We start from the raw sequence: 57,671 nt of genomic DNA, 5'->3' as shown, positions 1-57,671 counted from the left end.
CATTCACGGCCCATCCGCAAAGGGTTTTGACGGAAGAAGAACTGGAGGCACTTAGATTAGCGGTCGTCGCCGAGGCAAAACGCTCGGGAGATGCTCCGGCAACATTATGGGGCTGGAATTTTGGTTTCGATTTCGCGCCCTCCAAGTATCGACTCCACGCCTCGCATCAGCAGATTCACCAGCAGTATGCCATGGTGCCGGACCAGGTTGACTGCTATCATTACGGGACCGCACAATCAGTCGGCCAGATATCCGCCTACAGCTGCGGCGATCTTGTCGCTGCGGCAATAGAGCAATACCGACAGGACTATACCAGTGATTTTTTTACGGACTATCGACGAGCGATAGCGGCCAATCGTCGGATGGACGGTCGTGAAGACCTGGAGGCAAGCCTGATCGTCTGGTACGATGAGAGGGTCATGCTCTTTGTTCCGAAAGCGCAGACCTCACAGTGGGAGTTGCAGCTCATGACCCTGCCCGCAGCAGACGGCAGTCTGGCAGGGAATATTTTTGAATGCAGCAGCCGCGTGCGCCGCTCCCTCGATACGGGTATCCTGATGGCCCAGAAGGCACTCGCCGGGATTGGCGCAAAGATGGTTACCTCCATTGAATATTCAAAAAGGTTAAATGAAAAAAGTGGGCCTTCACAGCCTCTTCTTTATGCCTTTCTTCCCCGTTTACCGGAATCTCCCGGGGCTTTCAGTGAAGCCCAGCTCCGTTTTATCAACGGACACTATCCGGAAGATTTTGCGGCGACCTGCCGAAAACAACTTCTTCAAGCAAGGGCACTCCCTCCGGGCGAACCACGAAGCAAGTGAAGTTTTCTCTGCCCTTTCGGTCATTTTTTACGGCACCATCAATTCTCCTGAACTATAGTTGCCTGTACCCGGGAGCGAAAGATGACCTTCTGCAGGGCGAGCTGGGTTCGTGGATTTATTATTATCGGGCCGATAATATTTGCATTGATTATCGGCATCGCTTTAGCGCCAGCCTCTTTTTTGCTGAGTACCATGAATATGCCCAGCTCTTCCGCCTTTTCCGCCTGCAGGAGATCGCGTTCTTCGTCGGTCAGTTCCAACTCGTAACTGAGCCCGTATTGACCGGGATCGACCAGAGTAAACGTGACACTTGGGTCATCGCAGGATTCCAGCCAAAAGGCGCTGATATCATTTTCTTCCTTGTGATAAACGATATAAGTAGTGTATTTTTCAAACCCTGGAATGCCGCGGGGGAAGGTCAATACTTTGTCTGATTCGATTATCGGGTTGTTTACAACTTCGCCATCTCTGGTCATACTGTTCTCCTTTACCTGAAAGGTATGTGTGATATTTTTATCAGCTTATCAGAAACCTTCATCGACATTCAAGTAAACCCCGCATTAAATATTATATGGAGACGATAATGAACAAAGACGGTTTTTTTGGCAAATGGGGTGGCGCGTTTATCCCGGAAATCCTCCATGAGACATTTGAACAGCTGAAAAGCAGTTTTAAAGAAGCCAAAGAGGATCCGGATTTCTGGCAGCAATACCTCGACATTATGTCCACCTACTCCTGCAGGCCTACCCCCCTGACCTTTGCCGAAAACCTCACCCGCCACTTTGGCGGAGCAAAGATTTATATCAAACGTGAAGACCTCAACCACACCGGAGCCCACAAAGCCAATAACGTTATGGGCCAGGGTCTGCTGGTCAAACGAATGGGCAAAAAAAGGGTGATCGCCGAGACCGGCGCCGGCCAGCATGGCGTGGCGACGGCGACCATGGCGGCCAAATTCGGTCTGGAGTGTACAATATATATGGGCGAGGTCGATATGCTGCGGCAGCGCCCCAATGTCTTCTGGATGGAGAAAATGGGGGCTACCGTCGTCCCGGTAAAAGACGGTTCGAAAACTCTGAAGGATGCGATCAACGAGGCTTTCCGCGATTGGGTCACCAACGTCGATTCCACCCACTACGTCCTCGGTACTGCCTGCGGTCCCGCCCCTTTCCCCGAGATGGTCTCCTGGTTTCAATCAATTATCGGCACCGAGGCGCAGCAGCAGATTCTGGCGCAGCACGGCAAACCACCGGCACGGGTCTACGCCTGTGTGGGTGGAGGATCCAACGCCATGGGGATTTTCCAGGGTTTTCTTGACAACAATGCCGTGGAACTTGTTGGCGTTGAGGCCGGGGGCAAAGGCATTGCAACAGGGCATCACGCAGCAAGGCTCTGCGGTGTCGATGCCAGCCCGGGGGTGGCCCAGGGCTATAAAACCATGTTCCTGCAAAACGACGACGGACAGATGCTCGAAACCCATTCAGTGGCAGCAGGGCTCGACTATGTCGGCGTCAGTCCGATTCTCGCCGACCTGGCTGAGAAAAAGCGGGTACGGTTTGCCTCTGCCACCGACGATGAGGTTATGCAGGCACTCGATCTAACCATGCGCATGGAGGGTATTATCCCGGCCCTCGAATCTGCCCACGGTTTTGTCCAGGCCTTTAAGGAAGCCCCTCTTCTTGGCCCGGATGATGCCATTATCATTAATCAATCCGGCCGGGGCGACAAGGATATCTTTACCATCGCCCACGCCTTTAACGATCCTTCATGGAAGGAGTTTATTATCGCCCGCGGCAAAGAATACGATAAATAACATTTTGAGATGGTGAAAATATAATGCTACTGGAAAAAATCTTACGCAACCGACTGGAACAGAAGAAAATTCTGCTGATGACCCACATCGTCCTCGGCTATCCGTCCTTTGCCACCAACCGCCAGGTTATCGCCCAGATGGTTGATAACGGGGTCGACTGCATTGAGATGCAGATACCTTTTTCCGAACCCATGGCCGACGGTCCTGTCATCCTGAAAGCCAATCAGGACAGTCTGGCCCTTGGCACTACTGTCGCCGACTGCATGGCTTTCGGCGCGGAAATGTCCCGACTGCATGATATTCCCTTCCTGTTCATGACCTACTACAATATCATCTTCAAATACGGTGAAGAACGGTTTTTCAGGGATTGCCTCAGTGCGGGCGTCAAAGGGCTTATCATTCCCGATCTGCCGCCGGAAATGGGTGAAGCTTTTTTTCAGCTGGCCACGCAGTTCCAGGTTGCGCCGATCCTCATCTTTGCCCCAACCTCAACAGATGAACGGATGGCAAAACTCAACAACTCGGCTGCCGGTTTCATTTATTGCGCCGCCCGTCGCGGGGTGACCGGGAAAAAATCCGAATTCGACGACGATTTCAATGCCTATCTTGCCAGATGCAGAGCAGCTACGTCCCTGCCGATTGCCGTTGGCTTCGGCATCCGGAACCACAATGATGTCGCGGCCATTACCGGCAAGGCCGACATGGCGGTTATCGGCTCGGAGACGATTCGCCTGGTAGAAGAACAAGGGGCAGAGGCGGTTGGCCCGTTTATCAAAGGCTTACGCTGAAAAAAATGGAGGCAGCCATGTCAGAGACAGCGAAACTGAATACCACCTTGGGCACTACCGACATCCTGTGGAATTTGACAGATTTATATTCCGGCATAGAGGATCCATATATAGAATCCGATATTGCCTGGTGCGAAACAGAGGCCGGCGCAATCAACAAAAGTCATTACGGCAAAGTTGCTGAACTGAATGCAGAACAATTGCTCACGCTCGTCAGGAGACTGGAAAACCTCGATTGTACCTTGACCAAGCTTGGCACCTTCTCCTTTCTCAATTTCACCACCCAGATGGCCAACGCCAAGGCAGGTGCACTTGATCAGCGGATCCATGAATTATACAGCAAGTGCGGGACAGAAATCGTCTTTTTTGAGCTGGAATGGAACCAGGTGGGCGATAAACAGGCAATGACCCTGCTGGCCAGCCCCCAACTCACTCAGTATCGCCACTATCTCGAAGCCCAGAGACGATATCGCCCCCACCAGCTCAGCGAACTGGAGGAAAAGTTACTCCTGGAAAAAGAGGCGGTGGGCCGGAATGCCTGGACCACGCTTTTCAGCAAAATTCTCAGTGATCTCAAGTTCGGTCCAAAGGACAGATCGGAAGAAGAGGTGCTTACCGACCTCTACGATTCAGAGCGCAGTATTCGGCAGACCGCCGCAGCCGAAATGACCGAAGGACTCAGAAAAAACAACCATATCCTCACCCATATCTTTAACACTCTGGCCGCAGACAAAATGATTACCGACCGGCTTCGTAAGCATACCAGCTGGGTCAGTTCCATGAATCTGCACAATGAACTGCAGGACACTACGGTTGAAACCCTGATAGAAACAGTCACCTCGCGCTACGATCTGGTCAATCGCTATTACCACGTCAAACGGCAGCTGCTGGGTCTCGACCGCTTAGAAGACTACGATCGATACGCCCCTCTTCCGTCCTTGCCGACGCAAAAAATCGGCTGGGTGGCATGCCGGGAGACGGTCCTTTCCTCATTTAGTGCATTTTCTCCCAAGATGGGCGAAATTGCCGAAATGTTTTTTTCCCGCAAGTGGATTCACGCCCCGGTGGCTACCGGCAAGCGCGGCGGAGCTTTCGCCCATCCCTGCATCCCCGAGGTGCACCCCTACGTGCTGGTGAACTACACCGGCAATCTGCGGGACGTCTCCACGGTCGCCCATGAGCTTGGCCATGGGGTGCACCAGGTTCTTGCGGCAGGCCAGGGACATTTCAACAGCGACACCCCTTTGCCGCTGGCTGAAACGGCCTCGGTCTTTGCCGAGCTGCTCGTCTTCAACAGTCAACTGGAACTTCTGGAAAACGATCAGCAACGGCGGGCGTTCATCTGTCAGAAACTGGAATCAATTTTCGCGACGGTCTTCAGACAGACAGCGATGAACCGTTTTGAGCAGCTGATGCACGAAGGAAGGCGGCAAAAAGGGGAACTCAGCAGTGAACAATTAAGTGAATACTGGATGTCGACCCAGCGGGCGATGTTCGGCGATTCGGTGCACATGGGTGACGACTATTCGATCTGGTGGTCCTACATTCCCCATTTTTTATCGACGCCCGGCTACGTGTATTCGTATGCCTTTGGCGAGCTGCTGGTTTTAGCCCTGTATGGGATCTACCAGCAGGAAGGAGAACCTTTTGTGCAGAAATATCTCCAGCTTCTTTCGGCCGGCGGCTCACAATCCCCCTACGTTCTGCTGCACCCCTTCGCTATAGACCTGAACAGTCCCGCCTTCTGGCAGACCGGGCTTACGGTGATTGAGGAGATGCTGACCAGGGTCGAGTAATCATTCTTCGACCCTTTTATTGCGCCGCCAGTGCGGGTGAGTAATGCCCAGTTTATTGATCTTGTAGTTCAGGGCTCTTGGGCTGATCCCAAGTTTGCCGGCGGCATTCTTCTGTACCCACAAACACTCTTCGAGAATGCGCAGAATAAGTTCTTTTTCCTGCTCCGCCAGGGATTCGTTCACCTCTAATCTGGCAATCGAATGGTCATGGTCGCCGTCCCCTGATTGTTTTTCTGTCGAATACTTTTGTATTTTTCCGGGAAGCGCCAGGTTAGCTGAATGAATAATCGTGTCATCTTCAAGGATCACGGCCCTTTCAATAGTGTTCGCCAATTGCCTGATATTGCCCGGCCAGTCGTAATCAATCATCAATTGCTTGGCGTTCTCACTAAAATCCCTGATCTCACAATTGCTTGAATTACAATTTTTTTTCAGGAGAAGATCGGCCAGAGGAAGAATACATTTTTTTCTTTCCCGCAGCGAGGGAAGCGAAACCGGCAGGACATTAATCCGGTAGTAGAGGTCCTCGCGAAACAGGCCCTTTGCGACCTGTTGCACCAGATCCTTGTTGGTTGCGGCGATGATACGGACATCACTGTGAATAGTCTTATTGCCGCCAACCCTTTCAAAAGATTTTTCTTCAAGCACCCTGAGCAGCTTGGTCTGCAGCCGCATGTTCATCTCGCCTATTTCATCGAGAAAAATGGTGCCGCCGCTGGCCTGCTCAAACCTGCCGATCCGTTGTTTATCGGCGCCGGTAAAGGAGCCCTTTTCATGGCCAAACAGTTCGGATTCGAGCAAATCTTCGGGAATGTTGGCACAATTTATTTTAACAAAAGGTTTTTTCTGCCTCGGGGAGTTGAAGTGTACGGTTCCGGATAAAAACGACTTCCCCGTGCCCGTATCCCCGGTGATCAAAATCGTCGAATCCGTTTTAGCAAACCTGGCCAGACTTTTCAGGATCTGCTTCATCTTGGGGCTGTAAGCGATGACGTCCTTAAAGTCATACACCACGTCCTGCTTGCGCCGGTGATAGGCAATCTCAAATTTCTGGTCACGAATTTCAAGGGCTTTATCCACCGCAATATTTACGCGGGTCGGTGTCGGATGAACAAGGAAATCACTCGCACCGGTATTCATCGCCTGGACGATCAGTTCCGCTTTTTCGTCCTGACTGGTCATGATGATCGGCAGATACGGATTCCTGGTGTGGATCTGGTGAAGCTGGGCCATCGACTTTCCTTCAAGCGAATCGGTATCAAGGAAGATCAGGTCAAACTGATTGGCTTCTATTTCTGCTTGAAATTCGGCTTCATTGGCGATACAAGTCACTTCACACCTGTCCTGCAGGGCAGATATCAAACTGGCCTTTGTCGTCTCAACGGAATCGGATATCAAAACTTTATACATATAGGATTACAAGAAGGTAAAAGAAGTTTCAAAAATGTAACCGCCTGTTATACTTATATGGTCAAAAAATAAAAAAAGCAAATAAAAGGACTCTCCTGACCCCGTCGCCCTTAAAAAAACTGTATGAATATATTTTTCCCGAGTTCCCCGGCAACAGCAGCCATCATCAGGACGCGCCTCGATGACCATTGATAACTACTGGATGCAACAGGCTTTACTGCAGGCAGAAAAAGCTGCCCTATGCGGAGAGGTTCCTGTCGGCGCAGTGCTTATCGGCCCGGATGGACTGCTGTCGGCAGCCGGCAACAACCCCATTGGCAGACACGACCCAACGGCTCATGCGGAAATCATCGCCATCAGAAGTGCAGCAGAACAACTCCACAACTATCGGCTTCCGGGCACAACACTCTATGTCACCCTGGAACCTTGCGTGATGTGTATGGGAGCCCTGATCCTTGCCCGGATAGAACGTCTGGTGTATGGTGCTGCCGACCCGAAGACCGGTGCGGTCAACTCCCTCTACTCAATAGGCCGGGATGGCCTTTTGAACCACAAGATAGACATCGTCGGCGGTGTTCTTGCCGAACAGTGCGGGGCCTTGCTGAAAAATTTTTTCCAGGCTCGACGAAAAGAAAAAACAAAGTAAAGGAAGCACTTTTTTGGAAAATGCATACTTTTTGATTGCTAAAAGGGTGACGACAGTTTACATAGTACCTCACATTTTTCAGAGCATTTGAGAAGGAGAGGTGACCGAGTGGCTTAAGGTGCACGCCTGGAACGCGTGTGTACGCGAGTACCGTGAGTTCGAATCTCACCCTCTCCGCCAATTATGAGTTCGACTTTGATAGCCGGGCCCTGTGCAACAAAGAATCACCAACTCCGCCAGGTCCGGAAGGAAGCAACGGCAGTGAACCTCTTTGTGTGTTGCAGGTAACCCGGCTATCATTTTTTTCATCGCCCAGCCAGCCACTCACTCTTACCAGCCCCGGTGTTGCATGTCTTATCTCGTTCTCGCCAGAAAAGCCCGACCGCAGACATTTGATCAGGTGATTGGCCAACGCCCTGTGGTCACAACACTTAAAAACAGTATCATCCGCAACCGGGTTGCCCATGCGATTCTCTTTTCCGGAGTAAGAGGCGTCGGCAAGACCACACTGGCCCGCATTATGGCCAAAGCGATTAATTGCCAGGCTGCCCCTGAGAGTCGGCCCTGCGACCAGTGCCCCTCCTGCCGACAGATTGCCACCGGCTCCTCGCTCGACCTCTATGAAATCGATGGTGCATCCAACCGAGGCATCCAGGAAATACGAGAGCTTAAAGAAAAGATACGTTTTCTCCCCACCTCGTCACAATACAAGATTATTATCATCGACGAAGTACACATGCTGACCACCGAGGCGTTCAACGCCTTGCTGAAGACGCTGGAAGAGCCCCCTGCGCACGTCTATTTCATGTTTGCCACCACCGAAATCCATAAGATTCCCATTACCATCCTCTCCCGTTGCCAACAATATGAGCTGAAACGGGTTTCGGCTAAAGAATTGTTTGACCATTTTCAAAAACTGGTACACGCCGAAGGTTTTGAAATAGCCCCCGAGGCACTTTCTCTTATCGTCAGAGAAGCCGGTGGCTCTGTGCGGGATGGCTTGAGCCTCCTTGATCAGATGTTTTCTTACGGGGCGAAAGCTATCAGTAACAAGGATGTCGTCGAGGTCTTGGGACTGGTAAGCCGGGATGTGCTTATGCGTCTTACCAAGGCGCTACTTGATGGGAATAAAAGCGAAGTTTTTCTCAGTCTGCAGGAAATTTTCGATTTCGGCATGGACCTCAAACGCTTCGTCGAAGATCTCATGGACTATTTCCGGACCCTTCTGCTCTGCAAGATCGAAGGATGTGCCGGCCTGATCGATCTTCCCGGCGAAGAACTCCTGCAGTTCCAGGAGATTGCCGCCGACTATACCAGCGAAACACTGCATTTGAAGCTTTCACTGCTGATGGCGATGGCCGATGATCTTAAATTTTCTGCGCAGCCCCGCCTCACCTTGGAGACATCTTTTCTAAAAATAATAGAAGCGTCGAATGTCGTTCCGGTAAGTTCTCTCCTCAGCCGACTTGATGCGATGCTTGCGGCACTGCCGGAAAAACCAACGCCACTGCAGGAGATGTTGCAGGAGAAGAAGCCGGTTGAGGTTAAAAAAAAAATTGAATCCTCAGCCCCACCTGTCTCTCCGCAGCCACCGATAGAAAAAGAGACAACAACACCGGAAAGCCCCCCTGTTGCCGCCGAGCAGCCTGCTCAACCACCCCCCGCGCCAGAACACCAAGCGGCTCCTCCGCCAGCCAAACCGATTGAAGTCCGTCCTCATGAAAAAGATATTCGTAAAGACTGGCTCGATTTCATCAAATATATCAGTGAGCGCAAAGTCTGGATGGCCCAGGATCTGCAGCGTGCAGACAAAATCAAACAGGACATCAACGGGGAGTTACACCTCAGCTACAGTGACCCGGCGAACTGCTCGCTCCTTCGCCAGAAGGAGAACCATCAACTCCTGACGGAATTTGCGTTAGATTTTTTCCAAAAACCACTGAAAGTGCGGTTCATTCTCCCCAAAATAGACGAAACAACCGATGTCAACGGCGATGAATCGCCGCACCGTAAAAGACAACAGTTAGTCAACGATCCACTTGTCGTCATGGCTGCTGAAATCTTTAACGGCCAGGTCGGAGATATCCGCATCGGCCCGAGAAGCAGATAAATTCAATTCAGGAATACGATAAAAATGGACCTTAGTACGATTATGCAGCAGGCGAAAGCCATGCAGGAAAAAATGGCCAAAATCCAGGAAGACCTTGCCAAAAAAACTATTACCGGCAGTGCCGGAGGCGGTATGGTCCTGGTTACTGTCAACGGCCAGGGGGATGTCCTTTCTATAGCCATTGAAAAAGCGGTTATCGATCCGAAAGAAAGCGGTATGCTCGAAGACCTTGTCGTCGCCGCAACCAACGACGCTCTCAGAAAGGCCAAAGAACTGAGCAAGCAGGAATTGGGTCAGCTCACCGGTGGGCTCAACCTCCCGGGGCTTACCAATTTCATGCAGCCGTAAGAGTCCCATGCAGGTTCTCCCTCCAGCTCTGGAAAGGCTTATCGATCAACTGGCACACCTACCCGGTATTGGTCGAAAAACAGCGACCCGGCTCGCGCTGAATATTCTGCGCAAGCCACCCGCCCTTGCCAGGGAGCTGGCCGGGGCCCTCGCTGAACTGCACGGCTCCATCCAGCTCTGTTCATGCTGCTTTTCTTTTTCGGAATCCGATCCCTGCGCAATCTGCGGTGATTCCCGCCGACAATCAGAGATCGTCTGCGTCGTAGAACAGTCGGCCGATCTCATCGCCATCGAGAAAACAGACAGTTTCCGCGGACATTATCATATCCTCCATGGAGTTCTCTCGCCAATGGACGGCATTGGACCCGATGAAATTAAGATCAGGGAGCTGGTGGCCAGGGTGCGAAGCGGCACTATAAAAGAAGTGATAATAGCGACCAGTTCCACCGTACCCGGCGAAGTTACTGCCTCATACCTCATCGACATCCTGCAGGTCGAACCCATCCACCTCACCCGTTTAGCCTGCGGCATTCCAATGGGCATGGATATTAAATATGCCGATAAGTACACCCTGGCCAAGGCAATTGAGGCACGCGCAACAACGCGGAAGTAGTTTATACGTACAATCTTCTAAAAATAATATTGCTTCCACTCCACCAACCGACAAGCGTTCTGGGACTGAAGTCATCGCCAAGGTCGGAATATATTTCTTGTAAAAAGCACAAGAATATTGATAATTAGCCACTAATCCCGCCCAAAAGATTTGCGGGACTCTTTTCAGTACTCGCTTGACGGGTATAAGCTCCTTAACGAAATAAATTTCTTGTAAAAAGCACAAGAATATTGATAATTAGCCACTAATCCCGCCCAAAAGATTTGCGGGATAAGCTCCTTAACGAAATAAATTTCTTGTAAAAAGCACAAGAAATTTATTTCTAAGTCGCTAAAAGGTGTTGCGCGGAAAATTCAATCATGTTAATAAATGGCTCTTGCCAAGCCTGGAAGGAGTTGTGTAAAAGTTTCAAGCGTTTTCGAGGCTAGTATAGCTATCCAGGCGCGTAGCTCAGTGGGAGAGCGCCACCTTGACGTGGTGGATGTCGTGGGTTCAATCCCCTCCGCGCCTACCAAAGATAAAAGGCTAAAGTGCGAACACCATCTGTTCAGGGTGTTAATTCTTTAGCCTTTATTTTTATATAGAAAAAATTCATGACTGATATAACCGTTTCCCTTACAGGAGGAGAATCAACCACCGTACCTGCAGGCAGTAGCGTTCAGGATGCTCTGGCTTCCCTCCTCTCCAACAAACAGCGTAAGATTACCGTAGCGGCCAAAATTGGCGACGCTATTGTTGACTATACCACGCTTTTACATGGTGATACGGTTCTTACTCCGATTCAGATCGGCTCCGATGAATCTCTAGATATCCTGCGCCACAGCACCGCCCATATCATGGCACTGGCCGTCAGAGATGTTTTCGGCAAAGATGTCAAGGTTGCTATTGGACCATCTATTGAAAACGGTTTTTATTACGACTTCTTAAGGGACGAGCCATTCAGCCCTGACGATTTTGAAAAAATTGAGACCAGAATGGCCGAACTGGTGCGTCAAGCTCTGCCATTCACTCGTACAGAGCTACCCAGTGCCGAGGCGATCAAAAAATTCAGCGAAGACCAGGAAAAGTTCAAGGTTGAACTGATCGAAGACCTGCAAACCGACACTGTCTCTTTTTACCATGTCGGCGAATTCGTCGATCTGTGTCGCGGGCCACATTTGCCCAACACCTCTTTTATCAAGGCATTCAAACTGTTGCGCGTTGCCGGAGCATACTGGCGCGGTGACGAAGAGAGAGATGTACTGCAGCGTATTTACGGTACAGCTTTTTATGACAAAAAAGACCTGAGCAAATATCTCAACGCCCTGGAAGAGGCTAAAAAACGGGATCATCGCAAACTCGGCAAAGAGCTGGAGCTCTTCACGATTCAGGATGAAATCGGACCCGGCTTGATTCTCTGGCAACCCAAAGGCGCCCAGCTACGTCGGCTCATTGAGGACTTCTGGAAAGACGAACACTATCGTCATGATTACGAACTGCTTTATACCCCGCATATAGCCAGGCAGGATTTGTGGCAGACTTCCGGTCATCTCGATTTTTACAACGAGAACATGTATTCGCCAATGGATATTGACGAAGTACTGTATCAGTTGAAACCGATGAACTGCCCTTTCCACATCGGCATCTACAACAGCCAGAAAAAAAGCTATAAGGACCTGCCCGTTCGCTGGTGTGAACTCGGCACCGTCTACCGCTACGAAAGAGCCGGGGCATTACATGGCCTTTTTCGAGTTCGCGGTTTTACCCAGGATGATGCACACATATTCTGTCGCCCGGATCAACTGGAAGACGAAATATTTAATATTCTTGATCTCAATCTGCATATCCTCAAGTCTTTCGGCTTTGATGAGTATGATGTTTATCTGTCGACCCGACCGGAGAAATCTGTCGGCAGCGACGAAAATTGGGAAAAGGCTACCGAATCGCTGAAACTGGCCCTGGAAAAAAAGGGACTCAGTTATATGCTTGACCCGGGTGAAGGCGTTTTCTATGGCCCAAAGATCGATATTAAAATAAAGGATCAATTGGGTAGATCCTGGCAATGTTCCACCATTCAGGTTGATTTTAATCTTCCTGAAAGGTTCGAAATGAGTTATACGGGTGCCGACAATAGTCAGCACCAGCCGATCATGATCCATCGTGCACTGATGGGGTCACTGGAGCGTTTCATCGGAGTATTGATCGAGCATTATGCCGGAGCCTTTCCTCTCTGGTTTGCTCCGGTACAGGCGCGGATTCTCAACATCACCGACGATCAGGCGGAATACGCTGAGACGGTATTCAACGAACTGCGTAAGGCAGGTCTGAGGATTGAAAAAGATCTGCGCAATGAAAAACTGAACTATAAAATCAGGGAAGCACAAGTTGCAAAAATCCCATATATGCTTATTATCGGGGACAAAGAAAAAGCCGACAATACGGTTACTATCCGTCTTCGCGACGGGAAGAACCTGCCGCCGATGACTGTTCCTGAATTTGCCGCACGTATTGCAGATGAAGTTCGGGCTGGCAGGGGTTATTAGTGAATTAGAAATAATTTTCTTGTGCTTTTGACAAGAAAATTATTTCGTGAATGAACTTATCCCCCTCAAGGGGGGATTGTAAAGAACACCCGTCAAGCGAGTACTGAAAAGAGTCCCGCAAGTCTTTTGGGCGGGGTTAGTGATTAAAAGATGAACTTATCCCCCTCAAGGGGGGATTGTGAAGAATACCCGTCAAGCGAATACAAACAAGAGTCCCGCAAAGCTTTTAGGCGGAGTTTATGCAGCAAACTCATAAAAATAATTAATGTAAAATAAACCCGGAACCCAAAAAACAAGAAACACCGGGAAACAACACAATATTAAGCTCGTAGAATCGGGGAGGTAAAGTTATTAATAAAAGAGGAAAGACTGGTCCAGTGCAACGTGATGATAAAGCATTAATGAATGATGCTATCCGCTTTCCCAACGTCAGACTTATAGGCGATGACGGAACCCAGCTGGGTGTTGTTTCAACAGAAGAAGCACGAAACATATCAAACGAGGCAGGACTTGACCTGGTAGTCGTCTCGGAAAATGCGGATCCGCCGGTATGTCGGGTCATGAATTACGATAAATTCCGCTACGAGCAGAAGAAAAAGACCCAGGAAGCTAAAAAGAAACAGACGATTGTAGAAACAAAAGAGATCAAATTTCGACCCAAAACCGACGAACATGATCTTAATTTTAAAATCAATCATGTTAAAAAGTTTCTCGCCGCTAAAAATAAAGTAAAATTGACCATGCGATTTCGAGGCCGGGAAATCGTCTATTGTGAGACAATCGGTGTTGATGCCATGAATAAGATTGCCGAAGCACTAGCCGAGGATGCCATCATCCTCCAGCCGCCACGAATGGAAGGTCGCCAACTGGTTATGTTTGTTGGCCCGAAAGTATAAGTATGCAGTAAGAGCCCCGTTAAGCTCAAAATTATATAAAAACAATTGCTGTTGAATGCTGTATCATTTCTCCAGCTGATACTTTTAACTTACCTTCAACAGCCGAAATATTGAGGTGTAAAGGAGTAAATGTCATGCCAAAAATGAAAACCAACAGGGGCGCAGCCAAGCGTTTCAAACTGACTGGATCTGGAAAAATCAAGCGTAATAAAGCATTTTCCAGTCACATTCTGACCAAGAAATCGACCAAGCGTAAACGTGGTCTGCGTCAAGCTGATATAGTTGATTCGGCAAATTACAAAGGAATCAGGCGGATTTTACCCTACATGTAATTGATGAGGGTGTTGTTCTGTCTTATTGAAAAACGCTTTTGTCTGGACCGTATTAAGAACCTGCCGCACTGTGTCGGCTTGGAATAGAAGGAGTTAAGAGATGCCACGCGTAACACGAGGTTTTAAAGCCCGTAGAAGAAGAAACAGGGTACTGAAGATAGCCAAAGGATTCAGAGGCGGTCGTTCACGTCTTTATAAGAGTGCAACGGAAGCTGTTGACCGCGCATTGGTCTATGCCTATCGCGACAGACGTACCAAGAAAAGAGATTTCCGTCGTCTGTGGATCGCCAGAATTAATGCTGGCGCCCGGATGAACGAGATCAGTTACAGTCAATTGATGGGTGGCCTCAAAAAGGCCAATGTCGATCTCGATCGTAAAGTGCTCGCCAATCTGGCGATACTTGATGCGGATGCTTTTACCAGAGTTGTTCAGATAGCCAAAGAAGCAAACGCATAACAGTTTTCCCCGCTAGCTTTTTTTCTGCGTGCCGGTCATTGGTTACGAATTGTAACAACCAATAACCGGCACGTTGTTTCTTTCTGCACCTAACTTTTACATTCAACATGGAACAAGAGCTACAGAGCTTAGAAACCGAGGCCAGGCAAAACCTGCAGAGCTTGGACGATAAAAGCCTGCTGGAAGATTTCCGCGTCCGTTTTCTCGGCCGCAAAGGAAAGTTCAGCACGATCATGCGCCAGCTGGGCACAGTGCCGGCAGAAGACCGACCGCGGGTCGGGCAGTTGGCTAACAGTATTAAAGCTGAGATAGAAAAACTGTTTGAGGCAAAACAACAGCTGCTCGAGGCTTCGCCTGACGGTTCCAGATCGCATACGGGGCCTGATCTCACCTTGCCCGGCCGCTATCCAGCTCCAGGGAAGCTGCATCCAATCAGCCAGGTTATGAATGAGACCTGTGCAATTTTCGAAAATCTTGGATTTTCTGTAGCTGAAGGACCTGACATCGAGCTGGATTATTATAATTTTGAAGCGCTCAATATCCCCGCCCATCACCCTGCGCGGGACATGCACGACACTTTCTATGTGAGTGATTCAGTACTGCTGCGAACGCATACTTCACCAATGCAGGCCCGAATTATGGAAGCGCAGCAGCCGCCGCTGAGGGTCATCGCGCCAGGCAAGGTATATCGCTGCGATTCCGATATTACCCATACCCCGATGTTCCATCAGGTTGAAGGGTTTTTAGTCGACAAAAACGTCTCCTTCGCCGATCTCAAAGGCGTTTTAACCGTCTTTACCCAGAAGATGTTTAAAAAGGATTTGCCGCTGCGTTTTCGCCCCTCTTTCTTTCCGTTCACCGAACCCAGCGCCGAAGTGGATATTGCCTGTGTGATGTGCGATGGAGCTGGTTGCAGAGTCTGCAAAAAAACCGGTTGGCTCGAAATTCTGGGCTCGGGCATGATTGATCCGGAGGTATTTAAAATGGTCGGATACGATCCTGAAGTATATAGCGGATTCGCCTTTGGCCTTGGGATCGAGCGGATCGCCATGCTCAAATACGGCATTGACGATATTCGACTTTTTTACGAAAACGATCAGCGTTTTCTGGCGCAGTTCTAGCTTGAGTGCAGGAGGGATTTCATCCCGGCTTGCACGTGGATATGCATGCCATGAAGGCCAATGCCCGGTTCATCTGGGTCAGTCAGTTTCACTACAATCAACAATATTGCCATGAAGTTTACTCTTAACTGGTTAAAAAAATATATAGATATTCAGGGCCTCACGCCGGAAGAGATTGCTGAACATCTTACCATGCTGGGACTTGAGGTTGACACACTTGCCCCGCTCTATCAGGAGCTGGCCGAGCTGAAAACCGGACTGGTCACATCAGCGGTTAAGCATCCCGACGCCGACAAGCTGACCGTCTGTCAAGTACAGATCGGAGAGCAAAGCCACCAGATCGTCTGTGGCGCGCCTAATGTTCGACAAGGGTTGGCGGTTGTGGTTGCCCTGCCCGGTACTGTCCTGCCCGGAAACTTTAAGATCAGCAAATCTAAAATACGCGGGATTGAATCTTTCGGCATGATCTGTTCTGAAAGAGAGCTTGGTCTGAGCAACGAACACGACGGCATAATGGAGCTGCCGCAGGCAACTGCGCATGGCCAGTCTTTCATCAACTCCCTCGACCTCGAAGATATTTTCGTTGAAGTAGATCTGACCCCCAACCGACCAGATTGTGCCTCTGTAATAGGTATTGCGCGGGAAATAGCCGGCGTCGTTCGAAAACCTCTCACCTTGCCGGTACAAGAGGCAGAAATAGCTCACCCAAGCAGTGATTTTTCAGTCATCATCGAAGCAGATGAGCTGTGTCCCCGCTATGCTGCACGCCTCGTCAAAGATGTGAAAATCGGTCCGTCGCCATGGTGGTTGAAAAAATGTCTTCTTAACGTTGGGCTCAGACCGATTAACAACATTGTCGACATAACCAACTTCGTGATGCTCGAATACGGCCAACCACTGCATGCGTTTGATTTTGATACCCTTGCCGGTCAAAAAATTGTGGTTCGTACCCCACGTCCTGACGAGATGACTTTTGCCACCTTAGACGATGCAGGACGCCAGCTCGACTCCGAAATGCTCATGATATGCGATGGTGAAAAACCTATTGCGGTCGCCGGTGTCATGGGCGGACTGAACTCCGAAGTCACCGAAAAAACAACCAATATTCTCCTCGAGAGTGCCTGCTTCAATTCCGTCTCTATTCGTAAAACCGCCAGAAAACTGAATATGGCAACGGATGCATCGTATCGCTTTGAAAGGGGTGTAGACCCCGAGGGTACCATAAATGCACTCAATCGCGCCGTGGAATTAATGGTTGCCGTGGCAGATGGTCAAGCTGCCGATAACGGTATTGACTGCTATCCCGGCAAAACCGAAAAACCTGCGATCACTTTAAGTGTTGCCAGGACCAATGAGCTGCTGGGCATAGAGTTGAAGACCGAAGGAATTATTGATCTTCTTGAGTCCATCGGTATCGGCTGTCAGCTGGCCGAAAACGACAAATTAACCATTACGCCTCCTTCTTTTCGGATCGATATCGAAAGAGAGGCGGACCTGGTGGAAGAGATCGCCCGCCTCTACGGCTACAATAATATCCCGGCAACGCTCCCGAAAGTAAAGCTCAGCTATCCTGAGCAGGACAGTAATCGTGCGAGACGATTGGCGCTTGCTGAGCGTCTCACTTCCATCGGGTACACCGAGGCGATCAACTACAGTTTTATATCGGAAAAACATGCTGAGATGCTGAATATTGCCGATAGCGACGCGCGATTTTCTCCGGTTAGGCTGCTCAATCCGCTCAGTGAAGACCAGTCGGTTATGCGCACAATGCTGCTGCCCGGCTTACTGGAGACCGTTAAAAGAAATATCAATCACCAGAAAACGGCAGTTAAGATGTTCGAGATCGGTAAAGTCTTTATTCCTGCGGGCATCAATGTCCAGCCAGGCGAAGTAATGCTTCTGTCTGGTGTCCTCTCCGGAAATCGACATGGAGAGAGCTCGCCGCTGCACTTCAAACAGGAACCGGTGGACATCTTTGACGTCAAAGGCGCGGTGGAGTTCATTTTCCATGAGATGGGGCTGGGACGCATCGGAGAACAGGAGGCAATACGCTTTGCTCTCCCGGAAAATGGCGGTGAACCTTTTGCTGAACAACAATATGCGCTGAATATATTCGCCGGAGAAGTACAACTCGGTTCACTCGGCAAGATCAAAGCCGAGGTACTTCGACGATTCTCGATTAAACATGATGTATTTTATTTTGATCTTTTCTATGATAGAATTTGTGATCTCGAGACGGAAGGCAAAAAATTCTCATCTTTACCGGTATACCCATCGGTAAAAAGAGATATTGCCCTTGTCGTCGCCGACAATGTTTCGGCCGGGGAGCTTTTAGCCAGAGTGAGAAACACTCGAGATAAACTCATCGAGAGTTGTGATATTTTTGATGTTTTTAAAGGAGCAAAGATACCCGATGGGTATAAAAGTGTTGCTCTTACCATTACCTATAGATCTGAAACAAAAACGCTGACGGAAAAAAATGTGGAAAAATCCCATTCTAAAATAGTACGTTTGCTTAGTGATGAATTTGAAGGGAGTTTCCGCAATGCATGATAACAGCATAAATAATCTTACCAGAAAAGAACTGACCGAAACCTTAGCCAATCAGCTTGGCTATTCGCAAAGCAACTGTGCACAGATTGTCGACAGCTTTCTTGACAATATGAAAGGGTCGATGCTGTCCGGCGAATCGATAAAGCTTGTCCATTTCGGCACCTTCACGGTACGGGACAAATCGCCGCGCAAGGGTCGGAATCCACGCACAGGTGAAACCATTACCATCAAGAAGCGCCAGGCCGTAAGTTTTCGGCCCAGCAAGAAGCTCAGGGAGCAGGTGAATAGCTAGTAAATATTTCCGACCCCTGATACAAGTAGAGATGAGGCTGGCATGACGAAGACAGCAATACCAGACAAGCTCTATTTCAAGATCGGTGAAGTGGCAAAGATGGCCGATGTGCCGACGCATGTCCTTCGCTATTGGGAGTCGGAATTTCCAGGAATTAACCCTAAAAGGGCGAACTCCAAACAGCGACTGTACCGGAGACAGGATGTTGAGCTGATACTTGACATCAAGACACTCCTGCACGAGCAGGGATATACTATTGCGGGGGCCAGAAAATTTCTCGAAAGCGGGCAAAAACCTGGCCAGGCGGGAGCGGTAATCCTCCCGAACACGAAAGTATCTGAAACACTGCAAACTATTAAACAGGAACTGAAAGAGCTGCAAAACCTGCTCACCAGCAAAAAAGAAAACTAACTCCGCCAAACAAGAAAATGATCGGGGAAATACTAAATTCTACTAGATGCGGTTGACAGCAATTCCAACAAATGGTAGATACACAGCACGTGTCGGGATGTAGCGCAGCTTGGTAGCGCACTTGTCTGGGGGACAAGGGGCCGGAGGTTCAAATCCTCTCATCCCGACCAACGAATTCAGGGACTTAAAGCCGTCGGCTTTAAGTCCCTTTGTTATTTTTGCTGTAAATATGATATTTTTATCTGGTGTAGAGATGGTTTGAGTTTAATTTTGAAAAAGTGTTGAAATTATAAATAACTTCCATATTTTTATTTTCATGAGGACATAATGTTTGTTCAACTCCACAAACTAATTTTAACCGCACTTATGGCAACCATGCTCACTGCATGTTCAAATTCTGACGAGCCGGCGGAAAAAGGACGTACCGAACAGGCTACCGACAAAATTGCCAAAGAGGCAGTGAGGAGTATCGAGACGCCGATTGAGCAGGCAAATCTGGCAAAAGAGCTGACAGAGCAGCACAACAGCGCTGTTAAAAAAAATGCCAATTCCGTCGGAAAATAATCCCTCGAAGACAGCACGAGGTTACAACTCATTATGAAAGCATCCGGATTTACGGCTGAGGTTCTACCAGAAGATATCCAGAGAGATTTAGAGAAAGCGTGTGCCCTGCATCAGCGTGCGGTTTCCGACTATGCTCAGTGCGAGCAATTCAGCAGGTTGATGTCCGACCTGCTGGCAAGGCTGGAAGATGCACAATGCTTCAACACCGCCGACAAGGTCATGGCTATCCTGCTCGATTGTAGTCCCAAGACAGGTACCCATTGCGAGAAATCGACCATCATCAGTCAGAAAACCAAAAAGCTCAGCTGATATTTCCACCTTTTACACTAAAGCTTCTTCTTGCCTCGCAACATCAACCATAACCGACAGCATATGCGCCCCTCCCCCCATGACCACTCCTTTCACCGGAGCCACATCACCGTAATCACGTCCCCAGGCGACGGTAATATAGCTTTCATTAACAATTAAATTGTTGGTGGGATCAAGGTCAACCCAGCCAAAATCAGGCAGAAAAACAGAAATCCAGGCATGGGATGCATCTGCACCGACTAATTTTGGTTTTCCGGGCGGAGGAACCGTCTCCATATACCCGCTCACGTAGCGTGCGGCAAGGCCAAGACCGCGCAGACAGCTAATGGCAAGATGGGCAAAGTCCTGGCAAACGCCCTTCCTGTTAATCAATACCTGCTCGACAGTCGTATCAACAGTACTCGCATTCTTATCGTACGCAAATTCCGTAAAAATACGCCGAACCAGATCGGTGGCACCGACCAGCACCGGAGTCCCCGGAGGAAAAGATTGTCTGGCATAATCTGTAGCTGTTGCATTGACCGTGACGAGCGGGCTGGCAAAAACAAACTGCGACGCCTCAAGTTCAATCAGCTGTCTGCGTTCAGCCAACCGCTGCGCCACTATTTCGTAAGGAGCAGTTGCATCATTCGGTTCCGGAATGACCGGGCGGGACGTTCTGACGATACTGGTGGCTGACATAGCCAGTTCATTATGCGGATGCTGCACCATGAACACATGCACCGTATTGCCGAAATAATCGGTTCGGCAATGTAGATACTGGGGTTTGGGCACTATCGACAATTGACACGAAAGGACCTCTTGCGACGGCGTTCGGCGGGGATGCAGCAAGAGTTCATTCTGTGAGAGTGAGGCCGGTGCAGAATACTTATAGCTGGTATTATGAATGATACGGTATTTCATACTAAACGATCCCCTGGAATCATTGTGTAATGGGGAGTTGCAGGGACTCGACTGAGATAATGTCCGCTGATTTGCTGGCCGAACTCTTTAAGCAGTGCCTCCATGCATTCAAGAAATGGTGTCAGCGTGTCATCCTGAGATTTCTGGGCACCGCATTCGATCCCGGTGAGGTCGAGTAATCGAACGGTGGTGAGCATCTTCAAAGCAATCCTTTCCTCAGCACAGGAAAACCGCCGTTCACTCTGCCGGGGCAGGTGTTCCACGTGGCTCGCAAGCTGGCTGAACTGGAAAGCCAGAGATTTAGGGTTGCTTTCATCAGCCAGCAGGAGGTCCAGTACCGGTGCCAGTTGAAATGTGGATTTGTATCTGGCCCGATAGGTCATGAGGCTATCAGACACCTCCAGCAGAGATTGCAAAGTATTCCGGGAACCGCTGCAAACCTGGGGAAGGCCGAACCGTATAAGAATCGCCTGGTTCAAAGCCCGCTCGACCCTGCGGCCCATATCCATAAAGCGCCACCCCAGCCCCCGGGTCATGCTTTCCATGGCCAGTCCACTAAACGCGCTCAAGGTGAACAAGGTTTTATCTAAGAGTTCGATGGGATCACTGAACGGGTTATGCGCAAATTCTTCCAATCGGTTGATAGCCCGGGACGAATCGGCAGAGAGTCGATCCCGAACATTGCGTGTGGTTTCCTGTACCCGTCGTAAAATAAACACTACACTTTCAGGTTTGTCCTTTCGATACAGGGCATCACGGAGCTGTTGTTGCAGCTCTTTGTAGAACATAAGGCCTGTATCTGCTGCAGTATTCTTGGGAATGATGTTTTTCGTCCGGAGAATGTTGAGCAAGAATTGCAGCTCCGGAATATCTTCTGGTCGATCTTCACCCGATAAGAGTCGATACACCGAACGCAGCAGGCGTATGAGTCCTTCGGCACGCTCAAGATATCTCCCCAGCCACAGTAAGTTGTCGGCAACCCTGCTGGGGAGATCATTGCTGCGCTTGAACTCGGCGACGGCATGAAATCCATCCATCATGGAAAAAGGTTCGACCGGTTTATCTGATAAGACCCAGATATCCTTACTCTGTTGTTGCTCCGGAGAGTTGCCTTTAAGCGTTTCCACATCGCCAGCGGTAATCGCAAGCCCTCCGGGCATAACCGAGAATCCGTGTTCCGTGGCACAGGCAAAAACCCGTATAACGTTATAGCACTGGCTGACGCCACCGGCACCCCATGTTGGCGCAAGGGACGGAGCAAGGTGGCCAGAAACCATATATCGAGAGGGATTCGTTCTTATTTCTGCCATCGAATCAACATAGAGATCGACCACTGCTGATTGATCCATGGCCGGACCGACAGTCAAGTCTTGCAGATTGGCCATGGCGTGCTTGAGCCCATCACTGTTGCCGCACCACCAGCTGGGATGGTTTTCCAGCAGCAGATCTGAACCAAGCATTTGCCGGCAGAGCAGAGGCAGGAAGGTCTTTAATATCGGCGTATCGACAAACCCGCTGCCAATCGGGTTAACAATATCGATGTTTTGTTCACGACATACCTGGATGAGCCCGGCCACTCCATTGGCGGTTTCACGCCGCAGAGCAAAAGGGTCGCTGCCAAGATCAGGAATATGGCGGAAGATGGCCTCTACCGGCTCAAGCCCGGCCAGTTTTTTCAAAAACACCTTGCCGTTGCGTACCGTGAGATCCTGGCCTTCCACCAGTGGATACCCCAGATAGCGTGAGAGCAAGGCATGTTCATAGTAGATACGGCTGTCAGGGCCGGGAGAAAACAACACAATACCAGGGTCTTCTCTTCGAAGAGACGCTCGCTGGATCAGGGCGCGGTGAAAGGTCTGGAAAAACGGCGCTAAGCGGCGAATCTGGGTTTTATGGTAGAGTTCGGAAAATACCCGCGACATGACGATACGGTTTTCCAGGGCATAGCCAAGACCAGCCGGATTAGAAGCATAATCACGGAGTACTTTAAAACGACCATCAAGACCTCGATAGAGATCTACGGCATAGAAAGTCAGAAACCGGTTGCCGGAGGGCTGGATTCCATGGCAGGAAAGCAGAAAGTTGGGATTGGCGAAAACCAGCTCAGCGGGAATGCTGCCGTTTTTCAACAACTCCTGCGGCCCGTAGGTGTCCGCCAGAATTTTTTCGAGCAACAGGGCCCGCTGCGTCACCCCCTCTTCGATCCCTGCCCATTCCCCTTCAGAAATGGGCAATGGAATCATATCAAGCGCCCAGGAGGTGGCCCGTCCGGTGGAATCATCGAAGGGGTTTATCGTAGCGCCATCTTCATGACGCATGTGCCGCGTTTTTTCGTGATACTCTCTGAGGTCGTCAGGAGCTTTGGCATCCAGTGCGTTGAGAATTGGCTGCCAATGTTTGCGGGGCTGAGCCTTACCGGAGAATGCCTCGCAATAAGCATCGGCCGGTAAGGATTCCAGGTCAAAGATGGACACCGGTTTTACTTTTTGACTGGATGCACCATTAATATCTATGTTACTCATAATACTGTTGCTGCCTCATTGTTGCGGTCTTACCGCCACATAATGAGCGACGTAATTGTCGCTCCTGGCGCTTATTTACCGTTTTGGGGTCCGCAAATCAAGAGTATAAGGAAAATAGCGATTGGTTTCTTCAGTCGGTATGACGACGAAGTCACCAGGCGTATGACCATGAGGAATAAACCGGGCGTTTCGTCGTCCTTCAGCTTCATTGGAATTCACTGGAAAATCATCGGCACTGCGCCCACCTGGATGTCCGACATGATATTGACACCCACCTACCGCCCTCCCGGTCCAGGTATCAAAAAGATCAATGGTCAGCGGAGCATGGATACCAATGGTCGGATGGTAGCAGGACGGCGGCTGCCATGCGCGATAGCGAACACCGGCGACAAACGTCCCCGCGGTCAGCGTTGCCTGAAGAGGAACACGCCGGCCGTTGCAGGTAACGACATAGCGTTCTCCGGTCATGCCGGAAACCTTTATCTGGATCCTCTCCAGCGAAGAATCAACATAACGCGCGGTTCCACCGCCCCCTGCTTCTTCGCCCAGCACATGCCAGGGTTCGAGCGCCTGGCGTATTTCGATATCCATCCCCTGGTAATTCACCCTGCCGTAGACGGGGAAACGAAACTCGAAATGGGGATGGAAGAAATCCATAGACACCGGATATCCCGCCTGCCTCAGAATAGCCAACACATCGGCAAAATCATCACCTATCAACTGTGGGAGCATAAAGCGGTCATGGAGCCGGGTTCCCCAGCGGACCAGTTCCTGACGATACGGCATCTGCCAGAACCAGCTGACAAAGATGCGCAGGAGAAGCTGCTGGGCGAGGCTCATTCGGGCGTGAGGCGGCATCTCAAAGGCCCGGAATTCAAGCAGGCCCAGGCGTCCCGCCGAACTGTCCGGCGAATACAGCTTGTCGATACAAAATTCCGCCCGGTGGGTATTTCCTGCCACGTCGATGAGAAAATTGCGGTACAGTCTATCAACCAGCCATGGCGGACAGGGTTGGTTCGGCCCCGTCTGCCGGTCTTGTTCGGCAAACGCGATCTCGAGCTCATAGAGGCTGTCGTGTCGAGCTTCATCAATACGTGGCTGCTGGCTGGTTGGACCGATGAAGAGACCGGAAAACAAAAAAGAAAGCGATGGATGATTGTTCCAGAAAGTGACAAAGCTGCGCAGCAGGTCCGGCCGTCGCAAAAAGGGGCTGTCGGCCGGCGTCGCACCACCGATAACAATATGGTTGCCGCCGCCGGTGCCGGTATGGCGGCCATCGACCATAAATTTTTCGGTACCGAGACGGCTCTGTCTCGCCAAATCATAAAGCGTCGTGGTGCAGTCAACCATTTGCCGCCAACTGTGCATGGGCTGGATGTTGACCTCGATGACTCCTGGATCGGGAGTCACTTTTAGGCTCTCCAGACGATAATCGGCAGGCGGTGCATAGCCTTCAAGAACGACCGGCAATTTGGTCTTTTTCGCCGTTGCCTCAATGCAGCCGACCAGTTCCAGATATCCTTCAAGCGAGGTAATCGGTGGCATGAAGATAAAGAGCCGACCATCGCGGGGCTGCACACACAGGGCTGTCCGAACCAGCCAGGCAGCGGATTCGCCCACTACCGGCTGCGGATCCTTAAAGGGTTCGGGTTGCGCGCTGATATCGTCGCCTGCCTGCTGCTTGGCCAGCAGCTTTGCTGCCTTTTCCTTCTTAATCCCCTTCCCTTTTTTATCATCCTTACTCTTTCCGGCCACTTCCAGCGGCTCCCGATCAGCCATGGGATCCATGGTATATTCCGCGGGGATATCCTTTTCCGCGACCCATGGCAAAGAGTCGAGCGGCAGACGCAGCCCCACCGGAGAATCGCCCGGCAGCAAAAACATATGCTCGGTCCGCAACGGCCAGGGACCACTCTTCCAGGAGCCGTGCTGCAGAGGCAAGACATACCCTACTACTGCGCCAAGACCGCGCTCAAAGGCATTGACCATCCGTTTTCTTTCTTCGGGATCGTGCAACTTGGGATCCATGGGATCTACATTTACCGGTAAGTCTCTTTCTTTTTTCAGGTAATGTAGAATATCCTCGTAACTTTCACGGATGTATTTTTTATTCACCTTTAAGGTGTCGGCCAGAGCATTGATAAATTTTTTGGCTTCAGCTATGCCAAAACCATAATCTATGGCAAAATCGGCCATCAATTTTTCGTTTTTCCAGATTGGCTCGCCGTCTGTTCGCCAATAACAGCCCAGCGCCCATCGGGGCAGTGATTCGCCCGGATACCATTTGCCCTGGCCATAGTGGAGGAATCCACCGGGCGCCCATTGCTCCTTTAATTTTTTGATGAGGGTTTCCGCCAGCTCGAGCTTCTCCTTGCCAAGCGCTTCGGTCGTCCATTGGGCACTTTCCATATCGTCAATGGAAACAAACGTGGGCTCGCCCCCCATGCTCAAGCGAACGTCGCGCTCCATCAGCTCCCGGTCAACCTGGTCGCCAAGCTGGACGATATCCGCCCAGACATGTTCCGGATAAGGCCGGGTAGATCGCGGCGCTTCAAGAATGCGGGTAACAGACATGGTGTGACTGAAATCCACCTCGCATTCGTCTAAAGCACCGGTAATCGGTGCAGCACTTTGCGGCTCGGGTGAGCAGGCCAGTGGTATGTGCCCTTCTCCGGCAAAAAGTCCGGAAGTCGGATCCATCCCCACCCAGCCGGCACCGGGGAGATACACCTCCGTCCAGGCGTGCAGGTCGGTGAAATCAACTTCGGGCCCGGATGGGCCATCAAGCGATTTCACATCCTGCTTGAGCTGGACCAGATAGCCGGAAACAAAACGGGCGGCCAGGCCAAAATGCCTGAGGATGTTAACCAGCAGCCACGCCGAATCCCGACAGGAACCACTCCGCAGCTCCAGAGTCTGTTTACAACTCTGCACATTCGGTTCCATGCGAATGAGATACTTGATGTCATTACTCAGCTTGATGTTTAAATCGACCAGAAAATCAATGGTACGCCGAGGAGTGCAGTCTATTTCCTTGAGATATTTTTTCAGCTTCTTCCCTGATTCATTTTTTACCAGATAGGGAATTAAATCCTGCTTCAATTCTTTATCATAAGTAAAAGGGAACTCCTCTGCATCCGGTTCCAGGAAATAATCGAAGGGGTTAATGATGATCATATCGGCGATCAGATCGATCTCCACCTCGAACCTGGTCGTTTTTTCCGGGAAGACCAGGCGACCTAAATAATTGCTGAAAGGATCCTGCTGCCAGTTGATGAAATGCTCTTTGGGCGTCACCTTCATCGAGTAGCTGAGGATGGGAGTACGGCAGTGAGGAGCCGGGCGCAGCCGCACTATCTGCGGTCCAAGGTTGATGGCACGGTCGTAACGATACGATGTTTTATGGTTTATAGCGATATGAATTCCCACTGGTATTCCTTGTAGTAGTAAGTTATTGGTGCCTCGTTCACCATCTCAGGTCAACTAGGTACAGAGGCGTATGAAGGCTGGTTAGTGATGTAAAAACAAATTTATTGCGCTTTTCACAAATAATTTATTTCGTGCAGGAACGTATCCCGGCTTTCTTCCCGTTTACCGGGGTTTGATCAGGATTGCAGAGTTGTCTGCGATTGTTCCGAGGCCGTCGAGGTTACCTGAGGTTTGATATTAAAAAACGTCGTCCCGATTGTCCCCCCCACCATATTTAAGCGGCTCTGCAGGTTATCGAGGAACTCATGGAGTCCCGAATCAATAACCTCATCAATATCAGTATACTCAAGGTCGGCCATAAGTCGGCCCAACTGTTTTTCGGCATTATTGGTAACCGAGCCCGGCGGGGTACCCGCAATCCGGTGCAGCCAAATCTGTGCTTTAGAAATGCAGTGGTAGATGGAGCGGGGGAAATTTTTATCAAAAATCAGAAAATTAGCAACATTTCGGGGAATTATATGATGAAATTCCTTTCTGTACATTTCAAAGGCACTGGCTGAGCGGAGCACGGCAATCCATTGAATGTTATCAATGGGGGTGTTCACTAAATCGGCCTGGGGAAGCAGCATGAAGTACTTCACATCAAGAATTCGTGACGTTTTATCGGCCCGTTCGATCATCATGCCGATCCTGGCAAAATTCCACGCCTCTCCATGACTCATAGTGCTGTCCAGCAGCCCGGTGAACAGGTGACTGCGCATTTTAATAATATTGAAAAATCGGTCAGGGTCCTGCAAAGCCATCTTAATGCTTTCTTCCTTGACGAGTTCGAGATAGAAATGATTCAGATGTTCCCACATTTCCGAAGAAATGATCTCGCGAATGGAGCGGGCGTTTTCCCTGGCAGCAGCGACACAACTGAGGATAGAATTCGGATATGTCCGGTCGAAGGTAAGAAACCAGAGAACCGCCTCCTGGTTATAGTCAGCCTCATTTTTTTCAAAAAGCTCCTGATCCCCGGTAGTCATTACCAGCGGTAACCAGTGTTTGTCTTTTTCCGAAGGCATATCCAGCAGCAGATTGAGATTGACCCCAATAAAACGAGCAACATTTTCCGCGCGTTCGATATAGCGGCACATCCAGTAAATTGAATTGGCAACACGACTCAGCATTCCCTTCCTCCTATGATTGATTCGGCAACAAAACCCAGGTGTCTTTGCTTCCACCGCCCTGGGATGAGTTGACTACCAGCGATCCTTTCTTTAATGCTACTCGAGTCAGGCCACCCGGCTGCACGTAAATTTCCTTACCAAAAAGAATGTAGGGCCGCAGATCCACATGGCGCCCCTCGATGCGGTTGCCGACAATAGTGGGTACCCGCGAAAGCGATATGGTCGGCTGCGCGATATAATTGCGGGGCTTGGCGAGAATCAATTCGGCAAACTGTTTCCGTTCTGCACCAGTGGAATGCGGTCCAATCAGCATTCCGTAGCCGCCTGATTCATTGGCGGCTTTCACGACCAGTTCTTCCAGGTGGCTCAGTACGTAGGCCCGATCATCTTCTTCCCGACAAATATAGGTGGGCACGTTAGGCAGAATGGCCTCTTCTCCGGTATAATATTTTATGATTTTCGGCACATAGGCGTAGATAACCTTATCGTCGGCGATGCCGGTACCCGGCGCATTGGCCATGGCAATCCTGCCTTTCTTGTACACATCGATCAACCCCTTGACCCCGAGGAGAGAGTCGGGGCGAAATACCGTAGGGTCGATAAAATCATCATCGATACGCCGATACAGTACGTCAATACGTTTGAGTCCTTTGGTGGTCAGCATATGGACAAACCCGTCAGATACCACCAGGTCACGCCCCTCGACCAGTTCCACGCCCATCTGTTGGGATAAAAAAGAGTGCTCGAAATAGGCACTGTTGTAAATGCCGGGAGTGAGCACACCAATGGTTGGCGACTGCATCTCATTGGGCGCCAGATATTCAAGCATTTCCAGCAGCTTGCCGGGATAATCATCTACCTGGCGAACCCGGGATGCCTCAAAAACCTGGGGAAAAGTACGTTTTAGGACCTGGCGATTCTCCAGCACATAGGAGACACCGGAAGGACAGCGCAGATTGTCTTCCAACACGTAAAAACACCCGTCACTCCCCCGCACCAGGTCGGTACCCGTTACATGACACCATATTTTTCGGGGTGGAGTGAATCCCTCACATTCCTTTCGATATGTCTGGCTGCTGAGAATCAGGTCTTCGGGAACGATCTTGTCTTTCAGGATCTTCTTGTCGTTATAAATATCCTGAATAAATTCGTTCAGCGCAAAGATGCGCTGCTTCAAACCGGCTTCAATCTGCTCCCAGTCATTGCTCGGAATGATTCGCGGGATCAAATCAAAGGGGAAAATTTTTTCCGTCCCTTCATCCCGGCCATAGACATTAAAAGTGATGCCCATTTTAAGGAGTAAAGCCTCAGCGGCTTTCTGGCGAAAGGCCAGATCACCTTCCGGCAGGGACTCTATCTTGTTCACCAGCAACTCAACACCCGGTCGAGGACTACCGCTTTCGTTAATCAGTTCATCATAAAAGCCTTCAGTGTCATATGTGCTAAATGTTTCCATCAAACCTTTCCTTGTTGAAGTGTGACAAACTCTTTTCGCTAACCTCTCCACTCTATCATTGACTACAAGTGCGCATTGTCTACCCGCTCTACTCGAACGCTCTGCGTTGTCGGATAAACTGCAGGCCCAAACTGGTTGTAAACAGCAACATCCGCCGCATCGCGACCATAACCGAGAACGACATACCCACCCTGCAATTCGGCTTGCGTAGCATCAAATGTATACCACCGGCCTGCGAGGTATGCTTCAAACCAGGCGTGCAAATCCATGGGTTGCAGACCATAGAGGTACCCCACCACCATCCGCGCGGGAATGCTCAGGCTGCGGCACAGTGCTATCGCCAGGTGGGAAAGATCACGGCAGACTCCCCACTGTCTTGAATTCACATCCACCGCGGAGACAGGGATGTCATTCCCGTAAGATTTAAATCGGATATTTTTGCGCACCCAGGATTCGATAGCTGCAACCTGATTGTAACCCAGGATTTGGCTCTCGGCAATGGCAGTAGCCATCTGACCAAAATGTTCCGTCTCGCAGTAACGGCTGGGAAGGAGGTAAATAAGTACATCGTCGGGCAATTCGTGGATCTCGACAAAAGGAGCGTCCTCTGCCCGGTCGACCCTGTCCGCGAGGATTACCTCGGCACATGTGCTTATGGAAAAAGAACCTGGCGGAGCTATTAAACGTTGGCAGAGGTTGCCGTAGGTATCAGTAAATTCAGAGACAGCGACACTGGGGGTGATGGTATATTTTTCACTGGCTATCCATTGCCGGGCGCTGCTGCGCGGCCGCAGCATCAACACAAATGGAGTCGGCACAGTAATCTCAAACGTCAAGTCACATCCTGTACGCAAGCGCATAAACCATATCCTATGACAACGCTGCCCCTCAAACCATGAACGGTTGGCAGGCACCTATTTGTTGGTTATTCGTCTCACTCGTTCAGCCCGTTCCAGCTCGTCTTGTCTGTCTTTATTACCTTGCTTAATTACTTTTCGCTCTTCTTTAACGTGAATTGCAAACCACCAGCAGAGGGCGGCTGCAAGCAGGCCCATTATAATCAGTGTATCAATATCCATCTGTTTTTCTCTGTTTTCGTTGCCGTTTTTTGCTTAAGTTTCTCCCTCTCAAAAGGGAAATAAACGGTTTTTTCATGCCCCTTGCGGGTTTGCTTCTCAGCACCCTTTGGAGCGGTGTAAAAGGTTTGCTGCTCTCTTCAGATTCTTACTGTTAAAAATAGTCTTCGTTGTCTTGTTTTTCACCAAACCGGCAATTACTGAACAGAGTGATAATTTCTCTAACGTAATGCATTAAGGCATATTTATTCAAAATATACAGCACTTCACTTCTCAACCCTGCGCGGCTATTTTTTCTTGGCAAACATGTAATCGCTGTAGTCACTCAACCACATTAGCAATTTACATACCAGTTTCAAGAAACATTCTCACATCTCACCTGGAGGCTGCCTTTGTTCCATTGACCATTGATGGAGCAGATGTCATTACATGCCAACCTTGTAAGCATCCCCCCGATAAATAACAAAAATGTCATAGTTCTATGGGCAATGAAACGAAAACAGAACAGACAAACAGGCACACCCTGCTGTATGGCGAAAAAAGTGGGAATCCCATGAAGCTGTTAGTGCAGCAAGTCATTGATTATCTGATGATATTTTTTTTCAATGACATGTCTTTTCTTTTTCAGGGTATTCGTGAGTTCTTCCCCGAGCTTGAATTCCTTGTCGAGAAAGATAATACCCTGCAATTTTTCATAAGGTTTAAATCCTTGTTTGGGCCGCAGAATCCTGTTGATATCATTGCGAATATGATCGAGGACCTTTACATCAGTCAATAATTCTGCGGTCTCTTGCCTGAGCCCGCTCATTTTTTGCGCCACATACTCCTTCAACTCTTCAATATTGGGAACCAGCAGAGCGCCGAGGGCTTTTTTGTCGTGGCCAACGAGGATTGCTTCCTGAATGAAAGGAAACATGGTCAGGGCATTTTCTATTTTGGTCGGATCGATATTTTCGCCACTGGACAGGACAATTATCTCTTTCGCCCGACCGGTTATCATGAGCTCGCCGTTAATAGTCATCCTGCCGAGATCACCGGTCTTGAAAAAACCATCCGGGGTAAACGATTTGTGATTTTCTTCCTCATTATGATAGTACCCTTTGGTCACCTGGGCGCCGCGAACCTCAATGGTCCCCTCTTCACCAGCCGGCAATACGTTCCCTTCCTCTGAAACCACCCGGAGTTCCGTCCAGGGAACGGGTGGACCGACGGTACCGTAGGTCCTGCAGCTAACGCCACGACCGGCTATGGCGGGGGAACATTCGGTCATGCCGTAGGCATTGACAATACGAATACCCACAGCATCGATCCACTCCTCAAGATGCGTGGCGAGCGTTCCGCCGCCACTGATGGCCAGACGCAGGCGGCCGCCAAAACGTTGTCTGACCATGGCCAGTTTTTTATTGGCCAGCTTGTACAGAGGAAACAGCAGCGCCATTTTCACTGACGCAACGGTTCTTGCTGCATACTTGACTATCCGCCCGCTCGATTTGAAGACGGGCATCCTGCCAAGCGCCTTTCTCTTGTTGCGCCGATAGGCAGAAGAGACCCAGATCATCATCTGAAAAAGGTGACCGGCGATTGCTCCCTTTTTCTTTACCGCCATCTGTACTTTTGCATAAAGGGATTCCCAGACTCGAGGGACAGTTGCCACCAGGGTTGGTTTATATTTTTCCAGATCCTGTGAAAATGTTTTGATCGATGAATAGACCAGGGTGGTCCCCCTGGCCAGGGCAACATACTCCGCGGTCCGTTCAAAGATATGCCAGCTCGGCAAAATAGACAGCCAATTGTCCTTTTCACTCAACTGAATGACCTCCGGCACGACCTGCACATTGTGCATGATGTTGGCGTGGGAGAGCATCACCCCTTTTGGTGTTCCGGTGGTCCCCGAAGTATATATGATGGTCAGCAGATCCTGGGGGATAATTTTCTCGCCCACGGCGAGAAATTGGTCGATATCTTTTTGTGTGTAGTGCCGATCGCTGAGCAGGTCGTTATAGGAGAAAACATTGCTGAACAGGACATGCGTAGCCGGTCCGGCCATAACGAAAATTGAACGTAACTGTCGGCAATTTTTTATAAAATCAGCGTGACGCTCGAGAAGCTTATCGTTTTCGACCACGAGATAACAACTATCCGAATGTTCAACAATGAATTGAAGCTCCTGCGACGGGGTGTCAGAGCCCCTGGGAACATTCACTCCGCCAAAAGACATCAGCGCCAGATCCGTCACTATCCAGGCATACCGATTGTCCGACAGAACCATGACCTTGTCGCCATGGCTCACCCCTCGACGTCGAAAGGCCTTGGCAAGAAGGAGGACGTCTTCAAACAGCTTGCTGTACGAGACCCGATGTTCCTCGTCGCCGGCATTATAGACGTAGGCATCGTTTGCGCTGTATTGCCGGACACTGTTGACCAGAAAAGTGAACAGCGTATCCCGGGAAGGATAAATGGGCAGGGCCTCTGGCTTGAAAGCCGATTTTTCAATCATATTTTTTGTCCCCAGTGCACCCCAATGGTTCCACACATAAATTTTTTATAGCCGATCTGGACAAAGCCAGCTTCGGAGAACAGCTGCGCGAGTTGTTCCGCCGTGTAAAAATCCATGGTTGACCCGGTAAGATACGCATATGCAGCCTCGTCACGGGCAATAAATTTGCCCATAATTGGTATCCCGTGCTGCAAATAAAATCGCACAAAAGGAGAGAGCATATTTTTCGCCGGCGGCGTGGTATCCAGGCAGACGACCCGGCCGCCGGGTTTGAGCACCCTGCGCACTTCCCGCAATACCCGCAGTGCATCATCCACATTCCTGAGCAGATACCCAAAGGTCACCGAGCGAAAGATATCATCGCCAAAGGGCAGCATATTGGCATCACAGGCCTGCCAGCTTATCTGTTGTTTCCCGGCAAACCTTTTTCTTGCTTCTTTCAGCATATTGAGGGAGAAATCCCCTCCCACCACCCGTGCTTGAGGGTAGGTCTCGGTCATCAAGGCGCCGATATCGCCGGTTCCGGTGGCCAGATCCAGAGTCAATCCCGCACCGGGATCACCGGCCATTTTAACGACAAATCGCCGCCATTTCTGATCCTGCCCCATGGTCATCACCCGGTTCATCAGATCATAACGACCGGCGATGGCATCAAACATCCTTTGTACTCCGGGCTCCTTACTCAAGCGCCTGCCTCCATATTATTAACCCCATCATGGCCAAAAGCATCAACAGGGTGCAGAACCTGGTGCTCTCGGAAAAGCGATAACCTCGCGAATATTAGCCATGCCGGTGACAAACTGAACCAGGCGCTCAAAGCCAAGACCAAATCCTGAATGCGGCACCGAGCCGTACCGGCGAAGGTCCATGTACCAGGCATAGTCGGCAAGTTCTATGCCCGCCTCGATCATCCGGGCCTCGAGGACATCGTAGCGCTCTTCGCGCTGACTGCCGCCAACGATCTCGCCGATTCCCGGTACCAGAATGTCCATTGCCGCCACCGTTTTCTTGTCGTCGTTGACCCGCATATAAAAAGGTTTGATCGACGCCGGATAGTCGGTGACGATAAGTGGACACTGAAAGACCTCTTCCGACAGATACCGTTCGTGTTCCGACTGCAGATCAAGCCCCCATTTCACCGGATAGACAAAATCTTTTTTTGCCTTCTCCAACCTGTCCACCGCCTCGCTATACGTAATATGGGCAAACTCCTTTTCGACGACACCCCGGAGTTTATCCAACAGCCCTTTCTCGATAAATTTATCAAACAGCTGCATGTCCTCGGGGCAGTTGGACATGGCATCATTCAACAGGTACTTGAGCATTTCGGTCGCAATGGCCATATTGCCCTGGAGATCGCAAAAGGCCATTTCCGGCTCCAGCATCCAGAACTCGGACAGATGCCTTGAGGTGTTGGAATTTTCCGCCCGGAAAGTAGGCCCGAAAGTGTAGACATCGCCCAGGGCCAGGGCATAAACTTCGGCCTGCAGCTGGCCGCTGACAGTAAGTCCCGCTGACCGGCCGAAGAAGTGCTCCGCCTTGTTCTTCTCCTGTCCCGTTGAGACAATAAACATCTCACCGGCGCCTTCGCAGTCACTGGTTGTGATTATCGGGGTGTGCACCTGGACAAAATCCCGCTCCTGAAAAAATTGATGCACGGCATAGGACAATCGTGAACGAACACGACTGACAGCCCCCAGGGCATTGGTTCTTGGTCTCAGATGAGCAAGTTCACGCAGAAACTCAAAAGAATGCCTTTTTTTCTGGAGAGGGTAGGTTTCCGGGTCGGCTGTGCCGATCACGGTGAGCTGGCTGGCTTGTAGTTCGACGTCCTGCCCTTTGGCAGGCGATTTTTGCAGAACACCTGCGACCATAACACTGGAGCCAGTCGATAGCTGTTTGATATCCGATGCATAATTACTCAGCTTTTCATCGGCAAGTATCTGCAAATTGGCCAGACACGATCCGTCATTTATCTCGATAAACGAAAAACTTCCAGTATCTCTTCTGGTCCGTACCCACCCGGCAAGAGCGACAGGCTGGCCCACCGGCTTTTCCCGCAGAATATTTTTAATACGTGTTTTCATTCACTCCACCTGTTCAGTTGTTCTTTCGTAAGCTTTCACCAGCACCGAATCTGTTGTGTCTTCGGCCTTTTTGGATAACACTCCTACAGCCTTAAGACCTCATCTGCACATCTCCGGCACTGGTAAACGCGTACAGTGCGAAGGGTATTTATAATTTGGCGGTATTCCGGTGAACAGATACGTTCTTCCCGGAATAATAGACGGCCATCTCGCCTTTGCCCGGCAACATTTCCGGCGCAACACCAGAGAGTTCCGCCATGTGTTGCGCGGCAACCGCGCACTTGATGGTCAGGAGAAAAAAGATGTCCCGATCCACCTCGGATAAACTCTCAAAATTGCCCTGCCCTTTGGCTATCACCAGGTCTGCCGCCTTAAAATATTCGAGAAACTGCGGGGAACATCTGGCAAGCTCGGTACCGGGATATCTGCCGCCGTTGGTGATGATCCGGCCATAGTTGTCCAACCCTGCCTCCAGGGCGTCTTCAACCAGAGCATCATTGATTATTGGGCCCTCTTTTACCGCAATGACCAGGTCAAAACCACGACGCTGCAGATATTCGACCAGCAGCGCATCATAGACGATCTCGCCACAGTTATCGGTAAGATAGAGGATTGTGCTTCCTGTCGTCATTCGATCAAGAGCATCGGAAAATGCCGCAAAGTGGTCGACCGCCAGGTTCGCCGAGCGGCTGCGGGCCAGCGCCGCCTCAATATCAAAGGTCTCGAAGGCACCATAGTCGATAATATTGCCGGCGATCGCAAAACGTACCGCCGACAGAAGCTCCTGTTCCGTACCCTGAATCTCATGGCGCAGGCCTGGAACAATCTGCAGAGCCTGCTGATTACTCGCTCTTTTTTTATCGTAATACGGATCCTCACAGCCGGTGATTTCGGCGATCCTGCGATAAACAGCGAGCGCATTGGCTGGAGGACTCTGCATCGGGTCCATTCCGGCTATCACCAGGGAAACCTCTTGCAGAATATGGATTTGCAGGTCATGTGAGCAGTGACTGAGACGGGCCGTCCGCAGAGTTTGTCTGAGCAAACAGGGGAGACATTCTCCATGAATCTTCATAACAAATAATCTTTCCGTACATTTGCCAGCGCGGCGAAAAGTGAATTTCTGGCCGCCGGTTCTTCCTGGTAAAGCGTCTGCAACAGAGAACGCACTTTTTCCCGCCTGGTGTCGGCTGCCAGCGGACAGAGGCTGTCCACCGCGACAAGTTGCAGACCGGCGGCGATCGCACCTACTTCATCTTTATCAAGATATGCCATCGGTCGGACAATAGATAGGGTCCCGCCAAATAAATCTTGCCTGGGCACCATTGTCGAGATATTGCCGCTGTAAATAGCATTCAGCATAAAGGTTTCAATAAGATCGTCTTTATGATGACCCAGCGCAATTTTATTGTATCCCTGTTTACGGGCTATATCAAAGAGCTGGCTTCTCCTGTTTCTCGAACAGAGATAACAGGTTCTGTCGGCTTCATTGATGGGCCATTCATCGGCAATGCTGACTTCCAGAGATACTTTCCGCAGTTGCCTGCTTATAGATTCGCCTGGATCGGCGACACCTCCGTACTTTCTCCAGAAATCATGTGCTATATACTGCACTGTAAGATCAAAATGAATGGGCGCCTTTTTTTGCCATATTTTAAGGACACAGGCAAGCGTTAAACTGTCGACGCCTCCGGAAACCCCTACCAGGACCCGATCACCTTCGGCAAACATCGTGTAATCATGCATTGCCTGGCCGATTTTTCTGTTTTGCCGGGCAGGCAATCTATAACCATTATTCATAATAGATGTGCAGTCGGAGTTCTGGCAGACCAACGGGACCGGAAGCGAAAATGACAAAACCCGCGGCATTGTATTGAATCAGGCCGCGGGCTCTTGAAGAATATAACAGGTCTTTTATTGCAGGTACGGGCAGTTGCGCAGCCGGTCTTGAATTCCCTGCTCCATGAGATACTCGACAGTTACCCACTTAAAACCCCTGCTCTTCGCTTTACCAAAGCTGAAGAGATTTTCGAGAACGGATTCCTGTTCTTCCCTGAAGTCAGCGGACCAGACGATATTACCGTCGGTAGAATGTCGCAATACCATAGAGAAATCCACCGCGGCCGGCGCATCAACAGAATAGTCGGTCCCCTGGCGTTGCCTGTACTGGCGGACAGTGGTCAGCAGTACGCCGTCACAGTTGAGTTTTTGACCAAGTGCGGCTACAGTGCCCGAGATGCCGCCGGAAATATCCGGAACAAGCGACATCATTTGATCCGAACTGACAAAACGCACCTTTGCCTTCCCCTGCAACACGCGCTGCATTACCTCGGTGGCATAGGCCGCCCCCTGCTCAAGGGTCTGGGCTTTCTCATAACTGATCGTTTCATCCACATCGGCAGAAGTACTGGCTGGCAGGACTGCGATGCAGGAAAGCGGTACAAAGGGTGCCTGAGCCTCAAGGCCGTCGTCTTTTCCTGAGTGGGACGAACATGCTGCAAGCAGGACGACAGCACAACAATAACCAAGAAACGATTTTATTAATTTTGCCACGAAAACACCTGAAAGTTAAATATATCGGGTTCAATATCCACTGCAGTAAATACAGTCTGCAACTCAAGATCGCAGCCTGAAGTCATCAGAGACAGCCTTTGGAAGAGAGCGCACCTTCGACCGCGATCCTGGTAGTCGCACTGTGCATCGCCCGACCAAATCCTTTGAATATAGCTTCAATAATATGATGTCCGTTTTCACCATGCAAAAGATCGATATGCAGGGTGAACCCCCCATGCTGGCATACCGCACGAAAAAATTCTTTGGCGAGAGCTGTATCAAAAGTCCCCAGTTTCTGCTCGGTAACCACAGCATCGTAATGGAGAAACGGCCTGTTGGAAATATCAACAACCACCCTTACCAGGGTTTCATCCATCGGCAGATAGCAGTTGCCATAGCGGGCAATTCCGCCTTTATCGGCCAGCGCCCTGGCTATTGCCTGACCCAGACATATACCAATATCTTCCACCGTATGATGATCATCGACTTCGGTGTCGCCCTCTGCTTTGATTGAAAGATCAAAGAACCCGTGCACACTGAAGAGAGTAAGCATATGGTCTAAAAATGCCACCCCGGTCTTAATATCATTCTTACCTGAACCATCCAGGTCTACCTGCAACTCAATCGCAGTCTCGGCAGTTTTCCTGGCAACGAAACCCTTTCGTTCCATTGTTTCTGATTTAGCCATATTTACCATATCCATCTAAGCATTTTGAGTTAAGATAAAGCGTTCCAGCGAGAAAAACCTGTTTTCTGCATATCGGAGGTGCGATGATAAGCATAAGGAATTCATGAGCATTGATTCATATTAACAGGAATATATACTCCATACTGACAAAACCATCTCTATTTTTCGTGACTTTTATGAAGAAAATAATTACAATAGAACACTTAACTCAATTGATTTTTTAATTGACACACAGTTACAGACCTTGTATAAACACCGCAGTTTTGACACGTAAGAACTTACTGAGCGGGAATAACTCAGTGGTAGAGTGCAACCTTGCCAAGGTTGACGTCGCGAGTTCGAATCTCGTTTCCCGCTCCATTATAATGTGCAAAAGGTTCGACACTACTGTTCGGACCTTTTTTTATTAAATGATCGACCAATTGAGGGATACAATGAAAACCTATCTTGCCCCAGTCAACGAGATCGACAAAAAGTGGTACATTGTCGACGCAGAGAACAAGGTTCTGGGCCGTCTGGCATCAGAAATAGCCACCCGGTTGCGAGGTAAACACAAGCCGACTTTTTCCTCATTTATTGACAATGGTGATTTTATAGTCGTTACCAATGCTGAAAAAATCCAACTTACCGGCAACAAACTCGACGACAAGAAATACTATCGTCATAGCGGCTGGATGGGTGGAATTAAAGAGACATCCGCCAAAGAGATGCTCGAAAAACATCCAACTGATCTGCTTATCAAAGCTGTAAAAGGTATGCTGCCGAGAAATAAGATGGGTCGTGCTCAATTGAAAAAGCTGAAGGTATACGCAGGACAAAATCATCCCCATGCAGCACAACAACCTGCCGAACTAGATATTTAATCTTGGAGAATACAAAAATGGCTCAAGATCGTTTTTATGCCACAGGAAAAAGAAAGACTGCAGTAGCCAGAGTATGGCTTACTCCCGGCACCGGAAAAGTTATCGTTAATGAAGTTGAAGCAGATGCTTATTTTGGTCAGATATTTAAAAGTCAAAAAATCGTCAAACCTTTCAAAGTCACCGAAACCATGGAGCAGTTCGATGTCATCGCGACCCTCCGGGGCGGCGGAAAATCTGCCCAGGTAGATGCATTGTCCCACGGCATCTCCAAAGCGCTCCTGGAATCAAATCCCGCGATACGACTGCAACTGAAACAATCCGGCCTGCTCACCCGTGACCCGCGCGAAAAAGAGCGGAAGAAATACGGCCAGAAAGGCGCCCGCGCCAAGTTCCAGTTCTCTAAACGTTAAGATTTCACGCAAGACGTTTATCACCGGGATATCTGGCTTACGGCAGGCAACTGCAAAGTCCATGTTAGCTTTAAGGGGAATGACAGATCAGCTGTTGTTCCCCTTTTTTAATGCGATAAGGCCGGAACAGTTCATTACATACTATTTTTTCGAGGAGAATAACCACCATGCTCAAGGTCGGTATCATAGGTGCTTCCGGATATACCGGTGCCGAACTCGCCCGAATACTCTGCAACCACCCCCACGTGCAGATTACAGCTGCAACCTCAAGACAATATGCCGGTCGTCTGCTCTCGGAAATTTTCCCCAGCCTGCGTAAAAAAATCGATATTGTCTGCGAAGATCTTTCGGTTTCCGAACTGTGTGCGAAGGCCGACTTCTTTTTTACGGCAGTTCCGCATAAAACAGCGATGGATCTGGTGCCACAGCTGCTCGATGCAGGCAAGAAAGTCGTCGATTTATCGGCTGACTTTCGGCTGCGTGACGTTGCCGTCTATGAGAAATGGTATCAAGCCCATTCTTCAAGTCAATTACTTGGTGAGGCGGTTTACGGGCTGCCGGAACTCTATCGCAGGGACATTGCCGGCAGTCGCCTCGTGGCCAACCCCGGCTGCTACCCAACGTCAATTATCCTCGGGCTGGTGCCGCTATTGAAAGCAGGGGCGATTTCACTGCCGACGATTATTGCCGATTCAAAATCTGGTACCTCAGGCGCCGGCCGGGCCGCACAGACAGGATCACTGTTTTGTGAAGTACACGACGGCTTCAGACCGTACAAAGTTGGCAGAGCCCATCGGCACACTCCGGAAATAGAGCAGGAACTCGCGGTCCTGGCCGGAGAACAGGTACATATTTCGTTTACCCCACATCTTCTGCCCATAGCAAGAGGCATTCTGAGTACCGTCTACGCATCGCTTACCCCTGGCTTTACCCGTCAGGAAATTGATGCCCTCTATCACAATCAATACCAGAACGAGCCATTTATCCGGCTCCTTGAAGAAGATTCTTTTCCTGCAACGCAATATGTCCGGGGAAGCAACTTCTGCGACATTTCCTATAAGATCGATCCCGTGACGAACAGGATTATTGTTATGTCGGCAATCGATAATATCGTCAAAGGTGCTTCCGGCCAGGCGGTACAAAATATGAATGTAATGCTCGGTTTTGAAGAGACCACCGGTTTAGCGACTGTCCCTTTATTTCCTTAACTTCGGGCAGTCGCCCTGGTGTTCGTACCTATGTCTTTTGGCCAGCAAAATATCAGACTGCTTATCAGTTACGATGGTACCGATTTCAGCGGTTGGCAGCGTCAGCGGCACGACCGGACGATCCAGGGTGAGATTGAGCGATGCCTCACCCTGATGACCCGGGAAGAGATACACCTTCATGGGGCCGGGCGAACCGATGCCGGGGTCCATGCGGAAGGAATGGTTGCCCACTTTGCAACCGGATCGCCGCTCTCCTGCCATACTTTTTTACGTGGCCTGAATGGAATGCTGCCTGGAGCCATTAGAATCTTGGACGCCGTACAGGTAAGCCCGGATTTTCATGCCCGTTTTTCTGCCATCGGCAAACGGTACCAGTACATCATTTACACCGGCAGTATCCTCCCTCCCCATCTCCGATTGTACAGTGTGCATGTCACGGCAAAGCTCGATCTGTCAACCATTAACAATTGCCTGCCCCTGCTTGAGGGTACTCATGATTTTTCTTCTTTTGAAAATAGTGGTTCGCGAGATAAAAGCAATTGTTCAGGCCGCGGAGCAGTACGGACAATTCACCAGGCAAAACTCATACAGCAAACGCCAGATATGCTCATTTTTCAATTTATCGGTGATGGATTCCTGCGCAATATGGTCAGAAATCTTGTCGGTACTCTTCTTGATGTGGGCCGAAAAAAGCTGACTGTCGAGGAATTCTCGACGATCCTGCAGGCAAAAGACAGAACCAGGGCCGGTGCAACCGCACCCGCCCATGGTCTCTTTTTAAAAGAAGTACTCTATGGGGATCTTATTTTTTCATAGCTGAGTGCCTGGCAAGAAGTGACTGCAACTTCCAGGGCGAAGAAAGACAGATTCTTGAATCGTCACAGATTGTCATTACATCGCAAAAAGAAAGAAATTCAGCAAGGGCATCACTTATTTCGGTATCTTTGCGTTGGATAATTTTGAGTTGTCTTTTCATATCCAGTCCTTCAACTTTCAATCCTTTCAGCCATCCGTTTTCCGCTTCCCGACAAATACTGAGGGCAGAAAGACAGGTTATCCCCGCACCGGACTCAACAGCACGTTTAACCGCTTCCGGGTGTCCCATCTCCATGACAATAAGAACATCTTCCATATACTTGCCAAAACGCTCTCTGATCGTGGCGGCAGTCCCCGAATCACTTTCCCGCATGATCCACTTCTTGCCTTTCAGATCGGTTTTAATATCAAAAATTTCATTATGCGCCAGGGGATCGGTCGGTCCGCACAGAACAACTAATTCGTCTTCAAACCATGGCCGCCAAAGAATCTCTTCTCTTCCAGAGAGAGGGCCTTCGACAAAACCAACATCCATTTCTTTGTCAAAAACAAGTTTTTCTGCATATCTGGTATTGTAGACCAGCAGGTTAACATGTACATTCGGATGTACCTTCTTGAAAGCGCCGATAAGATACGGGAGAATGTAGTTGCCAAGAGTGGTGCTGGCAACAATTTCAATCCTGCCATCGAGTTTATCATTCCGCTCCGACATGATGGTTTCTATATTACTGACCTGACCAGTAATATCTTTGGCAAGCGGAAGAAGAAACCTGCCCCGTGCATTCAGAAGGAGACTTCGCCCATGTCTATCAAAAAGAGAACCACCTAACTGATTTTCCAGTTCTGCCAAAGCCATACTCACTGCAGACTGGGTGACAAACAACTTTTTGCTGGCCTTAGTGACCTGGGCAGTTTCCGCTACAGCTATAAATATTTCCAATTGTCTCAATGTGATAGACATGTTTCCTCGCTAGAATACAGATCACTTTTACTTATAATTACCATCTTAATTACTTAGGTTCCAAGGGAGTCATAATAGCATTTTTGAGAAGTTTCACAAGTCTTTTTACATCAAGGATTTCCAGTGAATAGAGGCCATACACACAGGTCCGATTCAGAACCAATGAGAGGTAAGGAAGAAACGAGTTTATCATTGACACGGCTATAACAATTATTTAAGATAGGTCGCAAATTTGACCAGCGGAAAATGTTAACCAACATGATGTAACTTGGTAGCATTGTATTAATTTTAAAAAATACAAGCAGACAAGGAATCAGTATGGAACAACAACTCACTGCGTTTCTGTATCCTGAGGAAGTTCTCTGGATAGCTGCATTTGTCATTGGCGGTTTAACCTTCGCCCTCGGTCCGATTGCTATAGTATATCTTTTAATGCCGCTCAAAACCAGGCAGATCAACAATAAAGCCCTGCAACACATCGAATGCGGCATGGACCCCATCGGCGACAGCTGGATTCGCTACGGGGTTGTCTTCTACCTGTATGCCCTCATCTTTTTAGCCTTCGACGTTGACGTTCTCTTCCTATTCCCTGTAGCTACTGCATACAACGATGCGATGTTCGCATCTTCTATACGTGATTTTATCGAAATCGTTCTGTTTGTCGGAATATTATCACTCGCAGTAGTTTATGCATGGATCAAGGGAGTATTTAAGTGGGAACGCAAAACGTACCTTCGTCAGTAGTTCAGTTTGCACCGCTAGATCAGCTGCTTAACATCGGCAGGGCCAACTCCTTGTGGCCCCTGACATTTGGTATCGCCTGCTGTGCCATCGAGATGATGGCGACCGGCTGTGCCAGATTTGACATGTCCCGCTTTGGGGCTGAAGTTTTTCGCCCCTCTGCCAGACAAAGTGATGTCATGATCGTCGCCGGGACCATCACCAAAAAAATGATGCCGGGCATCAAGACTCTCTACGACCAGATGCCTGAACCGAAGTGGGTCATGGCTCTGGGCAACTGTGCAATTTCCGGCGGGCCATTCGCCTTCGAAGGTCAGTACAGTATCGTCCTCGGCGCCGACAAGTTTCTCCCGGTCGATGTCTATATCCCCGGCTGTCCGCCACGACCCGAAGCCCTCCTTCAGGGAATTATCGAACTTGAACACCTCGTCTCTGACTGGAAGAGGTGGAAAAACCCGGAGGCTGCAAAAGTTTAAGTCTATCGCTCAATAACCCGTTCAGAACCGCAAATTACCGGTTTTTATAGTTCTTGGAGCAAGTAATATGATTTGTGAAAAAACAAGACTGGCTCTCCAAAAGCTTTTTCCAACACCAGAACCACAAGAAGCGCCGATCGAAGACGCAGGCGAGGAAAAGGACAAGAAAGTTCCGCAAGAGCCACGCAACAACGGTCTCGTTGAACGTGATTACGCCGTGCACGGCTATCACCTTGATGCCCAGGTGTCTCCTGACCAGTTACTGGAAGCAGTCACCATTGTTGATGAGGCAGAATTCTTCATTGAAAGCATAACGGGTGTCGACTGGATCAAAGACGGTCAGCTTGAGGTCATTTACGATTTTTCCAGGTATGACTTCGATCTCTGCCGGGTGGTCATCAGGACCAGAGTCGATCGAAACCACCCCGTGGTCCCGACAATTACCGGTATCTATGCCGGAGCTAACTGGCATGAACGCGAAACCCATGAGTTTTTCGGCATCAAGTTTACCGGGCATCCCCACCTTGTTCCGCTCCTTCTTCCTGAAGACGCAGATTTCCATCCACTCTTAAAGGATTTCAAGGCATGAATTCTCCAATAAAACTTCAACCGGACGAGACGTTCATCCTCAATGTAGGGCCCCAGCATCCTGCTACGCATGGTGTACTCCGGGTCAAGATGGAGATGAATGGGGAGTATATCGTCAACGCGGAAACGGTCATCGGCTATATTCACCGGATGCACGAGAAGATGGGAGAAGTCAAGACCTACCCTCAGTTCCTGATGAACCTGAGCCGCATGGATTACCTCGGAGCCCTCGGGTATTCTCACGGTCATGTGCTGCTGATCGAAAAGGCCTCGGGCATCGAGGTTCCGGAACGGGCGGAGTATATCCGGGCGATCATGGTAGAGCTCAATCGCGTCGCTTCACACCTTTTCTGGTTCGGGGCCTTTGTTATGGATCTCGGCGGGTTCAGCCCGCTGATGTACGCCCTTCAGGACCGGGAATACATCCTCGATATGCTTGAGGCGGTGACCGGATCCCGCCTGACCTATTGTTACTTCCGTTTCGGTGGACTGTATAATGATATCGACGATGATTTTATTTCGGCAGCCCGACGCTTCATTCCCCGTATGCGAAAATCACTGAAAAAATATCACAAACTGGTCACCGGGAATATTATTTTCCACAAAAGGCTGGAGGGCATCGCCCCTCTCAGCCAGGAAATGTGTCGAAAATATGGTGCCTCCAGTGCGGTTGCCAGGGGATCCGGTATCAATTTTGATGTCCGGAAAAACGAGCCATATTCAGTGTATCCGGAGTTTGATTTCGATATTCCGGTCTTCCATGAGTGCGACTCGCTTGCCAGATACAAGGTTCGAATGGAAGAAATCGAGCAGTCCTTGAGGATAATAGAGCAAGGGTTGGACAAGCTGCCAGACGGGCCGATCATGCCCGAGAAAAAGCCCAAACTGATTAAACCACCCCCCGGAGATTATTACCAAGCGGTTGAAACCGCCCGGGGCAGTTTTGGCATCAGGCTGGTCAGCGATGGTGGCAAGACCCCGTATCGATTAAAGCTTCGTTCGCCAACCTACTCAAACATGCACTTGTTTGATGAGTCATGCCGAGGCATGATGATAATGGATGCTCTCGCATTTATGGGAAGTCTTGACCTGGTCATTCCCGAGATAGACAGGTAAGAGGAAATTCATCTATGAGCTTAACACTACTGAATGTCATTGTTGCCGTTGTGATTGCCATCGCTTTTGCCGCCCTCAATGCAGCGTACCTGGTCTGGGCCGAGCGAAGAGGTGCCGCACGAATCCAGCGTCGCCCCGGACCGAATATCAACGGTCCATTCGGTTTGCTGCAGCCTCCGCTTGACGGTATCAAACTGATGGCCAAGCAGCTGACTATTCCCGGCGGGGCCGACAAGGTACTCTTTATCGCCGCCCCGGTTCTCGCCATGTTTCCTGCTATTATGAGCTTCGTGACCATTCCGTTCAGCGAGAGCATCGTCGCCAAGAACATGAATGTCGGTGTCCTGATGATTTTTGCTTTTGCGTCAACGGGTAGTATGGCCCTGGTCTTTGCCGGATGGAGTTCGCGGAACAAATATGCCATGATGTCCTCGGTGCGTGCGGTATCACAGGCTGTAGCCTATGAAATTCCCATGCTTATCACGACAATTACGGTGGTCATGATTGCCGGTTCCACGGATCTCATGGAGATTGTGCGTCAGCAAAGCGGGTCGATACTGCACTGGAACATCTTCCCTGTGCTGGGCAACTCTCATAACCTGTTGATGCCCATGTCTTTCTTGATTTTTTTCACCTGCACCCTGGCCGAGACCAACCGGGCGCCATTTGATCTGGGCGAGGCGGAAAGCGAACTGGTCGCTGGTTTTCACACCGAATACGGTTCCATGGGGTTTGGCCTCTTCTTTATGGGAGAATATGCCAACATCGTCATCGGTTCCTGCATGACAACCATTTTGTTTCTGGGCGGCTGGAACGCCCCCCTTCCTTTTCTGGGCTTCATTCCCGGTATTTTTTGGTTTCTTCTCAAACTCTATTTGTTAATCGCTACGTTTATCTGGATCCGTTGGACCTTTCCCCGGACCACCATTTACGGACTCTTGAATCTCAGCTGGAAAATTCTCATCCCGCTGTCTCTGTTCAACCTGCTGTTTACCGCAGGATTAATAAAGGTGTTTTAACATGATCACCTATTTTACCGACATCTATCATGGTTTGATCAGCCTTTTTATTGGCATGGGCATAACCTTCAAAGAATTTTTCAGCCCGACGGTCACGGTCTCCTATCCATACGAGACGCTGACCATGTGCGACAGATATCGGGGCCATACGCAGCTCATCGCCAATGAAGAGGGAAAACCAAACTGTGTGGTCTGCGGTCTCTGTGAAAAAGCCTGTCCTTCCAACTGTATTTCTCTGGCCGGTGAAAAGCCGGAAGGCGGGAAGAAAAAAGTGTTGACCAAATACATTCTTGATTTTACCAGGTGCTCTCTCTGCGGGTCCTGTGTTGAATCCTGCAATTTCAACGCACTTGAGTTTTCTAAAGAATACAACCTGGCGAGTACCAGAAAAGAGGATTTTATCTTTGATCTTCTCAAACGTCTGGAGGAAAAAAATAAATGAACCCGTCAATGGTCACATCCCCAAGCCTTTTTAGTGTCGACGGACTGGTCGGGGTCGTCTTTTTAATTAATCTGGTAATTACCATAGTCGGCGGCTTTATCGCCTGTAACTCGGAGCGACTGGTTCGGGCCGTTGCCGGACTCATTGTCTGTTTTATTGGAGTGGCCGGAGTCTACTACTTTCTGAATTCACCTTTTGTCGCCCTGATGCAGGTTCTGATCTATGTCGGAGCTGTCTCCGTGACCATCTCTTTTGCCATCATGCTCGCAGCGCCAGAGGAGAAGAAGAGGGTTGGTCCTGCCGGACCGCTGGTCGGCCCTGCCGGTTTTGCCACCGCCGCCCTTCTTGCCGGCGGCTTCTCCGTCCTGGCTGTCAGGACAGACTGGAAAGTCATGGCCAAAATCAACGATGGATCGATCAAAACCATCGGCATAGAATTATTAACCAATTATTCTATGGTCTTTGAGTTGATTTCCATCGTCCTGCTTATTGCCATTCTGGGCGCCCTGGTTATTGCCAGGAGCGGGAGGGATAACTGATGTCGATACTTACATTGTATAATGATCTCAACACGTTTCTTGTTATTGGTGCCGTTCTCTTCGGCATTGGCATTTACGGTATCGTCACCAGGAGAACACTTATCGGTATGCTTATTGCCGCAGAATTGATTCTGGCTGGGGCGTCCGTCAATTTTATGGCATTCAACCGTTTCACTTCACCGGATCCGGTTACCGGACAGGTATTCACGCTTTTTATCATGGCGGTTGCCGCTGCTGAAGCTGCCATCGGTCTCAGTATCATTATCGCGGTGTATCGACAGTTTAAATCGATAGACGCAGAAGACACTGTTCAACTTAAAGGTTAACCGAGGAGCCACCTGGAATGGATTATAAATTACTCATAGCCCTGCTCATTCCGCTGATTGGTACGCTGGGAGTGATGTTCAAGGGGGATAACGAAAACATCAGGGAGGGCATATCTTCAGTTTCTTCCATCCTCCTCCTGCTGGTCGTCGGATCCATGATTCCTGCAGTGCTCCATGGAAAAACCCTTGTTCTGCATCTTTTCACGATTCTTCCGGGCGTATCTGTTACTCTGCGAGCAGATGCCATGTCGATGATTTTTGCCCTCGTCTCCTCCTCTCTCTGGACCATCGCCGTTTTCTACTCGATGGGCTATATGCGAGGACTCAATGAACATGCGCAGACGCGTTTCAATGCCTGTTTCGCCTTGGCCATTTTCGGGGCCATCGGAGTAGCCTTCTCCGATAACCTGTTTACGATGTATTTGTTTTACGAGATCGTCTCCATATGTACGTATCCCCTGGTAGGTCACCACCAGGATGCCGAAGGTTACAACGGAGCACGTAAGTATATCATTTACCTGACAACCACCGCCAAAGCCTTCCTGCTGCCGGCCATGATCCTCATATATGTGCTGACCGGCACGCTCGATTTTGCTTCAAATATCCATGACGGAATTTTTCCTGCCGGCATAAACGGTACCCTGGTTATCATGCTGTACATCTTCTGTATCTTCGGCTTCGCCAAAAACGGGGTCATGCCGTTTCATCACTGGCTGCCCGGGGCAATGGTTGCCCCGACTCCTGTCTCCGCACTGCTCCATGCAGTTGCCGTTGTCAAAGTTGGCGTGTTCTGTACGACAAGGACCATGCTTTACACCTTTGGCACCGATACCATGCACGCCTTCAATCTGGGTATTCCGACTGCCTATTTTGTCAGTTTCACCATTCTCGCTGCATCAATCATTGCTCTTTCCAAAGATAATTTAAAGGCCCGGCTGGCGTATTCCACGGTCAGCCAGCTCTCCTATATTATATTAGGTGCCGCCTTACTCACCGATCCAGGCATCCAGGGCGGCCTGATTCATATCGTTAATCACGCCTTCTCCAAGATCACCCTGTTCTTTTGTGCCGGTGCCATATATGTAGCGACCCATAAAAAGCAAATTTCTGAGATGGATGGCCTGGGTAAAACCATGCCCTGGACGTTTGGCGCCTTTGGCGTTGCCTCGCTGAGTATGATAGGAGCACCGCCGGTGGCAGGATTCATAACAAAATGGAATCTGCTCATCGGCTCGGTAGAAGCGCATCAGATCGGGATACTGCTCATTCTCATCGCCAGTACCCTGCTCAACGCCGCTTATTTTGCCCCTATTACCTACCGGGCTTTTTTTGGTAAACGGCCGGAAGGTGAGCCTTTTACCGGTATAAAAGAAGCGCCTCTCGCCATGCTCATACCAATTCTGATAGCATGCACAATTTCTGTGCTTTTAGGTATTTTTCCTGACTTCATGTTGCAATTTGTAAAGGCGGTGACGGGATGATAATAACGTTCATTGATTTTCTGAAAGCGCGACTGCAGGCAGTAAAAATTGGCTGCTACATTGGCATCGCGGTCATGTTGGTCTGGTCGGTGGTTGCAGTAGACACCCATCACGCCCACACATGGATGGAAGCACACATTCCAGGTTTCTGGTCGATATTTACCCTGTTGTCCTGTGTGGTTCTCATTTACTTTGCAAGATGGTTCGGCAAAAGCGGAATCATGACCCGGGAGGATTACTATGACAACTAGCTTTATCCATCCGGCTCTGATCTTGATATGCGGGGCGCTGATACTGCCTTTTATAAAAGAGCCGTTTCGAAAACTCTATCTCTGCAGTGTGCCGATCCTCACCTTTCTGGATGTGATCTACCTCAGCTGGCACCCCGGCGTCCATGGTGTAGTCACCTTCATGGGGGAATGGACCTTGACTTTCGGCAGAGTTGACAGCCTTTCCATGGTATTCGGGTTCATTATGGCCCTTATGGCCATAATTGGCACCGTGTACGGCCTGCATGTCAAAGACAATCTGCAACATATCGCTGCCTGGTTCTACGTATCAGGCAGTCTCGGGGTCATATACTGCGGTGATTATTTAGTCCTCTTTCTCTTCTGGGAAATGATGGCCTTTGCCTCTACTTTTCTCGTCTGGTTTAATAAAGATGACGGCGCACTGGCCGCCGGATACCGCTATTTACTGATCCACACCTTCGGTGGCATCGTTTTGCTGCTTGGTTTTGTTCTTCGGTATCAAGCCACCGGGGATCTTTCTTTTGTCCAACTCGATGCACATCACACCCAGCTATACACCTGGCTGATCATGGCCGGACTGATGTTGAACGCTGCTGTTCCTCCTCTCCATTCCTGGCTGCCGGATGCGTACAGCAAAGCCACGGTTACCGGAGCGGTTTTCATGTGCGCTTTCACCACCAAAACTGCTATATACACTCTGGCCCGCGCCTTTGCCGGCTTTGAAATCCTGATCGTTCTCGGGGTCATCATGGCCATCTACGGTATTATTTATGCCATGATGGAAAATGATATCCGCAAACTGCTCGGCTGGGAAATTATAAGTCAGGTAGGTTATATGGTGACCGGGGTCGGAATTGGCACTGCACTGGCTATTAATGGTACCTGTGCCCATGCTTTTGCCCACATCCTGTATAAGGGTTTGCTCTTTATGGCTGCCGGGGCAATTCTCCACTCGACCGGGAAATCCAAATTCACCGAGCTTGGCGGCCTCTATAAAAAGATGCCGACGACTTTGTTCTTCATGGTTATCGGCGGAGTATCCGTCTCGGCCTTTCCCCTCTTTTCCGGTTTCGTGTCCAAATCGATGATCATAGCGGCCGGTTTTGAAGAACATCTGTACATCGCTGGATTCCTGCTCACCCTCGTGTCAGTCGGTACCTTCCTCGTCGCCGGATTACGGCTGCCTTATCTCATCTTTTTCGGCGAGAACCGTTGCAGCGAAGAGACCTGGGCCAAGGCAGAGGAACCTCCCTGGAATATGCATGCGGCGATGGCGGCAGCAGCATTCCTCTGTCTGGCGATTGGATCGTATCCCCCATTTCTCTATCACATGCTGCCCAATGCCGGAGTGTCGTTTCACCCCTACAGCAGCTCCCACCTGAGTGAAACATTCCAGATACTTGCATTTACAGCACTGGCGTTTGTTTTTCTCAAAGATAAACTCGGCGCCAAAGCGACAATCAGCCTCGACCTGGAATGGTTCTACCGAATGGGTGGCCGGGGTTTTCTCTGGCTCGCCCAACATCCCATCCAATGGCTCGACAACGTTTGGGGTGTTGCATATAGAGTCGTCGGTCTCTACTCACTGATGACAACCGCCAGATTCTGGTCCTGGTTTGACTGGCATGCCATTGACGGCGTGGTAGATGGTAGTGCCAGAGGTGTGAGAGCAATAGGCCGTAGGGTGACGATAGTCTTGCAGCGAGGTCAGATACAACAGACCATTTTTATTTCGGTCACCTTTGCGGCCATCCTGCTTATCTCGTATGTCTGGCTTTAATTTTTTTGAACTCAAGGATCACTGGTAATGGATCAACTACTGATTAACTCCGGCTTCCCCATTTTGAGTGTACTCATCTTCCTGCCTCTGGCGGGAGCACTTCTCCTCCTTTTGGTGAAGAGTGAGTCATTGTGTCGATATCTAGCTCTTGCCACGACCAGTGTTGTCGGCCTGCTCTCTCTTCGCCTGATAACCGGTTTCGACAGGACAACTCACAAATTCCAATTCGTCGAGCACCACCCCTGGATTGATACGTTTAACATCAACTACACAATCGGGGTCGATGGTATTTCCATCCTACTCATCCTCCTGACAACAATTATCATGCCGTTTTGTGTCCTCGCATCCTGGTCATACATAAAAACCAGGATCCAGGCGTTTATGGTTTGCCTGCTTATCATGGAAACCGCCATGATCGGCGTTTTTGTCGCCCTCGATTTTGTTCTGTTTTATGTTCTCTGGGAAGCAATGCTTATTCCGATGTATATGCTCATCGGCATTTGGGGTGGGCCACGGAAAATTTATGCCTCCATAAAATTCTTCCTGTATACTCTCGCTGGTTCAATTTTGCTTCTCGTCGGCATAATCTGGTTGTATACAGCCAACCATTATAGTTTCTTTATACCGGACATGATGTGGCAGGATTACCCGGTCAATGCCCAAATGTATCTTTTCCTGGCCTTTTTTCTGGCATTTGCCATTAAAGTACCCATGTTTCCCTTCCACACCTGGTTACCGGCTGCACATGTTGAAGCCCCTACCGCCGGATCGGTTATCCTGGCAAGTATCCTGTTGAAAATGGGTACCTATGGTTTTCTCCGGTTTGCCTTACCAATCACACCGGAAGCCACTATCATCCTGATGCCGTATGTCCTCTGGCTGTCGATTGCCGGCATCATCTACGGCGGCTTTACCGCGCTTGCCCAAAGTGATATGAAAAAACTTATCGCCTACTCTTCTGTTGGCCACATGGGTTTCGTAACACTTGGAATTTTTGTCCTTAACGTCGATGGGCTTGAAGGAGCAATCCTGCAGATGGTCAATCATGGTATTACCACAGGAGCTTTGTTCCTCTGTGTTGGCATGATCTATGAAAGAACACATAGTCGAGAATTACGTTCAGCAACCGGTGTCGGCAAATACATGCCAGTCTACATAACCTTTTTGGCTTTCTTCTCACTTTCCTCGTTTGGCTTTCCCGGTACCAATAGTTTTGTTGGCGAATTCATGATTCTGGCCGGCGCCTTTAAATTCGGTACAGCAAATGGCGGTTTTCCTTATCTGGCTCTGGCAGCGATACCCGGAGCAGTTCTCGCCGCGGCCTATATGCTGCGTATGCTGCAGAAAATCATCTGGGGCGGTACCGACAATCCAGATCAATCATGGCTCACGGATGTGAACAGTCGGGAGATTGTAACCCTTGCACCTTTTCTGTTTTTTGTGTTCTGGATCGGCCTTGGGCCTCAACCGTTCCTGGACCTGATACATACGAGTGTTGCCCAGCTTCTGCAGCAGTTCACTGCCCATCAGGCACAGGCTGTTGCCGTGGCTGGATCGGTTTTACATTGAACTTTGCAGACAACTAACTCCGGTGAACTGAATGCCCTCATGAAGGGGGAAAGCCCTTCACGAAATAACTTTTATGAAATTTTTTTCTAAGTCACTAACCCCGCTAAAAAACTTTGCGGGATAAGTTCCTTCACGAAAAAATTCTTGCAAAACAAGATTTTTTTCTAAGTCACTAAGACCTAGTAAAGGTAACAAGATGCTATTTCTACCTGAATTTACATTGTTAGGGGCTGGACTGATTCTCTTTATTTTCAGTTTGGGCAAACCGGCGAGCGGCGTGATTAAAAATGTTGCGATAGGCTTCGCTGCATTGACCCTGTTTGCGACCCTCCTTTGCCTTAAAAGTGAAGGAAAACTTTTTTATGCGGCCTATCAGGTTGACTTTTTCTCCCAGATTTTTAAATTTCTCATCGCATTAGCTACCCTCATCGTCCTGGTTTTCAGTGACGCCAGGGGGGATGTGCATGAAGAAACCCGGGCTGAATACTACCTGTTCCTCTTCATGTCGGTTTTAGGATTAATGATGCTCGTGTCGAGTGTAGAGCTTCTGTCAATCTTTGTTTCCCTGGAACTTTCCTCCTTTGCCGTCTATATCATGGTCCCGATGAGAAACAATACCACCGCCTCCGGCAACCAGGTGGAAGCCGGCATCAAATATCTGCTGTTTGGTGTTATGGCGACGGGTTTAATGCTTTTCGGCATGAGTTACATGTACGGCCTGACCGGCTCTACCCAGCTGCCTGTTGTTGCAGAAAGATTATCTCTCATCTATAGCCAGCCAGCAGCTGTAATCGCCATCGTATTAGTGCTTGCCGGATTCTTCTATAAACTCGCCCTCTTTCCCCTGCATTTCTGGGTACCTGATATCTACGAGGGTGCATCAAATGAAACCACCGCATTTATTGCCGCAGTGCCAAAACTTGCTGCAGTGGCTCTGTTGCTGCGCTTGATAACAATGGTGAGTTCAGAAGGCGAAGTGATAGTGAATGTGCTTATGGTCTGTGCCCTGCTGTCGATGTTTTACGGAAATTTATCCGCACTCATCCAGAAAGACGTCAAGAGGCTCCTCGGCTTTTCCGGAATCTCGCATGCCGGCTTTGTTCTCGTCGGTTTACTGACCTTTAAACTTACCGGGTATGCTACCGCCATGTATTATATAACGGGCTATGTCTTTATGAACCTGGCTTGTTTCCTGGTAATCTGCACCGTTGCGGAAAATGGCAAAAACGTTGTCGTCGAAGATTTCACGGGCCTGCACAAACGTGCCCCCCTTCTGGCCCTTACCTTGACTGTTGGGCTTTTTGCCCTCGCCGGCATTCCTCCTTTCGTTGGCTTTACCGGCAAATTCCTTCTATTGCTCGGTGCCCTAAGAGAAGGCCACCTCATTCTGGTCGTGCTTGCCGCAATTAACACCGGCATCGCTATCTATTATTATCTGTCTATTGTCCGGGTCTCCTTCTGCACCGATTCCGAGAACCGAGGAACCGTTGCAAGTTCCGGCATCAATAATGCTCTTGCGTTACTACTCATCATGACAATTATTGTTATGGGAGTAATGCCGTCGCAATTTATTGCGATGACTACTTCTGCAATACAAACACTCATGTAAATCGCTGCGTCGTTTTTTCACAACGCTTTGATCCTGATACTGGAAAGCCCTGCATCTCATCAGATGGCAGAAGGTCAACAGCTATCTGTTCAAACACCTGCACGAACGCAGCTTCTTTCCCTGGTAACACTTTACATTTCAGGAAATCATGAATTTCTGGCTGTTTATAGTTCTACTGATCATTGCCATTTCCTATCTCCTGGAACTTATTGTTTCATTACTCAATATTACTGCCCTCGATCCAGCACTGCCAAAAGAATTTGCCGCCACTTATAATGAACAGGAGTATCAAAAATCACAGGAATATACCCGGGCGACGACCTCTTTCTCCCTCGTAGAGAATAGTTATTCGACCATTATCACTGTTCTTTTTCTGCTTTTCGGCGGTTTCAATTATATCGATATATGGGTGAGAAGCTTTAACTATGGTCAGATTGTAACCGGCTTATTATTTATCGGCACCCTAGGTTTTCTAACTTTCGTCACGCACCTGCCTTTTTCCATATATTCCACATTCGTCCTGGAAGAACGCTTTGGCTTTAACCGTACCTCACTTCAGACCTTTATTCTGGACATATGCAAAGGCGGATTGCTCTCAATCGTTCTCGGAGCTCCCATATTAGCGCTGGTATTGTGGTTTTTCATGTACGCCGGTGTCTATGGCTGGCTCTATTGCTGGCTTGGGGTGGTGCTTTTTTCCCTTGTTTTACAGTTTCTTGCCCCTGTTCTCATAATGCCGCTCTTTAATAAATTTTCACCTCTGGAAGATGGTCCTTTACAGGACAGAATCCTCGACTACGCCAAGCAAGAACATTTCAAACTTCAGGGAATTTTTACAATGGATGGTTCTAAACGATCATCAAAACTCAATGCGTTTTTTACCGGTTTTGGCAGATTCAGAAAAATTGTTTTTTATGATACCCTGCTTGATAAGCTCAATGACTCTGAGATTATTGCAGTTCTTGCGCACGAGATGGGCCACTTCAAGTTGAAACACGTCATTAAAATGATTCTTGCATCAATTGTTCAAACGGGAATCATGTTCTACCTTCTTGGTATTTTTCTCAGCAATAGTGAAATTTCTTCCGCATTTCGCATGCAGCATACTTCTGTCTATTCGAGTCTGCTCTTTTTTGGGTTTCTTTATTCGCCCATAAACCTGCTTGTATCAATTATCTTCCATTTTTTCTCGCGGAAAAATGAATTCGCCGCCGACAGGTATGCAGCACAATCAACCGGTGTCCCTGAATTTCTTGTCAGCAGTCTGAAAAAACTCAGCCAGGCAAATCTCAGCAATCTTACACCGCACCCGACAATGGTTTTTCTCCATTACAGCCATCCTCCGGTATTGCAACGAATTGAGAAACTCCGTGAATACGGCAGCACCACGGGATTTGACACTTGAATCCGGAAAACCTGATACATAAAATAAACAAAAAACGATGTTTCAATTAATGACGCATATATGCCGCGGATACACTGAGCGATTCATGGAGCGTGCAACATCTCCCCAGTCTAAATTCGATTTACCGGCTGAGCTGAAATACAACATAAAACTTGACACCATAGACAGTTAGATGGTTATTTTAAATTACTATTTTCATCTTAATGTAGCATCAGACACATTTTTACAAACATGTCTCTGTAACCACCCTATCTAGTTAAGATTATTATTCATATCTAAATATAGGAGATTTAAAATGCAAAAAAATGAATTTCGGGGTCCTCTTATGCAGTCCGCTGCAGTACTCGGTGGCGTACTTATTCTGTTCGCCGTTGTTGCATCATCAGGTACCAGCGGCTCTGAAGGTGGGATTCTCTCGATTATTTTTGGGATAGGCAACCTCATCCTGTTTTTCATAGGAATGGCTATTGCCCTCCCTTTTACCATCGCTCTGCTTATTGCGATTTTTCTTGCAGCTGTGGCAATGGTTAACCCCGAGCAGGCGTCGCAAATGTATTCCGACTTAAAAAAAAACTTCTCGCTAAACGCACTATCGCTGATTAAGCAATGCTGTGCAGACAGCCAGTCAGAAACAGGAATTACCACGGAGGAATACGACCGCATGAAACTGGAGATCGCACAACTTCATGATAAGAATCTGATATTACAGAAAGACATTAAGGACCTTATAGGTGGCAAATCACTGCTCCAGGAAAACGTTGCAGATCTTACCGGCGAAAACTCAGATCTTAAACAAAAAATTGAAGAGATGAGTGTTGCCATTGAACACCTGCAGAATTCTGAAAAAGATATCAAAAATCTCGTTGAACAACTCACCACAAAAATTCAGGCAGGAGCAGATCAGGAACTAAAAGACCAGATTAAGAAACTTGAACAACTTTACGGTGCGACACATATCGAGATCGAAAATCTGATGCAACGTCTCAACACGCTGGAAACAGGTCTCAAACAATCGCCCGTATCAGGTATTTTCGCCTATGTTGAGAGTGAGAAAGATCAAGCTCTCTTTATCGAGAAAGTAGAGGAAGCTCTCTCCCAGGAAATGACGTACGCACAAATTGACGAATACTTGACTAAAACCCTGCCTCCCGAACTGGACAAAATTATAAAGGACCATCCCGCACTGACTAAAAACTATATTCGTAATCTGCGCAGAGACTGATCCTGATTACTCTCTATGTACTTTTAGAAAGCCGAACAGATAGGACATGTTCGGCTTTTCTTATTCTGTCGGAAAACTTTATTCGTTTGCCATTCCCCCGCAACTCCTCGACGCAGCGCGATATATTTAAGCATGAAGCACTGTTCCGGTAAATAATTTTCCAATTTAGCTCATTTTCCCCTTGACGGCACCCAGGCAATCAAGTAGTTTGCCGCGGTCTTTGAGGAACACGGAATGCGGCATCGACCTGAACGGTCAGCACCGCATTGCAGCGGGAAACAAAAACAAAAAAGAGTAAAGAAAAACATTGACCGGCAGTTTCGGTTATGTTAGATTAGCCTGCTCATCGCGGCATTCGTACCGCGGGGTTTTCTGTTGCCTGGAGAGCCTGAGCACGATCCTTGAAAACTGAATAACAACAATTATGCAAACGGGCCCAAAGTGTACCCCTTTATAAGGGAGACACAGGGCAAACTTTGTAATTCAAAGTTGAGCTCTTATGTAACATAGCATTATATAAGAAACTACCTTCGGGTAGTCTAGGATATCAAACTGGAGAGTTTGATCCTGGCTCAGAACGAACGCTGGCGGCGTGCTTAACACATGCAAGTCGAACGCGAAAGTTTTCTTCGGAAGACGAGTAGAGTGGCGCACGGGTGAGTAACGC

The 57,671-nt window shown here is 49.2% G+C and carries 54 protein-coding genes, 4 tRNA genes, 1 rRNA gene and 1 other RNA gene (1 of these 60 running past the window's edge); 43 read left to right on the top strand and 17 right to left on the bottom strand.

Annotated elements, in window-relative coordinates; all coding sequences use genetic code 11:
- Positions 1-818: the 3' end of a hypothetical protein gene (locus tag FCL47_RS21745; RefSeq protein WP_136815829.1), read on the top strand. The gene continues 847 nt to the left of window position 1, outside the view; the window shows 818 of its 1,665 coding nt (coding positions 848-1,665); its start codon lies off the left edge, out of view; the stop codon is at positions 816-818.
- 38 nt (positions 819-856) lie between these two features.
- Here the strand turns inward: FCL47_RS21745 and fliW are convergent, their stop codons facing one another.
- On the bottom strand, positions 857-1,294 hold the full coding sequence (gene fliW / locus FCL47_RS21740) for a flagellar assembly protein FliW (RefSeq protein ID WP_136815828.1): 438 nt from the start codon (positions 1,292-1,294) through the stop codon (positions 857-859).
- Positions 1,295-1,401: 107 nt separating this feature from the next.
- On the opposite strand from fliW, the gene trpB reads away from it, so the two are divergent.
- Genes trpB through FCL47_RS21725 form a run of 3 tightly spaced genes read left to right on the top strand, consistent with a single transcriptional unit; the run spans position 1,402 to position 5,215 of the window.
- Positions 1,402-2,631, top strand: a complete 1,230-nt coding sequence (trpB, locus tag FCL47_RS21735; RefSeq protein WP_136815827.1) for a tryptophan synthase subunit beta — start codon at positions 1,402-1,404, stop codon at positions 2,629-2,631.
- Between the two features lie 23 nt (positions 2,632-2,654).
- Complete coding sequence (trpA, locus tag FCL47_RS21730; protein ID WP_136815826.1) at positions 2,655-3,419, top strand: tryptophan synthase subunit alpha; 765 nt, start codon at positions 2,655-2,657, stop codon at positions 3,417-3,419.
- A 17-nt stretch (positions 3,420-3,436) separates the two neighbouring features.
- A complete protein-coding gene (locus FCL47_RS21725) occupies positions 3,437-5,215 on the top strand; it encodes a M3 family oligoendopeptidase (protein WP_136815825.1) in 1,779 nt (592 codons plus the stop codon).
- On the opposite strand, the gene FCL47_RS21720 is transcribed toward FCL47_RS21725, so the two are convergent.
- Positions 5,216-6,625 carry a sigma-54 dependent transcriptional regulator gene (locus FCL47_RS21720; RefSeq protein ID WP_136815824.1) on the bottom strand — a complete coding sequence of 470 codons (1,410 nt, stop codon included), beginning with the start codon at positions 6,623-6,625 and terminating at the stop codon, positions 5,216-5,218. It lies immediately after the preceding gene.
- A 181-nt stretch (positions 6,626-6,806) separates the two neighbouring features.
- On the opposite strand from FCL47_RS21720, the gene tadA reads away from it, so the two are divergent.
- The 18 genes from tadA to FCL47_RS21630 all read left to right on the top strand — a co-directional run bounded on the left by tadA (position 6,807) and on the right by FCL47_RS21630 (position 19,799).
- Positions 6,807-7,271: a tRNA adenosine(34) deaminase TadA gene (gene tadA / locus FCL47_RS21715; RefSeq protein WP_136815823.1), complete on the top strand. Its 465-nt coding sequence runs from the start codon at positions 6,807-6,809 to the stop codon at positions 7,269-7,271.
- A 94-nt stretch (positions 7,272-7,365) separates the two neighbouring features.
- A tRNA-Ser gene (locus tag FCL47_RS21710) sits at positions 7,366-7,451 on the top strand.
- 20 nt (positions 7,452-7,471) lie between these two features.
- Positions 7,472-7,569: signal recognition particle sRNA small type (gene ffs, locus FCL47_RS21705), an RNA gene on the top strand.
- Between the two features lie 51 nt (positions 7,570-7,620).
- Positions 7,621-9,381, top strand: a complete 1,761-nt coding sequence (gene dnaX / locus FCL47_RS21700; RefSeq protein WP_136815822.1) for a DNA polymerase III subunit gamma/tau — start codon at positions 7,621-7,623, stop codon at positions 9,379-9,381.
- A 24-nt stretch (positions 9,382-9,405) separates the two neighbouring features.
- Positions 9,406-9,729, top strand: coding sequence for a YbaB/EbfC family nucleoid-associated protein (locus tag FCL47_RS21695; protein ID WP_136815821.1), 324 nt, complete (start codon positions 9,406-9,408; stop codon positions 9,727-9,729).
- A gap of 7 nt (positions 9,730-9,736) precedes the next feature.
- On the top strand, positions 9,737-10,342 hold the full coding sequence (gene recR / locus FCL47_RS21690; RefSeq protein WP_136815820.1) for a recombination mediator RecR: 606 nt from the start codon (positions 9,737-9,739) through the stop codon (positions 10,340-10,342).
- A gap of 439 nt (positions 10,343-10,781) precedes the next feature.
- Positions 10,782-10,856, top strand: a tRNA-Val gene (locus tag FCL47_RS21685).
- Between the two features lie 79 nt (positions 10,857-10,935).
- Positions 10,936-12,864, top strand: coding sequence for a threonine--tRNA ligase (gene thrS / locus FCL47_RS21680; protein ID WP_136815819.1), 1,929 nt, complete (start codon positions 10,936-10,938; stop codon positions 12,862-12,864).
- A 377-nt stretch (positions 12,865-13,241) separates the two neighbouring features.
- The gene (gene infC, locus FCL47_RS21675; protein WP_255580803.1) at positions 13,242-13,760 is read left to right on the top strand and encodes a translation initiation factor IF-3; all 519 of its coding nucleotides are present in this window, start codon (positions 13,242-13,244) and stop codon (positions 13,758-13,760) included.
- Between the two features lie 134 nt (positions 13,761-13,894).
- Positions 13,895-14,092, top strand: coding sequence for a 50S ribosomal protein L35 (gene rpmI, locus FCL47_RS21670; protein WP_136815818.1), 198 nt, complete (start codon positions 13,895-13,897; stop codon positions 14,090-14,092).
- A 100-nt stretch (positions 14,093-14,192) separates the two neighbouring features.
- On the top strand, positions 14,193-14,549 hold the full coding sequence (gene rplT, locus FCL47_RS21665) for a 50S ribosomal protein L20 (protein WP_136815817.1): 357 nt from the start codon (positions 14,193-14,195) through the stop codon (positions 14,547-14,549).
- Between the two features lie 107 nt (positions 14,550-14,656).
- Complete coding sequence (gene pheS, locus FCL47_RS21660) at positions 14,657-15,670, top strand: phenylalanine--tRNA ligase subunit alpha (protein WP_136815816.1); 1,014 nt, start codon at positions 14,657-14,659, stop codon at positions 15,668-15,670.
- A gap of 60 nt (positions 15,671-15,730) precedes the next feature.
- Positions 15,731-18,223, top strand: coding sequence for a phenylalanine--tRNA ligase subunit beta (gene pheT, locus FCL47_RS21655; protein WP_240744336.1), 2,493 nt, complete (start codon positions 15,731-15,733; stop codon positions 18,221-18,223).
- On the top strand, positions 18,216-18,515 hold the full coding sequence (locus FCL47_RS21650; RefSeq protein ID WP_240744335.1) for an integration host factor subunit alpha: 300 nt from the start codon (positions 18,216-18,218) through the stop codon (positions 18,513-18,515). The genes pheT and FCL47_RS21650 overlap by 8 nt, the downstream gene beginning before the upstream one ends.
- Positions 18,516-18,557: 42 nt before the next feature.
- Positions 18,558-18,926, top strand: coding sequence for a MerR family transcriptional regulator (locus FCL47_RS21645; protein WP_136815814.1), 369 nt, complete (start codon positions 18,558-18,560; stop codon positions 18,924-18,926).
- A gap of 93 nt (positions 18,927-19,019) precedes the next feature.
- Positions 19,020-19,096 (top strand) — tRNA-Pro (locus FCL47_RS21640).
- A 157-nt stretch (positions 19,097-19,253) separates the two neighbouring features.
- A complete protein-coding gene (locus FCL47_RS21635; RefSeq protein ID WP_136815813.1) occupies positions 19,254-19,490 on the top strand; it encodes a hypothetical protein in 237 nt (78 codons plus the stop codon).
- 33 nt (positions 19,491-19,523) lie between these two features.
- Positions 19,524-19,799 carry a hypothetical protein gene (locus tag FCL47_RS21630; protein ID WP_136815812.1) on the top strand — a complete coding sequence of 92 codons (276 nt, stop codon included), beginning with the start codon at positions 19,524-19,526 and terminating at the stop codon, positions 19,797-19,799.
- Between the two features lie 12 nt (positions 19,800-19,811).
- On the opposite strand, the gene FCL47_RS21625 is transcribed toward FCL47_RS21630, so the two are convergent.
- The 14 genes from FCL47_RS21625 to hisB all read right to left on the bottom strand — a co-directional run bounded on the left by FCL47_RS21625 (position 19,812) and on the right by hisB (position 38,164).
- Positions 19,812-20,702: a transglutaminase family protein gene (locus FCL47_RS21625; RefSeq protein ID WP_136815811.1), complete on the bottom strand. Its 891-nt coding sequence runs from the start codon at positions 20,700-20,702 to the stop codon at positions 19,812-19,814.
- Positions 20,699-23,224: a circularly permuted type 2 ATP-grasp protein gene (locus tag FCL47_RS21620; protein ID WP_136815810.1), complete on the bottom strand. Its 2,526-nt coding sequence runs from the start codon at positions 23,222-23,224 to the stop codon at positions 20,699-20,701. Before FCL47_RS21620 ends, FCL47_RS21625 begins: the two co-directional genes overlap by 4 nt.
- Before the next feature lie 75 nt (positions 23,225-23,299).
- Positions 23,300-26,653 (bottom strand): DUF2126 domain-containing protein, encoded by a 3,354-nt coding sequence (locus FCL47_RS21615; RefSeq protein WP_136815809.1) that lies wholly within the window; start codon positions 26,651-26,653, stop codon positions 23,300-23,302.
- A 176-nt stretch (positions 26,654-26,829) separates the two neighbouring features.
- Entirely contained in the window at positions 26,830-27,825 is a 996-nt protein-coding gene (locus FCL47_RS21610; RefSeq protein ID WP_136815808.1) for an alpha-E domain-containing protein, read from the bottom strand.
- Positions 27,826-27,835: 10 nt separating this feature from the next.
- Positions 27,836-29,281 (bottom strand): circularly permuted type 2 ATP-grasp protein, encoded by a 1,446-nt coding sequence (locus FCL47_RS21605; RefSeq protein ID WP_136815807.1) that lies wholly within the window; start codon positions 29,279-29,281, stop codon positions 27,836-27,838.
- Positions 29,282-29,343: 62 nt separating this feature from the next.
- The gene (locus tag FCL47_RS21600; RefSeq protein ID WP_136815806.1) at positions 29,344-30,141 is read right to left on the bottom strand and encodes a transglutaminase family protein; all 798 of its coding nucleotides are present in this window, start codon (positions 30,139-30,141) and stop codon (positions 29,344-29,346) included.
- A 54-nt stretch (positions 30,142-30,195) separates the two neighbouring features.
- On the bottom strand, positions 30,196-30,360 hold the full coding sequence (locus FCL47_RS24485; RefSeq protein WP_153306389.1) for a hypothetical protein: 165 nt from the start codon (positions 30,358-30,360) through the stop codon (positions 30,196-30,198).
- Positions 30,361-30,919: 559 nt separating this feature from the next.
- Positions 30,920-32,854: a long-chain fatty acid--CoA ligase gene (locus FCL47_RS21595; RefSeq protein ID WP_136815805.1), complete on the bottom strand. Its 1,935-nt coding sequence runs from the start codon at positions 32,852-32,854 to the stop codon at positions 30,920-30,922.
- Positions 32,851-33,513: a bifunctional demethylmenaquinone methyltransferase/2-methoxy-6-polyprenyl-1,4-benzoquinol methylase UbiE gene (ubiE, locus tag FCL47_RS21590; protein ID WP_240744334.1), complete on the bottom strand. Its 663-nt coding sequence runs from the start codon at positions 33,511-33,513 to the stop codon at positions 32,851-32,853. The genes FCL47_RS21595 and ubiE overlap by 4 nt, the downstream gene beginning before the upstream one ends.
- Positions 33,514-33,582: 69 nt before the next feature.
- Positions 33,583-34,941, bottom strand: coding sequence for an asparagine--tRNA ligase (gene asnS / locus FCL47_RS21585; RefSeq protein WP_136815803.1), 1,359 nt, complete (start codon positions 34,939-34,941; stop codon positions 33,583-33,585).
- A gap of 148 nt (positions 34,942-35,089) precedes the next feature.
- The gene (locus FCL47_RS21580) at positions 35,090-36,016 is read right to left on the bottom strand and encodes a DUF89 domain-containing protein (protein ID WP_136815802.1); all 927 of its coding nucleotides are present in this window, start codon (positions 36,014-36,016) and stop codon (positions 35,090-35,092) included.
- Positions 36,013-36,741: an ATP-binding protein gene (locus tag FCL47_RS21575; RefSeq protein ID WP_136815801.1), complete on the bottom strand. Its 729-nt coding sequence runs from the start codon at positions 36,739-36,741 to the stop codon at positions 36,013-36,015. Before FCL47_RS21575 ends, FCL47_RS21580 begins: the two co-directional genes overlap by 4 nt.
- A gap of 114 nt (positions 36,742-36,855) precedes the next feature.
- Positions 36,856-37,494 (bottom strand): hypothetical protein, encoded by a 639-nt coding sequence (locus FCL47_RS21570; RefSeq protein ID WP_136815800.1) that lies wholly within the window; start codon positions 37,492-37,494, stop codon positions 36,856-36,858.
- A gap of 85 nt (positions 37,495-37,579) precedes the next feature.
- Complete coding sequence (gene hisB / locus FCL47_RS21565) at positions 37,580-38,164, bottom strand: imidazoleglycerol-phosphate dehydratase HisB (RefSeq protein ID WP_136815847.1); 585 nt, start codon at positions 38,162-38,164, stop codon at positions 37,580-37,582.
- A 303-nt stretch (positions 38,165-38,467) separates the two neighbouring features.
- Here hisB and FCL47_RS21560 point away from each other — a divergent pair.
- The 5 genes from FCL47_RS21560 (at position 38,468) to truA (ending at position 41,479) form a co-directional block, all read left to right on the top strand.
- Positions 38,468-38,542, top strand: a tRNA-Gly gene (locus FCL47_RS21560).
- Between the two features lie 74 nt (positions 38,543-38,616).
- Complete coding sequence (rplM, locus tag FCL47_RS21555; protein ID WP_136815799.1) at positions 38,617-39,045, top strand: 50S ribosomal protein L13; 429 nt, start codon at positions 38,617-38,619, stop codon at positions 39,043-39,045.
- Between the two features lie 17 nt (positions 39,046-39,062).
- Entirely contained in the window at positions 39,063-39,455 is a 393-nt protein-coding gene (gene rpsI, locus FCL47_RS21550) for a 30S ribosomal protein S9 (protein WP_136815798.1), read from the top strand.
- Between the two features lie 167 nt (positions 39,456-39,622).
- Positions 39,623-40,663 carry an N-acetyl-gamma-glutamyl-phosphate reductase gene (argC, locus tag FCL47_RS21545; protein ID WP_136815797.1) on the top strand — a complete coding sequence of 347 codons (1,041 nt, stop codon included), beginning with the start codon at positions 39,623-39,625 and terminating at the stop codon, positions 40,661-40,663.
- 30 nt (positions 40,664-40,693) lie between these two features.
- Complete coding sequence (gene truA / locus FCL47_RS21540) at positions 40,694-41,479, top strand: tRNA pseudouridine(38-40) synthase TruA (RefSeq protein ID WP_136815796.1); 786 nt, start codon at positions 40,694-40,696, stop codon at positions 41,477-41,479.
- Here the strand turns inward: truA and FCL47_RS21535 are convergent.
- On the bottom strand, positions 41,466-42,440 hold the full coding sequence (locus tag FCL47_RS21535; protein ID WP_136815795.1) for a LysR substrate-binding domain-containing protein: 975 nt from the start codon (positions 42,438-42,440) through the stop codon (positions 41,466-41,468). The genes truA and FCL47_RS21535 overlap by 14 nt on opposite strands.
- A 318-nt stretch (positions 42,441-42,758) precedes the next feature.
- Here FCL47_RS21535 and FCL47_RS21530 point away from each other — a divergent pair, with 318 nt between their 5' ends.
- From FCL47_RS21530 to FCL47_RS21455, 16 genes are all read left to right on the top strand, one after another.
- Positions 42,759-43,184 carry an NADH-quinone oxidoreductase subunit A gene (locus FCL47_RS21530; RefSeq protein WP_136815794.1) on the top strand — a complete coding sequence of 142 codons (426 nt, stop codon included), beginning with the start codon at positions 42,759-42,761 and terminating at the stop codon, positions 43,182-43,184.
- Positions 43,154-43,657 carry an NADH-quinone oxidoreductase subunit B gene (locus tag FCL47_RS21525; RefSeq protein WP_136815793.1) on the top strand — a complete coding sequence of 168 codons (504 nt, stop codon included), beginning with the start codon at positions 43,154-43,156 and terminating at the stop codon, positions 43,655-43,657. Before FCL47_RS21530 ends, FCL47_RS21525 begins: the two co-directional genes overlap by 31 nt.
- Positions 43,658-43,724: 67 nt before the next feature.
- Positions 43,725-44,246 carry an NADH-quinone oxidoreductase subunit C gene (locus FCL47_RS21520; RefSeq protein ID WP_136815792.1) on the top strand — a complete coding sequence of 174 codons (522 nt, stop codon included), beginning with the start codon at positions 43,725-43,727 and terminating at the stop codon, positions 44,244-44,246.
- Positions 44,243-45,361, top strand: coding sequence for an NADH-quinone oxidoreductase subunit D (locus FCL47_RS21515; RefSeq protein ID WP_136815791.1), 1,119 nt, complete (start codon positions 44,243-44,245; stop codon positions 45,359-45,361). Before FCL47_RS21520 ends, FCL47_RS21515 begins: the two co-directional genes overlap by 4 nt.
- Before the next feature lie 14 nt (positions 45,362-45,375).
- Complete coding sequence (nuoH, locus tag FCL47_RS21510) at positions 45,376-46,380, top strand: NADH-quinone oxidoreductase subunit NuoH (protein ID WP_136815790.1); 1,005 nt, start codon at positions 45,376-45,378, stop codon at positions 46,378-46,380.
- Between the two features lies 1 nt (position 46,381).
- Positions 46,382-46,822 (top strand): NADH-quinone oxidoreductase subunit I, encoded by a 441-nt coding sequence (locus FCL47_RS21505; RefSeq protein ID WP_136815789.1) that lies wholly within the window; start codon positions 46,382-46,384, stop codon positions 46,820-46,822.
- Positions 46,819-47,361: an NADH-quinone oxidoreductase subunit J gene (locus tag FCL47_RS21500; protein ID WP_136815788.1), complete on the top strand. Its 543-nt coding sequence runs from the start codon at positions 46,819-46,821 to the stop codon at positions 47,359-47,361. The genes FCL47_RS21505 and FCL47_RS21500 overlap by 4 nt, the downstream gene beginning before the upstream one ends.
- Positions 47,361-47,687, top strand: coding sequence for an NADH-quinone oxidoreductase subunit NuoK (gene nuoK / locus FCL47_RS21495; protein WP_136815787.1), 327 nt, complete (start codon positions 47,361-47,363; stop codon positions 47,685-47,687). The genes FCL47_RS21500 and nuoK overlap by 1 nt, the downstream gene beginning before the upstream one ends.
- A 17-nt stretch (positions 47,688-47,704) precedes the next feature.
- Positions 47,705-49,168 carry a monovalent cation/H+ antiporter subunit D family protein gene (locus tag FCL47_RS21490; protein WP_136815786.1) on the top strand — a complete coding sequence of 488 codons (1,464 nt, stop codon included), beginning with the start codon at positions 47,705-47,707 and terminating at the stop codon, positions 49,166-49,168.
- Entirely contained in the window at positions 49,165-49,419 is a 255-nt protein-coding gene (locus FCL47_RS21485; RefSeq protein ID WP_136815785.1) for a hypothetical protein, read from the top strand. The genes FCL47_RS21490 and FCL47_RS21485 overlap by 4 nt, the downstream gene beginning before the upstream one ends.
- Positions 49,409-51,199 carry a Na(+)/H(+) antiporter subunit D gene (locus FCL47_RS21480; protein WP_136815784.1) on the top strand — a complete coding sequence of 597 codons (1,791 nt, stop codon included), beginning with the start codon at positions 49,409-49,411 and terminating at the stop codon, positions 51,197-51,199. The genes FCL47_RS21485 and FCL47_RS21480 overlap by 11 nt, the downstream gene beginning before the upstream one ends.
- Before the next feature lie 27 nt (positions 51,200-51,226).
- Positions 51,227-52,768 carry an NADH-quinone oxidoreductase subunit M gene (locus tag FCL47_RS21475; protein WP_136815783.1) on the top strand — a complete coding sequence of 514 codons (1,542 nt, stop codon included), beginning with the start codon at positions 51,227-51,229 and terminating at the stop codon, positions 52,766-52,768.
- Between the two features lie 196 nt (positions 52,769-52,964).
- Complete coding sequence (locus FCL47_RS21470; RefSeq protein WP_136815782.1) at positions 52,965-54,377, top strand: NADH-quinone oxidoreductase subunit N; 1,413 nt, start codon at positions 52,965-52,967, stop codon at positions 54,375-54,377.
- A gap of 148 nt (positions 54,378-54,525) precedes the next feature.
- Positions 54,526-55,782, top strand: a complete 1,257-nt coding sequence (locus tag FCL47_RS21465) for a M48 family metallopeptidase (protein WP_136815781.1) — start codon at positions 54,526-54,528, stop codon at positions 55,780-55,782.
- A gap of 295 nt (positions 55,783-56,077) precedes the next feature.
- A complete protein-coding gene (locus FCL47_RS21460) occupies positions 56,078-57,004 on the top strand; it encodes a hypothetical protein (RefSeq protein ID WP_136815780.1) in 927 nt (308 codons plus the stop codon).
- A 549-nt stretch (positions 57,005-57,553) separates the two neighbouring features.
- Positions 57,554-57,671, top strand: a 16S ribosomal RNA gene (locus FCL47_RS21455); the annotation flags it as partial.

Origin of the sequence: Desulfopila sp. IMCC35006, from assembly GCF_005116645.1 — a bacterium.
In the GTDB taxonomy this organism is placed as follows: Bacteria; Desulfobacterota; Desulfobulbia; order Desulfobulbales; family Desulfocapsaceae; genus Desulforhopalus_A.
The sequence above is the reverse complement of the archived record's forward strand: the minus strand, read 5'-3'. Positions and strand labels throughout refer to the sequence as shown.

Coding starts and splice junctions, on each gene's coding strand:
- fliW (WP_136815828.1), bottom strand. CDS start 1,294: ATGACCAGAGATGGCGAAGTTGTAAACAACCCGATAATCGAATCAGAC.
- trpB (WP_136815827.1), top strand. CDS start 1,402: ATGAACAAAGACGGTTTTTTTGGCAAATGGGGTGGCGCGTTTATCCCG.
- trpA (WP_136815826.1), top strand. CDS start 2,655: ATGCTACTGGAAAAAATCTTACGCAACCGACTGGAACAGAAGAAAATT.
- FCL47_RS21725 (WP_136815825.1), top strand. CDS start 3,437: ATGTCAGAGACAGCGAAACTGAATACCACCTTGGGCACTACCGACATC.
- FCL47_RS21720 (WP_136815824.1), bottom strand. CDS start 6,625: ATGTATAAAGTTTTGATATCCGATTCCGTTGAGACGACAAAGGCCAGT.
- tadA (WP_136815823.1), top strand. CDS start 6,807: ATGACCATTGATAACTACTGGATGCAACAGGCTTTACTGCAGGCAGAA.
- dnaX (WP_136815822.1), top strand. CDS start 7,621: ATGTCTTATCTCGTTCTCGCCAGAAAAGCCCGACCGCAGACATTTGAT.
- FCL47_RS21695 (WP_136815821.1), top strand. CDS start 9,406: ATGGACCTTAGTACGATTATGCAGCAGGCGAAAGCCATGCAGGAAAAA.
- recR (WP_136815820.1), top strand. CDS start 9,737: ATGCAGGTTCTCCCTCCAGCTCTGGAAAGGCTTATCGATCAACTGGCA.
- thrS (WP_136815819.1), top strand. CDS start 10,936: ATGACTGATATAACCGTTTCCCTTACAGGAGGAGAATCAACCACCGTA.
- rpmI (WP_136815818.1), top strand. CDS start 13,895: ATGCCAAAAATGAAAACCAACAGGGGCGCAGCCAAGCGTTTCAAACTG.
- rplT (WP_136815817.1), top strand. CDS start 14,193: ATGCCACGCGTAACACGAGGTTTTAAAGCCCGTAGAAGAAGAAACAGG.
- pheS (WP_136815816.1), top strand. CDS start 14,657: ATGGAACAAGAGCTACAGAGCTTAGAAACCGAGGCCAGGCAAAACCTG.
- pheT (WP_240744336.1), top strand. CDS start 15,731: ATGCCCGGTTCATCTGGGTCAGTCAGTTTCACTACAATCAACAATATT.
- FCL47_RS21650 (WP_240744335.1), top strand. CDS start 18,216: ATGCATGATAACAGCATAAATAATCTTACCAGAAAAGAACTGACCGAA.
- FCL47_RS21645 (WP_136815814.1), top strand. CDS start 18,558: ATGACGAAGACAGCAATACCAGACAAGCTCTATTTCAAGATCGGTGAA.
- FCL47_RS21635 (WP_136815813.1), top strand. CDS start 19,254: ATGTTTGTTCAACTCCACAAACTAATTTTAACCGCACTTATGGCAACC.
- FCL47_RS21630 (WP_136815812.1), top strand. CDS start 19,524: ATGAAAGCATCCGGATTTACGGCTGAGGTTCTACCAGAAGATATCCAG.
- FCL47_RS21625 (WP_136815811.1), bottom strand. CDS start 20,702: ATGAAATACCGTATCATTCATAATACCAGCTATAAGTATTCTGCACCG.
- FCL47_RS21620 (WP_136815810.1), bottom strand. CDS start 23,224: ATGAGTAACATAGATATTAATGGTGCATCCAGTCAAAAAGTAAAACCG.
- FCL47_RS21610 (WP_136815808.1), bottom strand. CDS start 27,825: ATGCTGAGTCGTGTTGCCAATTCAATTTACTGGATGTGCCGCTATATC.
- FCL47_RS21605 (WP_136815807.1), bottom strand. CDS start 29,281: ATGGAAACATTTAGCACATATGACACTGAAGGCTTTTATGATGAACTG.
- FCL47_RS21600 (WP_136815806.1), bottom strand. CDS start 30,141: ATGCGCTTGCGTACAGGATGTGACTTGACGTTTGAGATTACTGTGCCG.
- FCL47_RS24485 (WP_153306389.1), bottom strand. CDS start 30,360: ATGGATATTGATACACTGATTATAATGGGCCTGCTTGCAGCCGCCCTC.
- FCL47_RS21595 (WP_136815805.1), bottom strand. CDS start 32,854: ATGATTGAAAAATCGGCTTTCAAGCCAGAGGCCCTGCCCATTTATCCT.
- ubiE (WP_240744334.1), bottom strand. CDS start 33,513: ATGTTTGATGCCATCGCCGGTCGTTATGATCTGATGAACCGGGTGATG.
- asnS (WP_136815803.1), bottom strand. CDS start 34,941: ATGAAAACACGTATTAAAAATATTCTGCGGGAAAAGCCGGTGGGCCAG.
- FCL47_RS21580 (WP_136815802.1), bottom strand. CDS start 36,016: ATGAAGATTCATGGAGAATGTCTCCCCTGTTTGCTCAGACAAACTCTG.
- FCL47_RS21575 (WP_136815801.1), bottom strand. CDS start 36,741: ATGAATAATGGTTATAGATTGCCTGCCCGGCAAAACAGAAAAATCGGC.
- hisB (WP_136815847.1), bottom strand. CDS start 38,164: ATGGAACGAAAGGGTTTCGTTGCCAGGAAAACTGCCGAGACTGCGATT.
- rplM (WP_136815799.1), top strand. CDS start 38,617: ATGAAAACCTATCTTGCCCCAGTCAACGAGATCGACAAAAAGTGGTAC.
- rpsI (WP_136815798.1), top strand. CDS start 39,063: ATGGCTCAAGATCGTTTTTATGCCACAGGAAAAAGAAAGACTGCAGTA.
- argC (WP_136815797.1), top strand. CDS start 39,623: ATGCTCAAGGTCGGTATCATAGGTGCTTCCGGATATACCGGTGCCGAA.
- truA (WP_136815796.1), top strand. CDS start 40,694: ATGTCTTTTGGCCAGCAAAATATCAGACTGCTTATCAGTTACGATGGT.
- FCL47_RS21535 (WP_136815795.1), bottom strand. CDS start 42,440: ATGTCTATCACATTGAGACAATTGGAAATATTTATAGCTGTAGCGGAA.
- FCL47_RS21530 (WP_136815794.1), top strand. CDS start 42,759: ATGGAACAACAACTCACTGCGTTTCTGTATCCTGAGGAAGTTCTCTGG.
- FCL47_RS21520 (WP_136815792.1), top strand. CDS start 43,725: ATGATTTGTGAAAAAACAAGACTGGCTCTCCAAAAGCTTTTTCCAACA.
- FCL47_RS21515 (WP_136815791.1), top strand. CDS start 44,243: ATGAATTCTCCAATAAAACTTCAACCGGACGAGACGTTCATCCTCAAT.
- nuoH (WP_136815790.1), top strand. CDS start 45,376: ATGAGCTTAACACTACTGAATGTCATTGTTGCCGTTGTGATTGCCATC.
- FCL47_RS21505 (WP_136815789.1), top strand. CDS start 46,382: ATGATCACCTATTTTACCGACATCTATCATGGTTTGATCAGCCTTTTT.
- FCL47_RS21500 (WP_136815788.1), top strand. CDS start 46,819: ATGAACCCGTCAATGGTCACATCCCCAAGCCTTTTTAGTGTCGACGGA.
- nuoK (WP_136815787.1), top strand. CDS start 47,361: ATGTCGATACTTACATTGTATAATGATCTCAACACGTTTCTTGTTATT.
- FCL47_RS21490 (WP_136815786.1), top strand. CDS start 47,705: ATGGATTATAAATTACTCATAGCCCTGCTCATTCCGCTGATTGGTACG.
- FCL47_RS21485 (WP_136815785.1), top strand. CDS start 49,165: ATGATAATAACGTTCATTGATTTTCTGAAAGCGCGACTGCAGGCAGTA.
- FCL47_RS21480 (WP_136815784.1), top strand. CDS start 49,409: ATGACAACTAGCTTTATCCATCCGGCTCTGATCTTGATATGCGGGGCG.
- FCL47_RS21475 (WP_136815783.1), top strand. CDS start 51,227: ATGGATCAACTACTGATTAACTCCGGCTTCCCCATTTTGAGTGTACTC.
- FCL47_RS21470 (WP_136815782.1), top strand. CDS start 52,965: ATGCTATTTCTACCTGAATTTACATTGTTAGGGGCTGGACTGATTCTC.
- FCL47_RS21465 (WP_136815781.1), top strand. CDS start 54,526: ATGAATTTCTGGCTGTTTATAGTTCTACTGATCATTGCCATTTCCTAT.
- FCL47_RS21460 (WP_136815780.1), top strand. CDS start 56,078: ATGCAAAAAAATGAATTTCGGGGTCCTCTTATGCAGTCCGCTGCAGTA.